The organism is Comamonas odontotermitis (genome assembly GCF_014207855.1).
In the GTDB taxonomy this organism is placed as follows: Bacteria; Pseudomonadota; Gammaproteobacteria; order Burkholderiales; family Burkholderiaceae_C; genus Comamonas; species Comamonas odontotermitis_A.
This window is the reverse complement of record NZ_JACHKZ010000014.1, coordinates 1-56,140: the sequence shown is the minus strand read 5'-3', so window position 1 is coordinate 56,140 and position 56,140 is coordinate 1. Positions and strand designations below refer to the sequence as shown.

Sequence of the window (56,140 nt, the reverse complement as noted above, 5' to 3'; positions counted from 1 at the left end):
CGTCCATGCTGGCGAGCGATAGCGCCAGCCCTTCGGCGTCGCCCCGGCCCGTGCGGCCGATGCGGTGGATATGCACTTCGGGGTCTGGCGTGGTGTCAACGTTGATCACCGCTTCAAGGTTGGCGATGTCGAGGCCGCGCGCGGCCACATCGGTGGCCACCAGCACGCTGCAGCTGCGGTTGGCAAACTGCACCAGCACTTCGTCGCGTTCGCGCTGCTCCAGCTCGCCAAACAGGGCCAGCGCGCTCACGCCCTGGGCCTGCAGCACGTCCACGAGGTCGCGGCACTGCTGCTTGGTGTTGCAGAAGGCGATGGACGATTCGGGCCGAAAATGCGCCAGCAGCTGCGATACCGCGTGCAGGCGCTCGCCTTCGCTTACCTCGTACCAGCGCTGCGCGATCTTGTGCGCACTGTGCTGCGATGCGACCTTGACTGTCTGCGGGTCGCGCATGAAGCGCTGAGCCAGCTGGGCGATGCCTTCGGGGTAGGTGGCAGAGAACAGCAAGGTCTGACGCTCTGCCGGGCATTGGCTGGCTACGGTCACGATGTCGGCATAAAAGCCCATGTCCAGCATGCGGTCGGCTTCGTCCAGCACCAGGGTGTTCAGCCCGGCGAGGTCGATCACGCCGCGCTCCAGCAGGTCCATCACCCGGCCGGGCGTGCCGACGATGATGTGGGCGCCGTTTTCCAGGCTGGCAATCTGGTTGCGGGAAGGCACACCGCCATAGACGGTGACGACCTTGATGTTTTCTTCAGCCCGCGCCAGGCGCCGGATTTCGGTGGCCACCTGGTCGGCCAGCTCGCGCGTGGGGCACAGCACCAGGGTCTGCACGGCAAACCAGCGCGGGTTCAGGCGCGCTAGCAGCGCCAGACCAAAGGCGGCCGTCTTGCCGCTGCCAGTGCTGGCCTGGGCGATCACATCCTTGCCCTGCAGCGCCAGCGGCACGCTGGCGGCCTGGATGGCAGTCATCTGCGTGTAGCCCAGCTGCTGCAGGTTGGCCTGCATGGTGGCGCCCAGCGGTAATTGGCTGAAGGAGGTGGCGTCCGCTGCATGGGCGGGCGTGTTGGATGGTGCGTTCATGCCGCAATTATCCCGTGTGGGCGGTTTTCGGGCCTGCCCGCTGGCGCTTATCCCTGCATCTGTCAGCAAGCACCCCTGGCCCCATGCCACCGTTTTGTCATGCGGGGCACCCCCGGCCGTTGCACAATGGTGCATGACCCATACCAAACCTGCTTTTATCGCACCGACCAGCCACCGCACGGCGGAAGCCGCGCTGGCGCAGGTGCAGGCGATTTACGCCGAACAGATCAATTTCCTGCGCGCGGCCATGCAGCGCTTTGTGGCAGGCGAGACGCCCGCCGCACCCTACCGCGCCTGCTACCCCTTTGTGCGCCTGCACACACGCACGGTGGCACGCGCCGACAGCAAGCTCGCCTATGGCTTTGTCGAAGGCCCGGGCCACTACGAGACCACGCTGACGCGGCCCGACCTGTTTGACAACTACTACGCCGAGCAGTTTCGCCTGCTGATCGCCAACCATGGCGTGGAGCTGGAAGTGGGCACCAGCAACCAGCCCATTCCCATTCACTTTTCCTTTGCCGACAATGACCATATCGAAGGCCAGCTGAGCGCCGAGCGGCGGCTGCTGATGCGCGACGTGTTCGACCTGCCCGACCTGCACGCCATGGACGACGGCATTGCCAATGGCACCTGGGAGCCGCTGGCGGGTGATCCGCAGCCGCTGTCGCTCTTTACCGCGCCGCGGGTGGATTACTCGCTGCAGCGCCTGCGCCACTACACCGGCACCTTGCCCGAGTGGTTCCAGAACTTCGTGTTGTTCACCAACTACCAGTTCTACATTGACGAGTTCATCCGCCTGGGCCGCGCCGAGATGGAGAACCCGGACAGCGAGTTCATTGCCTTCATCGAACCAGGCAACGTGGTGACGCGCCGTGTGGGCTTGCCCGCCCAAAGTGCAGATGCGCTGGGCACCCCACCGCCGCGCCTGCCGCAGATGCCGGCCTATCACCTGGTGCGCGCCGACCAATCGGGCACCACCATGGTCAATATCGGCGTAGGCCCGGCCAATGCCAAAACGATTACCGACCATATCGCCGTGCTGCGCCCGCACGCCTGGATGATGCTGGGCCACTGCGCGGGCCTGCGCAACAGCCAGCAGCTGGGCGACTATGTGCTGGCCCACGCCTATGTGCGCGAAGACCATGTGCTCGATGAGGAGCTGCCGCTGTGGGTGCCGATTCCTGCGTTGGCCGAAATTCAGCAGGCGCTGCAGCAGGCCGTGGCCGATGTGACGCAGGTGCCCGAGGCCGACCTCAAGCGCTTCATGCGCACCGGCACCGTGGCCAGCACCGACAACCGCAACTGGGAGCTGCTGCCCAACAATACGCCGCAGCGCCGCTTCAGCCAGAGCCGTGCCGTTGCACTCGACATGGAAAGCGCCACCATCGCGGCCAACGGCTTTCGCTTTCGCGTGCCTTACGGCACCTTGCTGTGCGTGAGCGACAAGCCCTTGCATGGCGAGATCAAGCTGCCCGGCATGGCCAACCACTTCTACCGCGAGCGGGTGGACCAGCACCTGCGCATCGGCCTGCGCGCAGTGGGCATCCTGCGCGCTGGCGGGGTGGACCGCCTTCACAGCCGCAAGCTGCGCAGCTTTGCAGAAGTGGCTTTCCAGTAACACTGCCTGCACCGCAAAATCACTCACAAAAAATGAGCTGCTCGCGCTGATGGATAAAGCGCCAGCAGCTTTTTGTTAATCATTTTTACGCCCCCCGTGTGGGTGGCACATGCGTTGGCTGCAAACGACTGGGCGGCAAACCCTGTGGAATTCTGCCCCCCGCCGCTCCACAATGGCGCGTGGGCAACCCTGCCCAATATCTAGGGAACCTGGGGCTCCTCTGCAAATTTCTCTGCCGTGGTCTGGCCGCGGTTTCTGCAGAGGTTCCCTGGACAAACACAACAATTCAGGAATCGCCTGTGTCCAACCATCCATCCCCCGCTTTTCGCCTGCTGGCCGTTGCCAGCGCCGCGCTTGCGCTGACTGCCTGCAGCACCGCCCGTTTTGATGCCAGCGCCCTGTCGGGCCAGCAGGTTGCGGCCGACAAGATCGGCCTGCCCACCAGCGGCGCCACGGTCACCAAGGTCGAAGCCGTTACGGCCGCCGATCCGGCCAAAGGCCCGCAGCCGCCCGCAGCCTTGCGGGCCGATGTGAGCATTGCACCCGTTGACCCGGCAGCGCCTGCCATCAAGATGGCGCTCATCTTGCCGCAGGAGTGGAATGGCAAGGTCGTGATGCTGGGCGGCGGCGGCTACAACGGCACGCTGCCCAATCTCTTCAGCTACCCGGCAGCCCCCGCCAGCCAGGGGCCGTATCCGCTGCTCTCGCAGGGCTACGCAGTGTTTGCCAGTGATTCGGGCCACCAGGCGGGCCCCGCTGGCAGCCGCGATGGCAGCTTTGGCATGAATGACGAGGCAATCGCCAATTTCTCGGGAGCCGCGCTCAAGAAGGTGAGCGACGTGGGTGATGCGCTCGTCACCCGCTTCTATGGCAAAAAGCCCAGCAAGCGGTATTTCATTGGCGGCTCCACCGGCGGGCGCGAAGCACTGGCCGTGGCCCAGAAGTGGCCCAGGGACTGGGATGGCATCGTCGCCTGGTACCCGGCCTGGAATGCTGCCAGCCTGGATCTGCAGTTTGGCCGCATCAGCCGCGCCTTTGCCCAGCCCGGCGCCTACCCCAGCCTGGCCCAGCGCAAGCTGCTGCGCCAGGCTGCCATTGCACAGTGCGACGGACTCGACGGCGTGACCGACGGTCTGATCAGTAACGTGCCTGCCTGCAATGCGCAGTTCGACCCGGCCAAGGTCCAGTTCGAGGGCAAGCCGCTGCGTTGCGCCAGCGGCGGCAACGAAGGCGACCAGTGCCTGAGCGACGCCATGATTGCCGCATTGAAGGTCTACGACAGCGAAATCCGCTTTGGTGCCAAGTTGGGCAGCGGAGAGACGCAGTACCCCGGCTTCAATATCTGGGGAACGGAGCTGGGCGAGGAAGGCACAAGCCCGCTGCAACCCACGGTGAACATGCTGGCCATGAACACTACGGCCCCCGCAAGCCCCGCGCCGCTCACCGCGCCGTACTGGGCCGTGTTCTGGGACCAGTGGGTGCGCTACTTCGTCACGCGCGACGAGCGCTTCAACAGCCTCACCCTCGACCCGCAGAACCCCGGCCCCTGGGCTGAGCGCATCAACCAGCTGACCCAACTGCAGGACATCAACAACACCGACCTGACGGCCTTCAACAAGCATGGCGGCAAGGTGCTGATGGCGCATGGCGCGGCGGATGCCCTGGTCAGCACCCGCGCAACCGAGCAGTATTTCGACCGGGTCATCAACAAGATGGGCCGCCAGGTGGTGCGCCAGTTTGTGCGTTACTACGAGGTGCCGGGCTATGGCCACGCTGTCAGCACCACCTTCAACGCCAACTGGGATTCGCTGGCCGCGCTGGACCAGTGGAGCACCACGAGCAAGCCACCGGAAAACCCCGTGGTGACCGATGCAAGCGGCGTGCCTGGCCGCACCCGTCCATTGTGCGAATACCCGTTCTGGCCGCGCTACAAGGGCACGGGTGATGTGAACAAGGCCGAGAGCTTTATGTGCTGGATGGATTAATTCAGCTTCAATCCTTGTTGATCCGAAAGCTGCATGGCGCCCTATTCCCCCTATGGCTAAGGGTAAGGGGGCAAGGGCCATGCAGCTTTTTTGCAGCGCTGCGGGAAGAAACGCATTACCAAATTTGTGACAATATGATGCAATTGATGCAGTACCTATCTGCATTGATAGTTCATGACAATTGGTTATTAAATTTCAATTAAATAATAGACCGCATCAGCAATTGATTTGCAGCAATCCTGGCGGCTTGCTTGCATGCCATTGCATCTTTGCTCATTTTTGTTATTGATCAGGTAAGTTATGACCCATCCTTTCTTCCTGCGTGATGGCATGCGCCCAGCGCTGCCAGCCGCAGCGCTGCTTGCGCTGTGCTTGGCCAGTGGCGGCGTCCATGCCCAAACCATCACCTATACCCCTGCGGCCCCGCAAGCAGCACCTGATGTGGTGCCCGCTGGCGTTGGCGCCATCAAGGTCATCGTCAGGGGTGGCGCGGGCGGCGCGGGCGCCTATGACGGGGTTGTGGGCGGCAAGGGCGCTGCGGGCTCCCAGGTGGACGCCATCATCCGTGTGCAGCCAGGCCAAACCATTACGGCAGGAGCCGGTAGTGGCGGGCAAGGCGGAGCCACCTATGCGCGCAGCTCCAGCCTCAGTGGCGGTGCGGGTGGCAACGGTGCGGGAAGCGGCGGCAACGGCGCTGCCATGGGCCCCAGTTTTGTCAGCGGCGGCGGCGCGGGCGGTGGTGGCGCATCGTTTCTGAACGTAGGTGGCGCCTGGGTGCGTGCTGGCGGCGGCGGCGGTGGTGGTGGCGATTCCTTCCAGGCCGCCCCTGTGGCTGATGCATCGGCAGTCGCGCTGTTCACGCCCGAAGTAGCTGCATGCGCAACGCCCGCTCCAGGCAGCGCGGGCCTGCAAGGCCCGGGTGATGGCGGCGGCGGCGGTGGCGGTGGCGGCGGCTACCAGGGCGCCGCAGGTACCGGCGGCAACTATGGCGTCGACACGGCGCAAAGCGCTGGCTCTGGCGGCATGGGCGGCTCCTGCACCTACAGCACTGCCCCCAATACCATCAGCAGCCCGGTGGCAACGGTTCCAGGCTCGCCCACAGCACCGATTCCCAATACCGACCCATCTCCCAACGGCGTCGATGGCCTGGTATCGTTTGAATACATCTACCAGCCTACCGTCACCATCGCGTGCGATAAATCAGCACTGACGGACAGCGCCAACCAGCAATCGGTCTGCACGGTCACGGCCAGCACCCCCGCCCCGACCGGTGGTCTGTCCGTTCCGTTCACCATTTCTGCTGCAGATCCGCAGTACACCACTCAAAGCTGCAGCAGCCCGGTCGTGATCCCCGAGGGCCAGACCCAGGCGCCCGCATGCACCATCATTGCGAACGACAACCAGGTGGCGGGCGAAACGCCAGTGACGGTCACCCTGCAAATCACCGGCAGCAACGACTTTCTCACCGGCACCCCTGCGCAGGCCAGCGTTGTCATCACCAATGACGACAATGGCACGGTCACTCCACCTGTGGCAACGCCGCAGCCCGTTCCGTCGCTCGGGGGCTGGGCCACGTTGCTGCTGACTGGCGTGTTGGGTGCGCTCGTATGGATGCGCCGCAAGGCATTCATGAACCTCTGACCGAGGACGCTGCCAAGCAGATAGCTGCCTGTGCCCCATCAATGGGCGCCAGGCAGCTATTTTTATATGCACCAACCCGTTCCTGAGAGACCGCGCTTCTTGCGTTTTCTGGTCGTGCTGGCTGCAGATGTCTCCGCTCCCGCTTACGCCGCCACGCGGGGGCGAACCAGCGCAGCCGCCTTCTTGGCGTTGTCACGCGCGGCATCCGTGTCGGCGGCGCGCGCCAGCGCCACACCCATGCGGCGGCGCTCAAAGCTCTCGGGTTTGCCAAACAGGCGCACTTCGGTGCCCGGGATCTGCAGCGCAGCGTCCACGCCATCGAACACAATGCCCTGCGCCTCGACGCCGCCATAGATCACAGCGCTGGCACCGGCCGTTTTCAGGCTGGTGTCCACCGGCAGGCCCAGGATGGCGCGGGCATGCAGCTCGAACTCGTTCTGCCACTGGGTGATCATGGTCACCATGCCGGTATCGTGCGGGCGGGGGCTGACTTCGCTGAACCAGACCTGATCGCCCTTGACGAACAGTTCCACGCCAAACAGACCCAGGCCAGCAGGCTCGCCATTCAAACCACGGCCCAGATCGGTGGTGATCTCGCGGGCAATATCCTGTGCCAGTGTGAGCGCAGCAGGCGCCATGCGGGCGGGCTGCCAGCTCTCCACATAATCGCCCTTGACCTGCACGTGGCCGATGGGTTCGCAGAAATGGGTTTCGATCTGACCGGCGGCATTTTTTGCGCGCACGGTCAGCAGGGTGATCTCGTAGTCAAAGTCGATGAAGCCTTCCACGATGATGCGGCCACCCTGCACGCGGCCGCCTTCCATGGCGTAGTTCCAGGCTTTTTCCACATCGGCGTGGCCGTCGATCTTGCTCTGGCCCTTGCCCGAGCTGCTCATCACCGGCTTGACGACGCAGGGATAACCGATACCGTTGTCGATGGCGGCCTGCAGCTCGGCCAGCGAATCGCAGAACTGGTAGGGGCTGGTGGGCAGGCCCAGGGTTTCGGCGGCCAGGCGGCGGATACCTTCGCGGTCCATCGTCAGGCGCGTGGCGCGGGCGGTGGGCACCACGCGCACGGAGCCAGCAGCCTCCAGCGTCTGCAGCGCAGGGGTTGCAATGGCCTCGATCTCAGGCACCACCATATCCGGCTTCTCGGCCTCGATCAGCGCCGTCAGCTGGGCCGCATCGCTCATGGCGATGGTGCGCGCATGGTGGGCCACCTGCTGGCCGGGGGCGTTGTCGTAGCGGTCCACGGCGATGGTCTCCACACCCAGGCGCTGCAGCGCAATCAGCACTTCCTTGCCCAGCTCGCCGCTGCCCAGCAGCATGACTTTGGTTGCGTTTTTGGAAAGCGGGGTGCCGAAGGTGGTCATATCTAGCCTTGTCGATGAAGGGCTGCAGTGCAGCGATGCGGGCGATTTTAGGGCCTGCACTTACCCCCGCAGCCCTGTCACCCAGTTTATGCGGCAGTGCAGCAGGGGCCGCTATGATGCTGGCGATGGCGGCGCAGCCGCTTTGGCCCAACAGCAAATCCAAAGGAAGACAGATGACGATCCAGACCGTAGGCGTGATTGGTGCAGGCACCATGGGCAATGGCATTGCGCAGACCTGCGCGGTGGCGGGCCTGCAGGTGGTGATGGTGGACATCTCCGATGCCGCCGTGCAAAAGGGTCTGGCCACGGTGGGCTCCAGCCTGGACCGCCTGATCAAGAAGGAAAAGATCACCGAAGCCGACAAGGCCGCTGCACTCGCCCGCATCAAGGGCTCGACCCGCTACGACGACCTGAAGGCCGCGCAGCTGGTGATCGAGGCCGCAACCGAGAACTACGAGCTCAAGCTCAAGATTCTCAAGCAGGTCGACGACCTGCTGGCCCCCGATGTGCTGCTGGCATCGAACACCTCGTCCATCTCCATCACCCAGCTGGGCGCAGCCACCAAGCGTGCGGACAAGTTCATTGGCATGCACTTCTTCAACCCCGTGCCGATGATGGCGCTGGTGGAAGTGATCCGCGGCCTGCAGACCAGCGACGCCACGCATGACGCCGTCAAGGCCATGGCCGTGCAGCTGGGCAAGTCGCCCATCACCGTGAAGAACTCTCCGGGCTTTGTCGTCAACCGCATTCTGGTGCCGATGATCAACGAAGCCTTCTACGTGCTGGCCGAAGGCATTGCCTCGGCGCAAGACATCGACGACGGCATGAAGCTCGGCTGCAGCCACCCCATCGGCCCGCTGGCGCTGGCCGACATGATTGGCCTCGATGTGTGCCTGGCCGTGATGGAGGTGTACCTCAAGGATTTTGGCGACAGCAAATACCGCCCCTGCCCGCTGCTCAAGGAAATGGTGGCCGCCGGCCACCTGGGCCGCAAGACCGGCAAGGGCGTGTACCAATACTGACCAGGGCCTGCCTTGGCGCATGCGCCGGGCACCATCGTTAAGCAATGACCGCAAACGGCAAGCCATCCACTCTGCGCAAAGGAGTTCGGCTTGCCGTTGTGCTATTGGTGCTGGCGGGGCTGCTCGCAGGCTTTCGCGTCTGGAAAACCTCGCTGGAAAATGCCCCGGTGGATGCCAGCTACCGCGATTTTCTGGAGTTTGTCACCGCGCAATCGCCTGCGGCTCGGCTCTACCTGGGCCGCTATTACCAGCGGTATGCGCGGGATACCGTCGCTGCGCGCCACTTCTACCAGGTGTGCAGCAGCGTCACCCACCTGGCAGACCGCGACGGCGTGGATCTGCGAGGCAGCGCCTGGCACACCATGACCGATGCCTGCCGCAGGCCGATGACGGACGATGACATCCACATCCTGCCCTGACACCAACAGACAACGAAACCAGGCGGTGAAACCAGACAGTGAAGACGACCGGAGACAAGCCATGCCCAACAAGAACCTCTTCAAGCACGCACTGGCCGCAGGCCAGACCCAGATCGGCCTGTGGTCGGCTTTCCCATCGCCTTACGTCACCGAGCTGCTCGGCGGCAGCGGCTATGACTGGGTCATGCTCGACACCGAGCACGCGCCCAACGATGTGCCGCAGGTGATGGCGCAGCTGCAGGCGCTGGGCGCCGCGCGCCAGCCGCGCCCCACCAGCGCCGTGGTGCGCCCAGCGTGGAACGATCCGGTGCTCATCAAACGCTACCTCGACATTGGCGCGCAGACCTTGCTGCTGCCCTTTGTGCAGAACGCCCAGGAGGCGCAAGCCGCCGTGGACGCCATGCGCTACGGCCCCGTGGGCATACGCGGCATGGGCGGATCGACCCGCGCCAGCAACTTTGGCCGCGATGGCGCCTATATCGCCGACGCGCACCGCGAGCTGTGCCTGCTGGTGCAGGTGGAGACCCAGCAAGCGCTCAGCCAGATCGAAGCCATTGCCGCCGTTGATGGTGTGGACGGCATCTTCATCGGCCCCGCCGATCTCTCGGCCAGCATGGGCTACCCGGGGCAGATGCGCCACCCCGAGGTGGACGCCGCCATCAACCAGGCCATTGGCCGCATCCGCGCGGCGGGTAAGGCGCCCGGCATTCTGATGGTGGACGAGGCCCGCGCCCGCGAATGCATGGCGCTGGGCGCCCAGTTTGTAGCCGTCGGCATGGACCTGATCCTGCTGCGCACCGCAGCCGACGCCGTGGCCGCCAGGTTCCAAGACAGCAGCGGCCTGGTGGTGCAGACCGCATACTGACACCCGCACCGGCGCCAGTCACCCCACCGCTCAGTCGCAAAGTCGCAAAGAGCGGAATAGGTTGCTGGCTGGGGGTACCGGGCAGGCCGGGCCGCCTGTCCGCAAACATGCCACAACGTGCTTCTAACAACCGAAAGGAACGCTGCCTGCGAGCGCCGCATCGCCCCTTTTCACCCCATGGTTTTTCCTAATTAAATTTCACACAATTTAATTGCCAGCAATAATAGATCCCATGTCCAATGCCACACCCTCTACATCCAACGCGCTGCTGCTTGACCACCAGCTGTGCTTTGCGCTGTATTCCAGCTCGCTGGCAATGACCAAGCTCTACAAGCCCTTGCTGGAACCGTTGGGTTTGACCTACCCGCAGTACCTCGCCCTGCTGGTACTGTGGGAGCACGATGGCTGCATGGTTTCGCAGTTGGGCGAGCGTTTGTTTCTCGACTCGGGCACCCTCACCCCGCTACTCAAGCGCATGGAGGCTGCCGGTTGGCTGCAGCGCCAGCGCGATGCGCAGGATGAGCGGCGCGTGCGCGTCACCCTCACGGATGCGGGCCGCGCCCTCAAAACCCAGGCTGCCAGCGTACCCGCCTGCGTGCTGGCGCGCAGCCAGTGCACCGTGCAGGAGCTGCAGGCCCTGACCCAACAGATCCAACAGCTGCGCGATCGTCTGACCGCACAGCCGTCCACCGCTTCGTTGTGAAGCACTTCTCGCCCATCCTCAACCAGGAGTTCACCATGGCCAATCTCGACAAAGTTCTGTACACCGCACGCGCCCACAGCACCGGCGGACGCGAAGGCGTCTCGCGCAGCGACGACGGCAAGCTCGACATCACCCTGACCGCCCCTGGCGGCAAGGGCGTCAACCCCGAGCAGCTGTTTGCCAGCGGCTACTCGGCCTGCTTTCTGGGCGCGATGAAGGCAGTCGCTGGTCGCCAGAAGATCACCCTGCCGGCCGACACCTCGATTGACGCCGAAGTCGATCTGGGCCCCGTGGGCGATGTGTTCGGCATTGCCGTGCGCATGACCATCCACCTGCCCGGCATGGACAAGGCCGCTGCCGAAAAACTGGTGCACGATGCCGACTTGGTCTGCCCCTACTCCAACGCCACACGCGGCAACATCAACAAGACCTTGACCGTGGGCTGATAGCCAGCCAGCGCTAAGAACGTGTTTACGATCTCCTCGCGCCGCGACAGTGGCGTTGCGGGGCGCCCCTAGCCGGGCGCCCCCAAACCCACTGTCCCTCCGGGTTGGAGTGAAATCGGGCGATTTCTGCGCGCTCGCCCTTGCTTGCACCCCGGTGCAAGCTGCGGCCCATCGCTTCGAACGCATCCCGATTGCACTCCAACGCAGCTGCGTAGAAATCGTAAACACGTTCTAAACTCTCAAATCAATAGCAGTCTGCGATTGCCTTTTGGGCGGTGCAGGCCTTTTTTGTTCAAATTTTTTGCCCTGCACGCCCATGTCCCTCTTCACTCCTGCGCACGGCGCAAGCGCCCCATGAGCTGGGTGTATCTGCTCACCGCCATCGTGGCAGAAGTCATTGCCACATCGGCCCTCAAGGCAAGCGATGGTTTCAGCCGGCTGTGGCCTTCGGTCATCACCGTGGCGGGCTACATGGTCGCGTTCTACTGCCTGTCGCTCACCCTGCGCACCATTCCGGTGGGCATTGCCTACGCCATCTGGTCGGGCCTGGGCGTGGTGCTCATCACCATTGCAGCCTGGGTGCTATTCGGCCAGAAGCTGGATCTGCCTGCGCTCATCGGCATGGGGTTGATCGTGGCGGGCGTGGTGGTGATGAATGTCTTCTCCAAGGCTGTGGGGCATTGATCGCCCCGATTCCCTTCAAGCGTTTCTCGACAGTTGGCCTGCCATGCCGCGGCAAGATGGCGGCATGAATGACATCAGTTTTGACGATTTTCTGAAAGTGGAGCTGCGCGTGGGCCGTGTGCTCGCCGCCGAGGTGTTTGCCGAGGCACGCAAGCCCGCCTACAAGCTGCAGGTCGATTTCGGCCCCGAGATCGGCATCCGCAAATCCAGCGCGCAGATCACCCAGCTCTACCAGCCGCACGATCTGGTGGGCAGGCTGGTGGTGGGCGTGGTCAACTTTCCCAAAAAGCAGATCGGGCCGCTCATGAGCGAATGCCTCATCACCGGCTTTCACAACGCCGACGGCCATGTTGCGCTGTGCGTGCCCGATGGCGATGTGCCCCTGGGCACGCGCCTCCTGTAGCGCTGTTGTCCTTGCACGACAGCCGGGTGGCAGCTGAGAGCGCCCTTCTACAATACAGCCACACTATCCACAACAAGGATTGCATATGCCGTATCTGGGCGCGGGCGCACACATCATCATTGCCATTTTCTTTGCCATTCATGCCGTGCGCACCGGGCAAAACAACTACTGGCTGTTCATCCTGCTGGCGTTTCCGTTTCTGGGCAGCGTGGTGTATTTCTTCGCCATCTTCCTGCCCAGCTCGCGCCTGCAGCGCCATGCCCGCCAGCTGGCCAGCAGCGCTGTCAAGGCGCTGGATCCGACGCGCGAAGTGCGCGAAGCCCAGGCCGCCTACGACTACAGCCCCACGGCGCAGCATGAAATACGCCTGGCCCAGGCACAGCTGGCTGTTGGCAATGCGCAGCAATCGCTGCGCCACTTTGAAGCGGCGATGAAAGGCCCGTTCGCGGCCGACCAGGACATCCGCTGGGGCGCGGCGCAAGCCGCCTACCATGCGGGGGAGCCCCGCACGGCGCTGCAATACCTCAAGACCATTGCGCAGACCGATGTGCACTACCGCGCAGAGCCCGTGGGCCTGCTGATTGCCAAGTCCTACGCGATGCTGGGCGACCAGGAGATGGCGCGCAAGAGCTTCGATTTCGTGCGCGAGCAATCGGGCGGCTTCGATGTGATCGCCGAATACGCGATCTGGGCCGCAGAGCAGGGCGACTGGGCCACGGCCAACCGCCTCAAGGCCGACGCCGACAAGGCCATGACGCACTGGAGCGGCCAGCAGCGCCTGCTGAACAAGGAAATGCTGCATCGCCTCAAAGCGGCGGTTGCCAAGCAGGGCAAGTAAAGTCCACCAGCCACTCTGGCCTGTCTTTTACCCTGCCTTTTGGGTTGGTAGTGCTTATCCACAAAGCGGTACCAGCTATGGTTTTTGATATTACGAAACGCCCGTGCTTTGCGCTTGCGCAGCACAGGCCGCAATGCCCTCGGTAAAATCGGCGGCTATGGCAAAAATCATTGTTCTGGCCCTGGTGCTGCTCTTCTTTGGCTGCGGCCTGTACATGCACCTGCGCGGCAAGGTGCGGCACAAGGTGCTGCGCCAGCTGTTTGACCACTCCACTTTTACGGCGCCATTCAACGTCTTCATGTTGATGTTTAGCAAGGTGCCACGCACGCCCTACCTGCCCACCAGCACCTTCCCCGAGCTGGCGCCGCTGCAGGCCAACTGGCGCGAAATCCGCGAAGAAGCCGTTAACCTGCAGAAAAACATGCAGATCAAGGCAGCGGCCAACAACGACGACGCGGGCTTCAACTCCTTCTTCAAGACCGGCTGGAAGCGCTTCTACCTCAAGTGGTATGGCGACGCCCACCCCTCGGCCATGGAGCTGTGCCCCAAGACCACGGCGCTGGTCAAGGCCATTCCCAATGTGAAGGCCGCCATGTTTGCCGAGCTGCCGCCCGGCGCCAAGCTCAACCTGCACCGCGATCCGTATGCGGGCTCGCTGCGCTACCACCTGGCCGTGCTGGCCCCCAACGACGACCGCTGCATGATCGAAGTCGATGGCCAGCCCTACAGCTGGCGCGAAGGCGAAGGCGTGATCTTTGACGAAACCTATATGCACTGGGCCGAAAACCGCAGCGAAGGCAACCGCATCGTGCTCTTCTGCGATGTGGAGCGCCCCATGACCAACGGCTTTGCCCAGTGGCTGAACCACTGGCTGGGCAAGAATGTGGTCGCTGCCGCGAGCTCGCCCAACAATGAGGGCGATCCACGCGGTTTCATCAGCCGCATCTTCAAAATCTCGTTCTACATGGGCCAGTGGCGCCGCCGCTACAAGGCCTGGAACAAGACCGCCTACAAGCTCACCAAGTTCGGCCTGATGCTGGCCGTGGCAGCGCTGTTTGTATGGTGGCTGTGGCCCGCCTGATTGGCCCAATCTTGATCACTGCAAAAAGCCACTGATGCGGAAACGCCCAGCGGCTTTTTCTTTTATATGATTGGCTTGGCCCCCAGTGCCTCCCTGGAGACTCCATGCGTTCCTTTTGTCTTACGTTGTTGTTGATTGCAATCTACCCGTTCGCAGGTGCGCAGACACTGTACAAATCAGTGGGAGCCGACGGCAAGGTCGTCTACAGCGACCGGCCACCTGCCGAAGGCAACGCCCAGGCCCTGCAGCAGGAGCAGTTGCCGATCAGCATCGTGCCGGGCATGCCACCAGAGCCCGCAGGCAAAGCGGCCCCGAAAAAGGTGGCGGTGCAGCATGGCCAGGCCGTGCTGTACATGGCGCAATGGTGCGGCTACTGCAGGCTCGCACGCGCCTATCTGGCCAAGAACCAGATCGCTTACCGCGAAATCGATATCGACACGCCCGACGGCAAGGCCGCTTTTGCGGAGATTGGTGGCAGGGGCGTTCCGGTGCTGCTGGCAGACGGCCAGCGGCTGGCGGGGTTCCGCGAATCCAGCTACGACGCGCTGTTTGCCAAGCGCAGGGCAGCATCTGGTAAAAAATAAGACAGACTGGCCAGTAGCGGCCATCCATCAAACGCAATTCGCTATATAAACAATAGCAATTTATAAGGTCTTGCGCAGGCTGGCCGCCGGAATGCGCAAGGCCTCGCGGTATTTGGCGACAGTGCGGCGCGCGCACTCGATGCCCTGCTCCTGCAGCAGATCGGCAATCTTGGCATCGGACAGCGGCTTTTTCGGGTTTTCATCGTCCAGCAACTGCTTGATCAGCGCCTTCACCGCCGTGCTGGAGGCGCTGCCCCCGGTTTCGGTGCCCAGGCCCGAGCCAAAAAAGTACTTGAGCTCAACCGTACCCTGTGGCGTGGCCATGTACTTGGCCGTGGTCACCCGGCTGATGGTGGATTCGTGCAGGCCCAGCTCGTCGGCAATCTCGCGCAGCACCATGGGGCGCATGGCCAGCTCGCCATGCACGAAGAAGTTGCGCTGGCGCTCCACAATCGCCTGCGACACCCGCAGGATGGTGTCGAAACGCTGCTGGATGTTCTTGATGAACCAGCGGGCCTCCTGCAGGCGTTGCTGCAGCGCCCCATGGCCTTCGCTGCCCTTGTGGCTGCGCAGGGCGTTGGCATACACCTCCTGCACACGCAGGCGCGGCATCACCTCGGCATTGAGCTGCACGCTGAAGCCCGGCACGGGCAGGCCGCGCTCGTTGCTGGGGCGCACGATGATGTCGGGAATGATGGCGTTGCGGTCAACGTCCGCATAGGGGCGGCCCGGCCGTGGCTCCAGCTTTGCAATCACCGCCAGCGCGCTGCGCACGGCGGCCTCGCTGCAGCCCGTCAGCTGCGTGAGCTTGCGCACATCGCGGCGCGCCAGCAGGTCGAGCGATTCCTGGCACACGAGCAGCGCAGTCTCCAGGGCCAGCGCATCGGCCTCGGGGTCGGCGGAGCCTTCGTCGTCCAGCAGACGCTGGCGGGCCTTGATCTGCAGGGCCAGGCATTCTGCCAGTGTGCGGGCGCCCACGCCCACCGGCTCCAGGCTTTGCAGCAGGCGCAGCGCCACGGTCAGGTGGTGCAGCAGCGCGTCATAAGCGTCTGGATCACTGGCGTCCCCAAAGCTCTGGGCCAGCTCGGCCAGGGTCTCTTCGAGGTAGCCGTCGTCGTTCAGCGATTCGATCAGGAAGTACAGCGCAGCGCGGTCTTCCGGGCACAGCCGCAGCGACAGCGCCTGGCGGTGCAGCACATCCTGCAGGCTGATGTGGACCGAGCTGCGGTCCGATGCGGGAGTTTCTTCTTCGTCATCTGCCGCGCTGGCACGGGCTGGCACATCGCCGCCCCATTCTTCCCAGTCGGATGCAGAGTCGCCCGCAGCCGCTTCGGCGTCGGCACCGGTTTCCTTGCCTGCGGCAAAGTCCAGGGTTTCGCCGCCAGCGTAATCTGGTTCAAAATCAGATTCAGTGCTTGCTGAATCTGCAGAAGAAGCTACTTTTTCAGGAGCATTTTCTGCGCGATCATCGCCTGCGTCCGCGCTGGCGCCCGGCACATCGGCAGGTGCCGCTGCAGCGTCCGGCTCCGCAGCAGCCTCGTCCGCATCCCGCTCCAGGAACGGGTTTTCGTCGAGCATCTGCTCCACTTCCTGCGACAGCTCCTGGGTGGACAGTTGCAGCAGTCGGATGGACTGCTGTAGCTGCGGCGTGAGCGTGAGGTTCTGCGAGACGCGCAGTGACAGCGAGGGCATCATAGCCAGCCCCTTGGCACGGCAATGTATGCGCTTGCTACGAAATGGTTGCGTGGCCAGCCAACCGCCGCGCCAACAACGCGCAGCCTGCTGGCTCTCCGTGCATCACATGCGGAAATGCTCACCCAGGTACACCCTCCTCACATCGGCGTTTTCCACAATCTCTTGCGGCGTCCCTGCTGCCAGCACCTTGCCATCACTGATGATGCAGGCGTGGTCGCAAATGCCCAGGGTTTCGCGCACGTTGTGGTCGGTAATCAGCACGCCAATGCCACGGTCTCTCAAAAACGCAACGATACGCTGGATCTCGATCACTGCAATCGGGTCAATGCCCGCAAACGGCTCGTCCAGCAGAATGAAACGGGGCTGCGTGGCAAGCGCCCGTGCAATTTCGACACGGCGGCGCTCGCCGCCGGACAGCGCAATGGCGGGCGATTCGCGCAGGTGCTCCACGCGCAGCTCCTGCAAAAGCGCGGTCAGCTGGCGCTCCACCTCGTCGCGCGGCAAGGGCTTGCCATTGGGGCCCTTTTGCAGCTCCAACACGGCGCGCACGTTGTCCTGCACGCTCAGCTTGCGGAAGATCGACGCTTCCTGCGGCAGATACGACAGGCCCAGCTGCGAGCGCTGGTGGATCGGCATGTTGGCCACCGAGTGACCGTCAATGCGGATATCGCCGCCATCGCTGCGCACCAGACCGACGATCATGTAGAAAGAGGTTGTTTTGCCCGCGCCATTGGGGCCGAGCAGACCGACGACCTCGCCCTTGCGCACCGACAGCGACACATCCTTGACGACCTTGCGGCTGCCGTAGGATTTTTCGAGGTGCAGCACTTCGAGCTGGCTGCGATGGTCGCTGGCCGCCGCCTTGGCGTTGACCGAGATTCCCGACGAAGTTTCAGTCACGATCACTTGGCTCCGTCATTGAGTTGGGTGCTCGGGCGCAGCTTTTCCTTGTCGTCGGGAGCAGGCTTGGGCTTGCTCGCTTCGGTCTTCGCATCAGCCTTTTCATCGGCCTTGGGCGTCAGGATCACGCGCACGCGGCCATTCTTGGGAGCGCCGGGCTTGGTTTCTGCCGTCTGCTCGCCCTTCTGGCCATTCACGGTAAAGGTGTCGGTCAGGTTGTTGTAGACGATGACCGAGCCGCTGACCTGGTCGGTCAAAGTGGTTTCACGGTAGCGGCGAAGCTCGCCCCGGCGCTCAAAGTGCACGGTATCGTCGCGGCCGTTGTAGGTGATGACTTCGCCTTCGCCTTCAACAAACTCGGAAGGCGCGCCGGGCGCGGTGTCGCGCTTCTGGCGGAAGAACGCCAGCTTGCCGGGCGCCGCCGTCACCACACCATGCTGGTAACCATCGCGGTCCTGACTGACGGTCAGCTGGGCGCCACGGATGATGATGGTGCCCTTGGTCACCACCACATTTCCGGTGAAGACGCTGGTCTGCTTGAGCTCATCGTGCGTACCATTGTCCGCCTCGATGTTCATGGGCTTGGTGCGGTCGGCGCGCTCGGCGTGCGACAGCAATGGCAGCGCCAGAACAGCCGCCATCAACAGGGTGGAAAAAATACTAGGTCTCATAAGGCATGAATCTTGCTCTTCCCCATTGTAGCCATGCTGGCGGCCCAACCGCCAGCACCATGGAAATGGCCTGCCCACATTCCTCGGCTGACGGAGCACCGCCCCCGCTCCGCGGTGCCGGCAACCGTCGAAATTTCATCAAAAAAGTGCCTGGCAAGCCATGATTTTCCGCCGCAGCTGGGGCCAGCCTTCGTGCTTGTGGGCGGTAGCGCAAGTCTTGCAGGCCTGGCCTGATGTGGCCAAGAAAAAGCCCGCATGCAGCGCAGCGGGCCTGAGAGTCAGAGCAGCAGGGACGGGGTATCGGATCAGCCCTGGGCTGCCAGGAACTCCACTACCTGCAGCACATTGGTCATCGAGCCTGCGCGCGTTCCGTCGGTGTAGTACTTGCCGGCCACGCCCATGGCTGGCACGCCTTCCACGCCGTAGGATTCCTGCAACTGCGTTGCCTTGCGCACCTGGTTGGTGACCGAGAACGAGTTGTAGATGTCCTTGAACTTCTTGATGTCGACGCCGTTCTTCTCCATCCAGGCGAAGATTTCGTCGTCCTTGTTCAGGCGCTGGCGCTCCACGTGGATGGCGCGGAAAACCTTGACATGCACGTCAGGGATCAGGCCCATGGTTTCCAGCGTGTAATAAATTTTTTGCTGAGGAATGAAGGTGTTGTTGAATGCCACGGGCACGCGACGCACCTGCAGGTTCTTGGGCGCCGTCTTGGCCCAGGCTTCGAACTGGGGCTCAAATGCGTTGCAATGCGGGCAGCTGTACCAGAAGAACTCGATCACATCGACCTTGCCGGCTGGCGCATCGGGGTTCACAGGCTTGGCCAGCTTGAGGTAGTCCTTGCCTTCCTTGAACTTGGCCTGGGCTTGTGCGCCGGTGGCAAAAGGCAGGCTGATGGCAGAGGCGGCCACTGCCGAAGCAGCGGTAGCGGAAAACGCACGACGTTTCATGTTTTGTTATCTCCAGTAGCAGGTTGCGAGGTAGGAGTCACTGTGGTTTGAAAAAGTTCAACGCTGCACGCGCACAATTTGTGCGTCGACACCCGCGCCATCCAGTTTACCTTTGAGGCCATCCGCATCGTCGCGCTTGTTGAAGGGGCCCACGCGCACACGGTAGACCGTGCGACCGTTGACTTCGCGCTCGGTCACGCGGGCTTCCCAGCCCATCATGGCCAGCTTGGCGCGCTGGGCGTCGCCATCGGACTGGGTGCGGAAAGCCCCTGCCTGCACAAAGTACTGGAAGCCATCCGAGCCATCCGCCCCGCGCGACTTGGCCAGATCACCCAGCGGATCGACGGTCTGTCCGGCCTTGGGATCGAGCTTGGCCACCTGGGTCTTGTCTGCGGGCTTGTCCACAGGCTTGTCGGCAGGTTTGCCATCGGCAGTGGTCGTCTTGCTGTCGGGCAGCACCACTTCGGGCTTGGGCGGCTTGGTGTCGGCAGGCGGCTTGGTGTTTTCCGTCACCGTCTTGGGAGGCTCCGGCACAACCACGCCCTGCGCGGCAGGGGCTGTGGGCGCTGGGTTTCTGGCCGGGTTCTTGCCATACAGCGGCGAGTTGGGGTCCCAGTTCTGGTTGCGCTCGGCTTCGGCCTTGTCCTTGGCTTCGCCACGCACATTGCCTTTGTTGACAAACGGCACCGGTACGTTGGTCACATAGACGGCCACGGCCAGGGCCGCGCCTACGCCAATCAGCAGCCCCAGAATCAGGCCCAGAATCGTTCCACCACGTTGATGTCGTCGCATTGCAGTTTTTACCTTTGTTCGCAAAATCACATGCGTTCTGGCGCACCCACGCCCAGCACTGCGAGGCCATTGCGCAACACCTGCGCCGTGGCAGCCACCAGCGCCAGGCGGGCCAGCTTCACGGGCTCGTCGTCCACCAGAATGCGTTCAGCATCATAGTAGCTGTGGTAGCTGGCAGCCAGATCACGCAGGTAGAACGTAACATCGTGTGGCGCATTACCGTCAGCGGCGGCAATCAGCATCTCCGGGTACTTGGCGAGCAGCTGCATCAGCGCCTGTGCCTGCGGGCCCTGCAGGGCCGACAGATCCACATCCTTCAATGCCGCAACCACCGCACCAGATTCCTGCCAGGCGCGCAGCACCGAGCAGATGCGCGCATGGGCGTACTGCACGTAGTACACGGGGTTGTCGTTGTTCTGGGCCACAGCCAGGTCGACATCGAAGGTGTATTCGGTATCGGGCTTGCGCGAGAGCAGGAAGAATCGCACGGCGTCCTTGCTGGTCCACTCGATCAGGTCGCGCAGGGTGACGTAGCTGCCTGCGCGCTTGCTGATCTTGACTTCTTCACCATTGCGCACCACGCGCACCATGGTATGCAGCACGTAATCGGGATAGCCCTGCGGAATGCCGACGTTGGCAGCCTGAAGGCCAGCGCGCACGCGGGCGATGGTGCCATGGTGGTCGGTGCCCTGGATGTTCACCACCTTGCCGTAGCCACGCTTGAACTTCTGGATGTGGTAGGCCACATCGGGCAGAAAATAGGTGTAGTGGCCGTCGGACTTGCGCATGACGCGGTCCTTGTCGTCACCGAACTCGGTGGACTTGAGCCACAGCGCCCCGTCCTGCTCATAGGTGTAACCACTGTCGATCAGGCGTTTGACGGTGTCTTCCACATAGCCATTGGTGTACAGGCTCGACTCCAGGTAGTACTCGTCGAACTTGAGGTTGAAGGCCTGCAGGTCCTTGTCCTGCTCGTTGCGCAGATAGGCCACGGCGAAGTTGCGGATGTTGTCGTAATCCTCAACATCGCCATTCGCGGTGAATTCACGGTCGTCGGCCTTGACGGTTTCCTTGTTCAGGAAAGCCTGGGCGATGTCGGCAATGTAGTCACCGTTGTAGAAATTCTTGGCCAGTGGGTTCTCGGCATCGGTCGGCCAGCACTCGTCGCCGGGCTTGAAGCCCTTGGCGCGCAGCTGTGTGCTCTTGGTGAGCGTGTCGATCTGCACACCAGCGTCGTTGTAATAGAACTCGCGGTGCACCTTCCAGCCCTGGGTGGAATACAGGTTGCTGATGGCATCACCAATGGCGGCCTGGCGGCCATGGCCTACGTGCAGCGGCCCGGTGGGGTTGGCCGAGACGAACTCGACGAGTACGTTCTGGCCACGGTCTGCCTGGTAGCCGAAGCGGTCGCCCTGCGCGAGCACTTCGCGCACGATCTGCTGCTTGGCAGCGGGCTTGAGGCGCAGGTTCAAGAAGCCGGGGCCAGCGATTTCCACCGCGTCCACCCATTGCTGGAAGGGCGCCGTAGCCTCCAGCGCTGCCTTCAATTGCTCGCCCAGCGCGCGCGGGTTGGCCTTGAGCGGCTTGGCCAGCTGCATGGCAGCGGTCACGGCATAGTCGCCATGAGCGGCCACCTTGGGCGTCTCGAACGCGGCGCGCTCACCCGCGCCGGGCGACAATTTATCCAGCTCGCCAGCCAGGGCTGCGAGCAAATCCTTTTTGACTTGCAACATATTTAGATATTCTTGGGAAGCTGGCAGCCAGCTGGGCTACCAACCCCGGGCATAAAACACGGCCACTGCGGCGATCACGGCAATCAGGTGGGCCTGCCACATGATCCACTTGCGGGTGGACTGCACCTCGGCTGCCGCAGGCAAGCTGCCATTGTCGCGCAATTGGCGTAACCAGCGCCGAAACACGACTGTCGGCTTGAAGGAGAGCAGAGCCCCGGTGATGAACAAGGCCATCTTCAAATGGAACAGCGGCTGCGATACATACCAGCTCGCGCCCTTGGCGCCGAGAAACACGCGCATCAGGCCGGTGGCCAGCACGGCAACAGCGGCAATGCCAAAGATCATGTCCAGCCGCGCCAGGCGTTGCACGACGGCTGCGTTCATCCACTCGGTACGGCACAGCGCCGCCTCGCTGGAGAGAAAAACCACCATCGTGAGCAAGGCCAGCAGGTGAATACAGGCCAGAAAAGCTTCCAAAGTCATCGTGATACTCCGTTTTTCCAGAAATCGGCTTGCTCGTAGTGGTGCTTGACGAAATCGATCCACAGGCGCACGCGCAGTGCCAGGTGCTTGCGCTGCTGAAACACCACGTAGATACCGTTGGGCGGCGCGGCAAACTCCTCCAGCACCGGCACCAGGCGGCCTGCGGCAATTTCGGCCTCCACCTCCCAGGTGCTGCGCCATGCAATGCCCCAGCCCTGCAGGCACCAGTCGTGCAGCACCTGGCCGTCGGAGCAATCCAGCGGCCCGCCCGGCTTGAAATGCACCACTTCGCCCGTTCCGCCATCGGCTGGCATGCGAAATGCCCAGCCCCGGGTCTGCGAGGCCTCACTCGACAGCGTGAGACAGTCGTGCTGGGCCAGATCGCTCGGGTGGCGGGGCGTGCCACGGCGGCGCAGGTACTCGGGCGTGGCCACGCATAGGCGCCGGTTGTCGGCCACGCGCACGCTCACAAGCGATGAATCGGGCAGGTCGCCGACGCGGATCGCGCAGTCATAGCCCTCGCCAGCCAGATCCACCAGGCGGTCGCTCAGGTTGAGCGAGGCGGTGACCTCCGGATGACGGGCATGGTAGAGCGGCAAGAGCGGCGCCACATGGCGACGGCCAAAACCCGCCGGGGCAGTGACGCGCAAATGCCCGGTGGCCTTGACGCCGCCGGCGCTCACGCTGGCCTCGACATTGGCCAGATCGGTAAGCAGGCGCTGGCAGTCTTCGAGAAAGGCGATGCCTTCATGCGTGAGAGTGAGCTTGCGCGTGGTGCGCACCAGCAGCTTGACGCCCAGGCGCTCCTCCAGCGCATCGAGACGACGGCCCATGATGGCGGGTGCCACGCCCTCGGCCTTGGCGGCAGCCGTGAGGCTGCCACGCGTAGCAATGGCGACAAATGATTCGAGCTGCTTGAGACGATCCATAGCAAGATTGGCCCGGGCCGTGCCAACCATGGCAACGCGCCCCCGGTCTGCCTATTATCATCGGGGCTCCAAACCGCACCAGCCTGCGCGGCGAACTTTGTACGCCCTATCAGCCGCGCTGTTGCGCCCTCGCTTTCAATCACCATGTCCGCCAGCTCCAGCACCCCACTGAACACCAACGCCGATGCCCTGTGGTTTGCCCCCGCGCAACTGCTGCGCCTGTTTGGCAGCAGCCCGGTTGCCATGGCCTACTGGGGGCACGACCAGCGCCTGCGGCTGGCTACGCCTCAGTGGTGTGAGTGGTTCGGCATTCCCAGCACCGGCGTGGCAGGCCAGCTATTGACCGAAGCCTTGCCCGCCGCCTTTCTGGAGACCCACCGCGACACGCTGCAGGCCGCAGCCCTCGGCCAGCGCCAGCAGTTTGACGCCAGCAAGACCGATGCCCACGGCGTCACCGCCTGGCGCCGCATCAGCCTGTCGCCATATATCTGGCAGGGCAAGGCCAGCCGCAAGACTGCCGATGGCGTGCTGATGCTCATGCAGGACTGCACTGCCGAGTACCACGCCCGCGCAGAGGCCACCGTGCTGCATGCGCAACTGGCCGCGCTGTCATCCACCGAGCAGGAGCGCACCGAAGAAAAAGGCGAGCTGCTCAAGCTGCGCACCCTGCTGGACTGGCGCACCGCCATGCTGGCCGAGCACAGCGATATGCTCCAGCTTCTCTCGCATGAGATCCGCCAGCCGCTCAACAATGCCTCGGCGGCCATGCAGGCCACGATGAAGGCGATTGCCGATCTGCATCTGGAACAGGCCACCCCCGCCAGCAAAGCCTTGCTGCGGGCCGAGCATGTGCTCCAGCAGGTGATCGGCACCCTGGACAACACGCTGGCAGCCGGCACCATTTTGGCCGTGGGCGGCAAGGCCGGCGCCTCTACCGACACCGACCTGCCCACCCTCATCAACCTGGTGCTGCACGATATTGCAGCGGACAACCGCCCGCGCATCCAGGTGGTGTGGGACGCCGATGTGCGCACGGTGCAGCTGCACCCGGCACTCATGCGGCTGACCATCCGCAACCTCTTGAACAATGCGCTCAACTACGCGCCCGCCGATACGCCCGTGCTGCTGCGCATTGCCGAATCGGACGATCCGCTGGCACTGATCATCGAGGTGATCGACCAGGGGCCAGGGATTTCCGAAGAGCTGCGGCCGCGCCTGTTCGAGAAAGGCTCGCGCGGCGCAGAGCACCGCCACCGCGCAGGTGCCGGGCTGGGTTTGTTCATCGTGCGCTCTGTGGTGCAATTGCACCAGGGCATGGTGCAAGCCTTGCCGCGCGAACCGCATGGCACCATCATGCGGCTGGAATTGCCCCAAGGTCTGGACGACTGATCTCCCACTACTAAAGACACCATGCTCCCTGCCACGCTCGCCCTGGTCGACGACGACACTGAATACTGCGAATTCCTCGCCCAGCACCTGCGCAACCAGGGCGTGAAGGTACAGGCTTATGGCGACAGCAGCGACCTGCTGGCCGACATCGAGCCCTATCGCTTCGATTTCTATGTGCTGGACTTGATGCTGCCCGGTGTGGATGGCGCAGAGCTCATCCGCATTCTGCGCAAGCGCACGCAGGCCGGAGTGCTGATTGTCTCGGGGCGCCTGGGGCCGGAGGTGTTTGCCGAAGTCATCAACGCAGGCGCCGACATGTACCTGACCAAGCCAGTCACCTTCGAGCAGGTGGAACTGGCCATCCGCGCTGTGCATCGTCGCATCATGACCACGGCCAAGACCGCTACCGCCTGGAAGCTCGACAGCCGCCGCAGCGTGCTCACCGCACCTGACGGCCAGATCGTGGAACTGAGCCCGACGGACCTGCTGCTGATGGAATGCTTTCTGCGCGCCCAGGGCGAAGTGGTCAGCCGCGATCAGATCCGCGACCTGCTGGGCCACAACAACGCCGCTGATTCGGACAACAGCCTGCATGCCACCATCTACCGCCTGCGCCGCCGCATCGAAAAGGTCACCCCGCTGGCCGTGCCGCTGCAATCACAGCAAAAAGTCGGCTACCAGTTTCGCGCGCCACTCGTGGCGGCATGACAGCTGGCGTGATTGTGTCAATTTTTTAGAAAATAGCAGCTAGTGCCCATCCATACTGCACTGCTCGCTATCAAAATAGATGCCGCGCAATGCAAAAAAGCGAGCCAAAGGCTCGCTTTTTTTGACCCGGCACAACCCGGGCTATCGACCCATTACATGGTCATCTTGCTTTCCACATCTGCCACCTTGCGGCGAGCCAGGGCCAGGTTGGCACGGGCGTTGTCCAGCACGTAATACACGAAGATGCCCGACAGGCGCTGCGATGGGCGGATCAAGTGGTATTGCTTGCCCAGGGTGATCAGAATGTCTTCAATACTGTCGTTCAGACCCAAGGCCTTCATCGTCTTCATCTTGGCGCGCACCACTTCGGTGTTGCCGGCGGCTGCCAGCTCCAGATCCACACCGGTACCGATGCTGCCCAGCATCATGCCGCTGTTGTAATCCACCACGGCGGCACACATGGCGCCGTCCATCGTCATCAGATCATTCAAGCTGTCGTTCAGATTTGCCATGGTTTCCCCACTTTGTTTGATGTAGATCAGTTACGTCACCTTGTTCAGGTGATAGTGATTTTATTAAGTCACTTCTGACCAGATCAATCATTGAAGATGTTTTGCATTCGGCAATCCGGCGCCTTGGGGCTATGGATTGCTGAATTTGATAGCAGCTTGGCAAACCCAGACATGCTTGCGGATCGGATTGTCACACTGCAACATAGCGTATCGCAATCGTAACAAAGCGTGTGTTATTTACGACGATGTGCGCAAGAGCCTATGACCCTACATGCAGCGCGGTGCGAGGAATGCCCGCACCGCACCACGTGAATGCCAACGCCAGGCGCAGAGCGCTATGTTTTTGAAAGCAATAAAACAAATAAAAACGGGCCCTAGGGCCCGCTTGAAGAATGACAGGGCAATGCCCAAGCCATTACATGGTCATTGCACCTTCCACATCGGAGACCTTGCGGCGAGCAAGTGCCAGGTTGGCACGCTTGTTGTCCAGCACGTAGTACACGAAGATGCCGGCCAGCTTGGCCGCTGGACGAATGATGTGGTATTGCTTGCCCAGGGTGATCAGAATGTCGTCAATGTTCTCGTTCAGGCCCAGAGCCTTCATGGTCTTCATCTTGGCGCGCACCACTTCAGTATTACCTGCGGCGGCCAGTTCCATGTCGACGCCAGAGCCAGCGCTCGCCAGCATCATGCCGCTGTTGTAATCCACCACGGCTGCACACAAGGCGCCGTCGAGGGACATCAGATCGTTCAAGCTATCGTTCAGATTTGCCATGATTTTTTTCTCCTGTGGGATGAGCGAACTCTGCGAAAAATTACTTTGACTCAATGAAAGTGATCATATCTGATCATTTCTGATCTGTATCAATAAATACATTGTTTTGCGGTTCATTCTTTGCTTGCAATGCATTAAAGATTCAATTTTTATAGCAATAAATCTAATAAATAAGCCAATTTTTCCAGTATTTTCTGACCTCTCTGGCTCTGTCTGATTCACGACACAGGCCGCCGCAAGGCACAAAAATGAGCTTTTTATCCGTCGTCATGATCAGAACTGATCACCGACATGGATCGGGCTATGACAACGAAGATGCAATTACGTACTTAAAAGTCATGTATCTACGTTTTTTTTGTAGATTGATCACTACGCAGGTATGCAATACAGTGGTCTGACAGGGTGCCGACAGGTACCGTTTGCTTAAGAGACATTGACCGAGGTAGAGACATGACCGATCGCACCACCATCCACGGCCTGCAAGTGGCCACCGAGCTGTACAACTTCATCAACCAGGATGTGTTGCCTGGCACCGGCGTGGACCAGGCCGCTTTCTGGCAAGGCTTCGACGCCATCGTGGCCGATCTGGCACCCAAGAATGCTGCGCTGCTGGCTGAACGCGACCGCCTGCAATCCGAATTGGACACCTGGCACAAGGCCAATCCCGGCCCAATCAAAGACATGCAGGGCTACCGCAAGTTTCTGGAAACCATTGGCTACCTGGTGCCGCAACCCCAAGGTGCAAAAGCCACGACCGAGAACGTGGACGCCGAGCTGGCTATCCAGGCCGGCCCGCAGCTCGTGGTGCCGATCCTCAACGCCCGCTACGCCCTCAACGCCGCCAATGCACGCTGGGGCTCGCTGTACGACGCGCTGTACGGCACCGACGTAATCAGCGAAGAAGGCGGCGCCGAAAAGGGCAAGGGCTACAACCCGGTTCGCGGCGCCAAGGTGATCGCGTTTGCACGCGATTTCCTCGACCAGGCCGCGCCGCTGGCATCGGGCTCGCACAAGGATTCAACCGCTTACGCCGTTGAAAGCGGCAAACTGGCGATCACGCTCAAGGACGGCAGCAAGACGGGCCTGAAGGACGCAGCCAAGTTCGTGGGCTTCCAGGGCGACGCCGCAGCTCCCAAGTCTGTACTGCTAAAGAACAACGGCATCCACATCGACATCGTCATCAACAAATCCACCCCCATCGGCCAGACCGATGCGGCCGGTGTTTCCGACGTGGTGGTGGAAGCCGCCCTGTCCACCATTCTGGACCTGGAAGACTCCGTGGCCGCCGTCGATGCCGAAGACAAGATCAACGGCTACGCCAACTGGCTGGGCATCCTCAAGGGCACGCTGACCGAAACCTTCGACAAAGGCGGCAAGCAGATGACCCGAGGCCTCAACGCCGACCGCGAGTACACCGGTGCCGACGGCAAGCCCGTCAAGCTCCATGGCCGCTCGCTGATGTTCGTGCGCAATGTGGGCCATCTGATGACCAACCCCGCCATCCTGTGGGGCACAGACAAGAAGGAAATCCCCGAAGGCATCATGGACGCCGTGGTGACCACCGCCATCGCCATTCATGACCTCAAGGGCAATGGCGCCAATGGCATCAAGAACAGCCGCACCGGCTCTGTCTACATCGTCAAGCCCAAGATGCATGGCCCTGCCGAAGCCGGCTTTGCCAACGAACTGTTCGGCCGCGTTGAAAAACTGCTCGGCCTGCCCGAGAACACCGTCAAGCTCGGCATCATGGACGAAGAGCGCCGCACCACGGTGAACCTGAAGGCCGCCATTGCCGCAGCTCCTGCGCGCGTCGCCTTCATCAACACTGGCTTCCTGGACCGCACTGGCGACGAAATGCACACCGCCATGTACGCAGGCCCCATGGTGCGCAAGGCCGACATGAAGGCCAGCGCCTGGCTGCCTGCGTATGAAAAGAACAACGTGCTGGTGGGCCTGGGCCTGGGCCTGCGTGGCCGCGCCCAGATCGGCAAGGGCATGTGGGCCATGCCCGATCTGATGAAGGCCATGCTGGAGCAGAAGATCGCCCAGCCCAAGGCCGGCGCCAACACCGCCTGGGTGCCCTCACCCACCGGTGCCACGCTGCACGCGCTGCACTACCACCAGGTCAATGTGGCCGACGTGCAGAAAGAGCTGGAAAAGACCAACGCCGACGGCGAGCGCGACAACCTGCTGGGCGCCATCCTGCAGGTGCCTGTCTCCAGCAACCCCAGCTGGAGCGATGCCGAGAAGCAGCAGGAAGTGGACAACAACGTGCAGGGCATCCTGGGCTATGTGGTGCGATGGGTAGACCAGGGCGTGGGCTGCTCCAAGGTGCCCGACATCCACAACGTGGGCCTGATGGAAGACCGCGCCACGCTGCGCATCTCCAGCCAGCACATCGCCAACTGGCTGCAGCACGGCGTGGTGACCGAGGCCATGGTACGTGACAGCTTTGCCCGCATGGCCAAGGTGGTGGACGAGCAGAACGCAGGCGACGCCGCCTACAAGAGCCTCGCCGCCAACCCACAGGGCGCAGCCTTCCAGGCCGCGCTGGATCTGGTGTTCAAGGGCAAGGAACAGCCCTCAGGCTACACCGAGCCGCTGCTGCATGCATGGCGCCTGAAGGTGAAGGCTGGTCTTCATTGATCAAGCCACTCACAGGAAAACAGATCACCACCTCAGAAACGGCGCCTTGGGCGCCGTTTTTTTATGCGTTAAGTCAATAAAAAATAACTCACCAGATGGGTACCCATGAGCGTAAGCCAGCAGTAAGGTTTGTTATTGATACTTAATCGGTTTTCGCATTTACATATCTAAAAACTATATGAAAGCTCATTTCTACTCGGCCATGCTTGCGCTGGTCGGCGGCACATTGCTTCTGGCTGGCTGTGCCACTGAATCAAACCAGCCTATTGCAGTTGCAAAAACACAAGCTGCAGTACGTACCTATCAGGGGCCCCGCAGTCCCATTGCAGTGGGTCAATTCAATAATCGTTCCAGCTACCTGCGTGGAGCTTTTTCCGATAGTGTTGACCGTCTTGGAGGACAGGCCAAGACAGTGTTAATTAGCCACTTGCAACAAAGCAATCGCTTTAATGTGCTCGATCGCGACAACATGGCTGAAATCAAACAGGAAGCCAGTCTTCAGGGAGCTGCGCAGCAGCTCAAGGGGGCAGATTATGTGATCACCGGCGATGTGACAGAGTTTGGCCGCAAGGAAGTGGGTGATAAACAGCTCTTCGGCGTTCTGGGACGGGGCAAGACACAGGAGGCCTACGCCAAAGTCACGCTGAACGTAGTCAGTATTCGTACGTCTGAAGTCGTGCACTCAGTGCAGGGCGCCGGAGAGTACCAACTATCCAACCGCGAAATCATTGGCTTCGGCGGTACCGCGAGCTATGACTCAACCTTGAACGGAAAGGTGCTCGACCTTGCCATTCGGGAAGCCGTGGATCGCCTGGGCGAAGCCATTGACGCCGGCCTGCTCAAGCCTGCTGCAATTACACCATCGAGGTAAGCCACATGCAATCGATGGCTTCCTTCACCCGCACCACCCGGCTGGCCCTGCTTTTGGCCATTTTTGCCCTGACCGGATGCGCAACACAAAAATCGCTGTATGCCTGGAACGACTATTCGCCTCAGGTATACCAATATCTCAAAGAAGGCGGCGGATCCGCTGATGGACAAGTCCTCGCCTTGGAAAAAGGCATTGAACAGGCATCAGCGCAAAACGCAAAGTTGCCCCCTGGCTATTACGCACACCTGGGTCTGCTGTATCTCAACACAGGGCACAGCGATAAAGCCATTGCCGCTTGGAATAGAGAAAAGGATCTTTTTCCAGAATCCACCCAATACATCGACTATCTCATGAATAACATGAAGAAAAACGGAAGCTGACATCGTGTTGAGACATATCGCCCGAATCGCAGCATGGACTGCAACATTTGCTTTGTTTGCGCAACTGGCTGCCTGTACCACGGCACCCAAAATTGACCGGACGGCATTTCAGGCCGCAAAGCCGACATCGATCCTCGTGCTACCGCCACTTAACGATGCGCCGGACGTCAATGCGACACCCAGTGTGCTATCGCATGCCACCTACCCGCTGGCTGAAGCTGGCTACTATGTAATGCCGGTCACTCTGGTGGCTGAAACATTTCGTCAGAACGGGATGAGTGTACCCAGCGACATCCATGAGGTGCCATATACCAAGCTGCGGGAAATATTTGGCGCAGATGCCGCGCTGTATATCAAAGTTAATCGTTATGGCACCAGCTATATGATCATTAGCAGTGCAGCAGTGGTGCAAGTGCAGGCACAGTTGATCGATCTCAAAAATGGCCAGGAACTCTGGAAGGGTCAAGCCAGCGCCTCCAGCGAGGAAGGCGGAAACAGTGGCGGAGGCCTGGCTGGGATGTTGATCACCGCGCTTCTCAAGCAGGTGATCAATAGTACGACCGATGCATCCCACGGCGTAGCCGGGATCGCGACTTCCAGATTGCTGGCAGCAGGACACCCCAACGGAGTGCTTTACGGCCCGCGTTCGCCGTTATATGGCAAGGATTGACATCGATTGTCTCGCACACTGGCGCAACATGCGTCATGCATCCATTGAAAAGCACCGTTAAGGTGCTTTTCTTTTTACAACTGACTGCTCAAATCATTGGAACTGATTCAACTGCGCCGCAGCCAGCCAAACCAGATACATGCAGCCGCCGGAATGCCCAGCGTCAGCCAAGCCAGCATGTCGCCAAGGCCACCGTCGCTGAACAGTGCCGACACGAGGCCAGCGCAGGTGAGCAGGCCCATGGCGAGGGGCCAGCCCCACAGCGCCCAAAAGGGGTGGCGCGGCTTCATGGTGCGGTCTCCAGCGGCTTTTTCAGCGTTGCCAGGGCAGGCGGTGCTTCATCCGCCCCGGTGGCGGCCTCTGGCTTGCGCTCGGGGGCGGTGTTGCCCTTTCTGAGCCACAGGTACAGACCGCTGCCCAGCACGATGATGGTGGCGATGTCGAGCAGCGCCCAGAGGATCTGCATGGGCATGCCGCCATAGTCGCCAAAATGCAGCGGCTGAGACACCAGCAGCGCTGTCAGGTACCAGGGCAGTTTGGGCGCTGCCGTCACTTCAGCCGTCTTGGCATCCACCAGCACCGGCTGCAGCAGCTTGGATGTGAACGGTTCATTGCCTTTAAAGAAGAAGGTGGTGTGGTGCGGGCTGGAGAAGGTCGTGCCGGGGAAGGCGACAAAGGAGAGCTTGGTCTGCGGTGCCTGGGCCTGCGCCACTTCCATCGAGCGCTGCACAGAGCCGCGCTCGGCCACCGGCACGGTGGGCTGGCCCTGGTAGGGCACCATGAGTGCGCTGAGCTGGTCGTACTGCCAGTATTTAATGACCAGATCCGCCCAGGTGTTGATCATGCCCGTGGCCCCCACCACAAAGAGCCACACCAGCGTGACGATGCCCAGCAGGTTGTGCAGATCGAGCCACTTGAGGCGTGTGCGCCTGTCGCGCCGCACGGTGCCGAAATCCAGCTTGCGCATGAAGGGCGCATACAGCACTAAGCCGCTGACAATGGCCACCAGGAGCAGCAGCCCCATGAAACCCAGAAACAGCTTGCCCGGCAGGCCTGCAAACAGGTCGACATGCAGCTTGAACATCACGTACATGAAGCCTTCGTCAAAGCGTGGCTGCGCCAGCACCTGGGCCGTTCGCGCGTCGATGGCCACGGAGCGGAAATCGTCCGTAGGCTCCGGCGTGGGCGTCAGGGTGACGAACCAGAGATTGTCGTCGTCCGCATCCTTGGAGGCGAACTGCACCACGCGGTCCGGGTGCTGGGCGCGCGCCACTTCCAGCACCTTGTCCAGACTGGCATGCGGTGTGCCGGGCGCCATCTTGGGCGTCTCCACCTCGGTGCCCAGCAGGTGGCCGATCTCGTGGTGGAAGATCAGCGGCAGGCCCGTCAGGCACAGCAGCAGCATGAAGGCGGTGCAGACAATACTGCTCCACTTGTGCAGCCAGACCCAGATCTTGATCGTTCGGCTCTGCATGGATCAGAACCTGTAGGTGGCGCTGGCCACCACGCTGCGCCGCGCACCCCACCAGCAGTCACCACGGGCAAGGCAGGTGCTGAAATACGCTTTGTCCGTTGCATTGTTGATGTTGAGCGCATAGCGCCAGTGCTCCGAATCGTAGGCCACCATCAGATCAAGGAGCGCCACCGAAGGCATGCGGGGGCCCCGGTCTGCGCCTTCGATGTCCTGAAAGCCGCTCAGATAACGCACGCCCGCGCCTGCCGAGAAGCCCGTCACCCCGGCTATGGCAAAGCGGTACTTGCCCCACACCGAAGCCTGGTTGCGCGGCATGTCGGTGAGCTTGCGATCCACATTGGTGTAGTTGTAGTTGGCGATCAGGTCAACGGACTTGGCCAGCGTGGTCTTGAGCTCCAGCTCCAGCCCCTTGTTCCTGGTCGCGTCCACCTGGCGGCCGTAGTTGGGGTTGGTCGCGTCGGAGACGATGCGGTTCTTTTCCTTGAGCGAGTAGACCGATGCGGTGAAGCTGGTGGCCGAGCCCTCGGGCTGGTACTTGACACCAGCCTCCACCTGCTCGCCGCGCAGGGGTTTGAACAGGCTACCTGCCGCATTGGTACCCGCCTGCGGCGTGAACGATTCGGTATAGCTCAGGTACGGTGACCAGCCCGAGGGCAGCGCGTACATCACGCCCAGGCGGCGGCTGTTGGCATTGGTGGTCTCTGATGCACGGCCTTCCGCGCCGCTGGTACTGCGGTCATGGCGCAGCCCGGCTACGAAAATCCACTGGTTCCACTTCATCTGGTCCTGCACGTAGATGCCCGCATTGCGTTGCGTGGTGCGGGGCAAATCCTTCAGCTCGGTCACCGGCACGTAGCCAACGCCGTAGACCGGGTTGTAGGCATCGATAGTGCTGTAGGTGGAGCCTTCGCGCTTGTCCTGGCGCTGGCGCGAGTATTCGGCTCCCACCAGCAGGGTGTGCTGCACTGCACCTGTCCCAAAATGGCCCTCGACATGGTTGTCGATGGCGTTCATACGAGTCCAGGCCAGGGATTTGTCGTTGTAGCGGCCCAGCAAGCGCTGTCCCGCCGGGTCCAGGCTCCAGCCGCCGGGCAGCGCGAAAGAGTCGGCATAGTGGTAGTGCGAATCGTTGAAGGTGCGCGCCGTGCGCGCATTCTGGCGATAGCTCCACTGGTCGTTGAAGCGGTGCTCAAACTGCCAGCCAAAGGTCTTGCGCGTAGTGTCGTAACCATCTCCGGGCTCGCCGATAAAGCGGCTGCTGGGCAACTGGCCATTAACGTTGGGCAGGAAGGTGCCCTGCCAGGGCAGGAACTGCGAGGTACTGCCGGTCTTGTCCTTCTGCCACAGGCCCTGCAACGTGAGCGACGTGGCAGCGCTTGGCCGCCAAGTGAGCGAAGGCGCCAGCAGCGAGCGGTCGTCGGGTACATAGTCCACCTGCGTATCGGCCTTGCGCTGCAGTGCAACCAGGCGGTACGACCAGGCGCCATCAGCGCTGAGCGGGCCGGTCAGATCCGCCTGAATCTGCTTGCGGCCGAATGAGCCAAATTGCACGCCCACCTCGCGCGCAGCCTCTGCCTGCGGGCGCTTGCTCACCATGTTGACCACGCCCGCCGCCGTGCCTGCACCAAACAGCATGCCCGCCGGCCCGCGCAACACCTCCACCCGCTCCAGCGTATATGGATCAGGTCGCGCGGTGGCCGTGTACCAGCCGGATGAATACATCTGCAGGCCATCCAGGTACAGCGACGGCTCGCTGCCCCGAATCAGAAAGCTGTCGGCGCGCGAGTCGATGCCATAGGCGTCGGAGCGCACGCCCGCTGCGTAGGTCAGCGCATCCTGCAGGTTGGTGGCGCCCTGGTCGAGCATCTGGTCGCGCGTCACCACCGTCACGGACTGCGGAGTCTCGGCCAGTGGCGTGTCGGTCTTGGTGGCGGTGGCAGCATTTCGCGCCCGGTAGCCGATCACGGACGACGTCGCCGTCTCGGCTTCTGTGGAGGCATTGACCCGCACCGTTGGCAACGTGGCCTCGGCAGGTGTTGCAGCGGGCGGCTCCTGCGCTATCGCAGCCGAACCCGAGGACAGCGCAACCAGCGTGGCCGCAGAATGCACTGCCAGCCGCTTGCGGCTGGCAATCGAAAATGTAGAAGCCATTGATTTTATAAATATTAATGAGAATAATTCGCATTCTAAATAAATTATTGAATCCACGTACCTCTCGCGGACATGGTTTGCCAGCACAGCCATGGATTTTCTTGCGCTGAAACACCCGCCCAATAGGCCGATGCATTGAAAGTGCATGCCCGCGCCGCTAGCATGCGCACCATGTGGAAAACCAAGACACTCCCGTCCGGCCTCCTGGCCGCCAGCTCGCTCGTTTTCGTTTTCATGCTGGCCGGCTGCGCCAGCAGCGCGTCGCCTCCCGCCACTCCGCTGGGGGACTGGAAGCGCCAATTGCTGCTGCAACACCCGCCAGATGTGCTGTTGCTTGGCGAACAGCACGATGCCCCGGAACACCAGCAATGGCAGCGCGATACCGTGGCGCAATGGGCTGCGCAAGGCCGTCTGGCCGCATTGGTGCTGGAGATGGCCGATGCAGGCAACAGCACGCAGGGCCTGCCCGCATCGGCGAGCGACGCAGAAGTGCAGAGCGCCCTGGCCTGGAACGATGCAGGCTGGCCATGGAAGAGCTATGGCCCCGCGGTGATGACCGCTGTGCAGGCCGGTGTGCCGGTGTTGGGCGGCAATCTGCCGCGCGCGAAGATGCGCGAAGTGATGCGACAGCCGCAATGGGACACCCATTTGCCCCAGCCTGGCTGGCAGCGCCAGCTGGACGCCATCCGCGACGGCCACTGCGGCCTGCTGCCCGATGCGCAACTGGCGCCAATGGCACGCATACAGCTCGCCAAGGATGCGAGCATGGCCAGCACGGCGCAGCAACAGGTGCGGGCAGGCAAGACGGTGATCCTGATTGCCGGGCGCGGCCATGTGCTGCGCAGTATTGGCGTGCCGAGCTGGTTGCCGCCGGGATTGCGCTCAGTGGTGGCCATCGGGCAGGCAGGCGATACAGAGCAAGCCCCGCAAGCCGACCGGGACTCGGTGCACTACACGCCAGCGCTTACTGCCAAAGACCATTGCGCGGAACTGCGCGCAAAGTGGAAAAAATAGAGACACCGGCAGCGCCCGCACCAGATCGGGCGGCGCGAAAGCCGCGCCAAGCGGGCGAATGCATGGACAAGTGGATCAGCCGTCCACTTTCACATTCGCCTCCTTGATCACTGCTGCCCACTTGGCAACTTCCGCCTTCTGAAAATCTGCCACCTGCGTGGTACTCATCGTCGAGGCATCCATGCCCATGGATTTGAGCCGTGCCTGCATGTCGGGCGTGGCGATGATCCTGGCAATCTCCTGATGCAGCCGCTGCACGATGGCATCTGGTGTGCCGGTCGGCGCAAAAATCGCCTGCCACGAAGTCACCTCGAAATCACCCAGACCGTTGATGCCCGACTCCGCCACCGTGGGCACGTCCTTGAGCGCATCGAGCCGCTGCCTGGAGGTGACTGCCAGCGCACGCAGCTTCCCGCTTTGGATATGCGGCGCGGCTACCACCGTGGTGTCGAACATCATGTCCACCTGCCCGCCCATCACATCCTGAATGGCCGGGCCGCTGCCTTTGTATGGCACATGGGTGAACTTGACGCCCGATTTCCAGCCCAGCATCTCCAGCGCCAGATGCTGCGAAGTGCCGGTACCTGCCGATGCGGAAGACAGGCCACCCTGCCTTTTCTTCGATGCCTCCAGCACATCCTTCAGGTTTTTGTAGGGACTGTTGGCAGCCACCACCAGCACCAGCGGATTGGTGCCGATCAAGGTGACGGGAGTGAATGATTTGACCGGGTCATACCCCAGCTTGGGGTAAAGGCTGATGTTGATGGCGTGCGAGCTGATGGTGCCGCCCAAAATAGTGAACCCATCGGGCTGGGCGCGCGCTGCGAGCTCCGAGCCCACGCTGCCGCCCGCACCGCCCTTGTTCTCGATCACCACCGTGGTGCCCAGCGCCGGGCCCAGTTGCTGCGCAATCAGGCGGCCCAGCGTATCGGTGGTGCCGCCGGTGGCAAACGGCACCATGTAGGTAATAGGCTTGCCCTTGGGCCAGTTGCCCTGCGCGCGCACAGCAGCGGGCAGGCAGGCCAGCGCCAGGGGTACGGCAGCGGCTTTCAACAGTTGACGGCGTTGCATGTCTGTCTCCAATCGGGTGGTTCAAAAGGGGGGATGCACCCGTCTTGCTGCGGGTTGGAATGGCTCTTCAAAATGTGCGCTCAGGTCACCGGCGCCGGGTTGAACAGCACCAGCGCGTTGTGCAGCTTCCAGTGCTCAGCCCAGGTTTTTTTCCTGCCGCTGGCCACATCCAGCATCAGGTGAAACAGTTCCCAGCCCAGGTCTTCAATGCTAGCCTCGCCATCGGCGATGCGGCCCGCATTCACATCCATCAGGTCGTGCCAGCGGCGCGCCAGATCGCTGCGCGTGGCCACCTTGATGACCGGGCACTCCGCCAGGCCGTATGGCGTGCCACGACCCGTGGTGAAGATGTGCAGGTTCATGCCTGCTGCCAGTTGCAGGGTGCCGCAGATGAAGTCGGACGCGGGCGTGGCCGCATAGATCAGGCCCTTTTGCTGCAGTTTCTCACCGGGCGCCAGCACACCGTCGATGGGTGCCGAACCTGATTTGATGATGGAGCCCATGGCCTTTTCCACGATGTTGGACAGGCCACCCTTCTTGTTGCCGGGCGTGGTATTGGCGCTGCGGTCGGCACTGCCACGCGCCAGGTAGGCGTCGTACCAGGCCATCTGCTCCACCATCGCCTGTGCCACCTCTGGCGTGCGGGCGCGCGAAGTCAGCTGGTCAATGCCGTCGCGCACCTCGGTCACTTCCGAAAACATCACGCTCGCGCCAGCACGCACCAGCAGATCGGTGGCAAAGCCCACCGCCGGATTGGCCGTGACGCCGCTGAACGCATCACTGCCGCCACACTGCACGCCCACCACCAGCGCGCTCGCGGGCACGGTCTGGCGGCGGCGCTGGTTCAGCTTTCGCAGATGCACATCCGCCTGGCGCACGATGGAGTCAATCATGCTCATGAAGCCCACGTGCTCTTCGGCCTGCAGGCACACCACATCCAGGTTGGCGGCGGGCGCTGGTGGTGCAGCAGCATCGCGCTTCAAAGGCAACAGCGGCGCTTCGAGCGGCAGCAGGCGCTCGGGCTGCAGCTTTTCGCAACCCAGGCTCACCACCATCACCTCGCCACCAAAATTGGGGTTGTGGCTGATGTTGCGCAGGGTACGGATCGGGATCACGGCATCGGGCGCATCAATCGCCACGCCGCAGCCGTAGGTGTGCTCCAGGCCCACCACATCATCGACGTGCGGATAGAGGGGCAGCAGCTCCTTTCGGATGCGCGCCACCGCCACATCCACCACGCCCGACACGCATTGCACCGTGGTGGTGATCGCCAGAATATTGCGCGTCCCCACTGAGCCGTCGGCATTCACATAGCCTTCAAAGGTATGGCCTTCAAGGGGCGGCTGCGCAGGCGGTTTCACCGTGGCCATGGGCAGACCATGCAGCTTGGGCGCGGTGGGCATGCGCAGGGTCTGCTCGTTAACCCAGCTGCCGCGCGGCAAGGCGCGGCTGGCGTAGCCGATGACCACGTTGTAGCGGCGTACGGCATCGCCTTCTGCCAGATCGGCCAGCGCCACCTTGTGGCCTTGCGGTACCTTGTCCACGAGCGTCAGCCCATCGGCAAAAACGGTGCCCGCGGGCAAACCGCCATCGTTGGCGACAATGGCCACGTTGTCTGACGGGTGCATGCGGATGTAGAGCGGTTGGGTCGTCATCGCAGCGCCCTCACTTCACGGTCATGAACAGGCCGGGCAGCCAGGTGGTGAATGCAGGCACGAAGGTGACCAGCGCCAGCGCAAAGATCAGCGCGCCATAGAAAGGCCAGATGGTGCGCATCACCGTGCCGACCGAGACCCCGCCAATGGCGCAGCCAACGAACTGCGTGGTGCCCACGGGTGGCGTGTTCAGGCCCAGCGCACAGTTGATGAGCAGCACGATGCCGAACTGCACCGAACTCATGCCGTAGTGCTGCGCAATCGGCAGGAAGATCGGCGTGCACAGCAAGATGGTGGCCGCCATGTCCAAAAAGGTGCCCAGCACGAACAGGATGACGTTGATCAGCAGAAAGATCATCCACGGCGTGGTAGTGACTTCGGAGAGCAACTGGCCCGTCAGCTCGGCCACGCCATACAGGCTGATCAGGTAGCCGAAGGTGCTGGAGATGCCGATCAGCAGCAGAATGATGCCGGTGTTGCGCACCGCCTTGGAGGCCGCCTTGACAAAATGTTCCCACTTGATGGAGCGGTACACCAGCACCGTCAGCGCCAGCGCATACAGCACCGCCACCACGGCCGATTCCGTGGCGGTAAACACACCGGACAGAATGCCGCCCAGGATCAGCACCACCACCAAGAGACCCGGCAGCGCCGCCGCAAAGCTGCGCGCCACGATGTGCCAGCCAGGAAAGGTTCCCGCAGGGTAACCGCGCTTGCGCGCCACCCAGTAGGCCGCGGCCAGATTGGACAGCGTCAGAATCACGGCAGGCAGGATGGCCGCCAGGATCAGTGCCGCAATCGACACCTTGCCGCTCGCAGCCAGCGCATAGATGATGATGTTGTGGCTGGTGGGCATGAGTGCGCCCACCAGAGCGGCGTGCGTGGTCACGTTCACCGCGTAGTCGGCGTGGTAGCCCTCCTTCTTCATCATCGGAATCATCACCGCACCCATGGCCGAGACATCGGCCACCGGCGAGCCGGAGACGCCGCCAAACAAGGTGCAGGCCACCACGTTCGACATGCCCAGGCCTCCGCGCACATGGCCGATCAGCGCCCGGGCAAAGTTGACGATCCGGTCTGCAATGCCACCGTACAGCATCAGCTCACCGGCAAAAATGAAGAAGGGAATGGCGAGGAAGGAAAAAACGCTCATGCCCGCCGTCATCTGCTGAAAGCCGACTTCCAGCGGCAGGCCTTCATAGGCCAGCGTGGCCAGCGCCGACAGGCCAATCGAGAACGCCACGGGCACGCCCAGCAGCAGCAAGAGTGCAAACGAGATGCACAGAATCAACAAGGGGGTTGTCATCACGAGACCTCGGCTGCTCAGTTGGCTTCCACTTCGCGGCCCTGCGCGAGTGCAATGATGTGTTCAATGGAAAACAGCACGATCAGGCTGCCTGCGATCACGGCTGGGATGTACTTCCAGCCCTCGGAGATGCCCAGGGTGGGCAGGCGGTATTCCCACACCGATTCGGCCAGCGACGCGCAGCTGTAGGCCATGCAGGCGCCAAACAGCAGCACCAGTGCGTGGATCAGGTATTCCATCTTGGTGCGCAACCAGTCCGGCGCCAGCACCAGAAACGATTCCAGCCCGATATGGCCGGAGTTGCGCACACCCACGGCCACACCGAACATGGTGACGTACAGCACCAGCAGCAGCGACAGGCTCTCGGCCCAGGTCGGCGTGTTGTTGAGCACATAACGGCCAAACACCTGCCAGCTCACCGCAGCAATCAGGAGCACCAGCCCCATCACTCCCAGCCACATGCATGAGCGGGACAATGCGCTGCAAATTTTGGTATACATAGTTTTGAGGCCCAATCAAACCCCAGCGCTTGTACAGAAAGCGCCAGCAGCTATTGTTTTTGATATTCCCAATCGCCTGACACGGCTCTCGCCAGCCAAGCAATCGTGGCTGTGGTGGTTATTGGGTTTCCTGCGTGCGCTTGACCAGATCCTTGAGCTTGGCATCGGTGATGAACTTGTCGTACACCGGCTTCATCGCGGCCTGGAAAGGCGCCTTGTCGATCTCGATGATTTCGGCGCCGCCAGCCTTCACGATGGCCAGTGATTTGGCTTCGCGCTCGGCCCACTGCTTGCGCATATAGGGCACCGACTCCTTGGCCGCCTGGCGGATCCAGCCTTGCTCCTCGGGTGAGAGTCTGTCGAAGGTGCGCTTGGAGAACAGCAGAATCTCGGGCGCCATCGAATGCTCGGTCTTGGTGAAGTACTTGGCCACCTCGAACGAGCGCGAGCTTTCATAGGTCGGGTAGTTGTTTTCGGCGGCATCGATCAGGCCGGTCTTCAGGCCCGTGTAGACCTCGCCCATCGGCATGGGGGTGGCATTGGCGCCCATCGCTTCGAGCATGCTCACCCACAGATCGGACTGCTGCACGCGCACCTTCATGCCCTTCATGTCGGCAAAGGATTTGACCGGCTTCTTGGCGGTGAACATCGAGCGCGCCCCACTGTCGTAAAAGCCCAGGCCGACAAAGCCCTGCTTTTCGCAGGCCTTCAGAATCTCCTCGCCCACCGGGCCGTCAAGCACCTTGTGCATGTGCTCTACCGAGCGAAAGAGAAACGGCATGGTGGGCACGATGGTTTCGCCGCAGACATTGTTCATCGCGCCGACGTTCACGCGCACCATGGCGAGCGCGCCGATCTTGGCCTGTTCGATGGTTTCCTTCTCACCTCCCAGCGCCCCATTGGGGTACACGCGGATGGTGTGCTTGCCGCCAGACAGCGCCTTCAGGCGCTCCCCCATGAATTTGACCGCCTGCACGGTCGGGTAGTCGTCCGGGTGGATATCTGACGAGCGGAATTCCGTTGCGCTGGCAGCCAGCGACAGCACACTTGCGGCCAAGGCCACCCACAGTTTGTTGGCTTTCATTTGTCTTCCTCTTTCTCAACAGTTTTCTTTGTCAAACAGCGCCCGCGCTCAGGCGCAGGCCATACCTTAAAAAAACCTAGCCTCCGGCAAACGCAGGCTCGGGCAAGCCCTGCACGCCCGGCTGCAGCGCAAAAACCCCTCCAGCAAGCGGCTGCTCGGCCAGATCCACGCCGTCGGGCCGGATCGATGTGACGTACAGCACATCCAGATTTGCGCCGCCAAACGCACACATCGCTGGTTTCCTGACGGGAACGGCAAGCGACCGGTCCAGCCTGCCGCCCGGAGTGAAGCGATGCACCAACCCCGCGTCATTGCCGCAGATCCAGTAGCAGCCGTCGGCGTCCACCGCAGCCCCATCGGGCCTGCCGGGCAAGGGCTTCATGTCCACAAACACCCGGCGATTGCGCGGCGTGCCCGTGGCCATGTCGTAGTCGAAGGCCCAGATCGTCTGCACGCTGGGGTGTGAATCGGACAGGTACATGGTTTGGCCGTCAGGGCTGAACGCCAGGCCATTGGGCGTGATCAGCGGCCCCAGCTGTAAATCAGTGGCAGCGCCTGCGGCCAGCTCGCCCGCCCCCAGCCGGTACACCTTGCCCACGGCCTGCGCAGCGGCCATGTCCATGAACATGGTGCCCGCAACAAAGCGGCCCTGGCGGTCGCAGCGGCCATCGTTGAAACGCATGCCGGGCAAGGCGTGCTGCACGGCAGCGAGTGGGCGCACCTGCGCGGCCTCCGCGCCCTCTTCTGCGGTCACCTCGTAGATGCCGTCTTCCAGCCCCGCCACCCAGCGCCGGCCATCGCCATTCCAGGCCGCCATGCAGGCCAGCATCTGCGGCAGTTGCCACTGCGTATGCTGCACCTTGCCTGCCAGCCAGCGGTGGAGAACGCCACGCGGAATATCAGCCCAGTACAGCGCCTGCTCGCAGGCCCGCCACACCGGGCTCTCGCCGGTGGCGTTGCGTGCATCCAGAACGAGTTCGGCACTCATGCTGGCTGGCCTTCACTGTCGCCAAAAGGGCCTTGCGCCGTAAAAGCACCGCCCTGGTAGACCGCCACCGGGTCGTTGGCAGCGGGGGCTGGCTGCGCCTCCACCTTGGCGCGCCAGGGCTCGGAGCTGTCCTTGGGCGCAAAGCCCAGGTGGGCGGCGGCATGGTTGTCCCACCAGGCATCGCGGTTGTTGGATGCGCCGTACACCACCGTGTGACCGACGTTCGGGGTGAACAGGGCTTTCTCGATCAGTTGCACCAGGTCGTCGTAGCTGAGCCAGGTGCTCATCATGCGGCGGTCCTTGGGCTCTGGAAAGGATGAGCCGATGCGCATGCTGACGGTTTCGATGCCATAGCGGTCAAAATAGAAGCTCGCCATGTCCTCACCAAAGGATTTGGACAGGCCGTAATACCCGTCGGGGCGGCGGCGCACGTTGGCGTCGAGTTTGTCGCTCTGCTTGTAAAAGCCGATCACGTGGTTGGAGCTGGCAAACACCACACGCCGCACGCCGTGGCGCCGCGCAGCCTCATACAGGTTGAAGATGCCTTTGATATTGGCTTCCAGCACCTCTTCAAAAGAGCGCTCCACCGAAACGCCGCCCATGTGCACAATGGCATCGCACCCGGCCACCAGCGCGTCAACCGCCTGCTTGTCTGCCAGATCGCAAAACACCACTTCCTCGCTCGTATCACGAGCGGGCGCCATGCCTGCCACGTCCGACAGGCGCAGCACCTCGGCATAGGGGCGCAAGCGTTCGCGCAGCACTCTGCCCAGACCGCCGGCAGCGCCGGTCAACAACAAACGATGCACTCTCAAAGGCTGGCTCATAAATGTTCAATATCCGGGGTTAGTGATATGTTGTCATACAACATGTTGCGATTATCATCAGAGCCATGAGCAAGCCGACTTCGGAATTACCCCAATCTCCTGCAATTTTTTCCAGCCCGGATGCTGGCGCCCTGCGCAACAAGGCCAACCGGGGCAGCCGCAACCTGGCCAACCTGCTGTCCGAAGAGTTTGAAACCAAGATCCGGCAGGGCCTGCTGGGTGAAGGCGACAAGCTGCCCACCGAGTCGGAACTGGTGCGCAGCTACGATGTCAGCCGCACCGTCGTGCGCGAAGCGCTGTCCAAGCTGCAGGCGTCGGGCCTGGTGGAGACGCGGCACGGCATTGGCACCTTTGTGTTGCCTGCGCGCCAAAGCCCGGGCCTGGTGCTGAGCGCCAGCGAGTTGAGCGAGTCGGTTGACGTGCTCGCCGTGCTGGAATTGCGCATCAGCCTGGAGACCGAGGCTGCGGGCCTTGCCGCCCAGCGCCGCCAGCCTCAGCACCTGCACGCCATGCTGCAGGCGTTGCAAGCCTTCGAGATCAACTTTGCCGCCGGGGCAGAGACCGTCAGCCACGACCTCGCATTCCACCTGAGCATTGCCCAGGCAACGGGCAACCGTTACTTCCAGGATATCTTGCAGCACTTTGGTAGCATGCTGATTCCGCGCACCCGCATTGCGTCCATCGACAAGCCCGCACGCGATCCGGACTATCTGCGCCGCGTCAATCGTGAGCATGAAGAGATTTATGCCGCCATCGAACGGCAGGACGCCGATTCGGCCCGTGCCGCCATGCGCATCCACCTGACCAATTCACGCGAACGCCTGCGTCTGGCTCAGCGCCAAAGCGCAGGCGCCACCTCCCAGGACGCCTGATCCAAGAACGTGTTTACCACCTCCTCGCGCCGCGACAGTGGCTTTGCGGGCTGGAGTGAGATCGTGAACACGCTCTAAGCAGCAAACCCTTCGGATCGGGCAACCAAGGGCTCCGGGCGCGCATACAAACCCGCCCAGAGCCGATAGCGCCTTTCTGCAGCGCCTTCCTCCCGGTCTTTCATCCGCTGATTCGAGCGATCTAGGTGTTAACCTGCAGATGCGGTGCCTTTACATTCTGATTTTAAGTTGTATGATGACTTACAACAACTCAGGAGACAGCCCCCATGATCACCCGCGCCCGGTTTCTCTACACCGCGCTGGCACTTGCAGCCAGCGCCGCACTCAGCCCTGCCCAGGCTGCCGATGCCTGGCCGAGCAAGCCGATCCGGCTGGTTGTGCCGTATCCACCAGGGGGCAGCTCCGACATCATTGCCCGCTCGATCGGCCAGCTGATTTCGCAAGAGCTCAAGCAACCGGTCGTCATCGACAACAAGCCCGGAGCCAATGGCAACCTGGGCGCCGAACTGGTGGCCCGGGCCCAGCCCGATGGCTACACCTGGCTGCTGTGCGATCTGGGGGCGCTGGCGATCTCGCCCTCGATCTACACCAAGCTGGCTTTTGACCCCAGCAAGGACTTGCGCGGCGCCGCCATGCTGGCCTATTCGCCGCACATGCTGGTCGTGCACCCTTCGGTACCCGCAAATAACCTGCAGGAGCTGGTGGCACTGTCAAAAAAACAGGACTTGAACTTTGCCGTGACAGCCACCGGCAGCGCCCCGCACCTGGCCGGGGTGGAGCTCGCTCGCATCACCGGCGCCAAGTGGGTGTATGTGCCCTACAAGGGCGGCGTGCAATCGGTGCAGGACACCGTCGCTGGCCAGACCCAGGTGCTGATGAACGGCATGCTGGCGACCTACCCGCAGGTGCAGAGCGGCAAGCTCAAGCTGCTGGGCATCTCCAAGGAAAGCCGCATGCCGCTGATCGCCGATGTGCCCACGCTGGCCGAACAAGGCGCCAAAGGCTTTGCCTCCGGCACATGGCAAGGCGTGGTGCTGCCCGCCAAGACGCCCGATGCAGTGATCCAGCGCGTCAACCAGGCGTTGCTGGCAGCCATTCGCACGCCCGATGTGCGCGCCCGCCTCACCGGCCAGGGCGCTGAGGTGGTCACGATGACACCGGCCCAAACCGACCAGTTTTTCAACGCCGAACGCCAGCGCTGGCGCACGGTTGTTCAATCCGCCAACCTGCAGCTGGACTGATCACCACTGCGGTTGCTCCCTCTCATTCGTTCTTGAAAGATTATTTATGACCACCATGAGCCCCCAAGATGTGAAGCACGTGATGAGCTCCGGCCTGCTGTCCTTCCCCGTGACTGATTTTGATGCGCAAGGCAACTTCAACGCCAAAGGCTATGCATCGCGCCTGGAGTGGCTTGCGCCTTACGGCGCAAGCGCACTGTTCGCCGCAGGCGGCACGGGTGAATTCTTCTCGCTCACGGCAGACGAATACCCAGAGATCATCAGGACCGCCGTCGATACCTGCAAGGGCAAGGTGCCCATCATTGCAGGCGCCGGCGGCCCTACGCGCTTTGCCATCCAGTGCGCGCAGGCCGCAGAGGCTGCTGGCGCCCATGGCATTCTGCTGATGCCGCATTACATGACCGAAGCCAGCCAGGAAGGGCTCGCCGCACACGTGGAAGCGGTCTGCAAGAGTGTCAAATTCGGCGTCATCATCTACAACCGGGGCGTGAGCAAATTCAAGCCCGAAACCGTGGCACGCCTGTGCGAGCGCAACCCCAACCTGGTAGGTTTCAAGGATGGCGTGGGCGACATCGAAGCCATGTCGGCCATGTACCTGACGATGGGCGACCGCCTGGCCTACCTGGGCGGCCTGCCGACTGCCGAGGTATACGCGGCGGCATACAAGGCGCTGGGCACGCCCGTGTACTCGTCTGCGGTGTTCAACTTCATCCCCAAGACCGCAATGCGCTTTTATGAAGCCGTGCGCACCGACGACCATGCCACCCAGCACCAGCTGCTCAAGGACTTCTTCATGCCTTACCTGAAGATCCGCAACCGCAGCGCGGGCTACGCCGTCTCCATCATCAAAGCTGGCGCCAAGCTGGTGGGCCACGATGCGGGCCCGGTACGCGCGCCGCTGGCCGATTTGAAGCCGGAAGAAGTCGACATGCTCGCTGCCTTGATCAAAAAGGTCGAAGGCTGACCCTCCCACCACCGCCTGCCCGCAGCCGCGCCATGCGCGCGCGAAGGCGGGCACATCCCTCATCACCATGACTGAAGCTACCCGCCCCCGTGTCCTGCAAATGGGCAAGATGCCCTTGCCCGCGCTGGATGCCGATCTGGCACGCGAGTTCGACATCACCATTCTCGGCGAACAGCCGGATCCGGCGCAGTTTCTGGCACTGCATGGCGCGCAGTTCGAGTACTTCGTCACCTCTGCCGGCATGGGTGCACCCGCCCAGGTGATTGAGGCCCTGCCCCACCTGCGCTGCATCAGCAGCTTTGGGGTGGGCTTTGATTCGCTGGATCAGGCCTCCATCCTTGCGCGTGGCGCCCGCGTGGGCTACACGCCAGGCGTGCTGGACGATTGCGTGGCCGACATGGCCTTTGCCCTGCTGCTGGACACTGCACGCCACTTGTCTGCCGCCGACCGCTTTGTACGCGCAGGCTTGTGGCCGCAGCAGCGCTTTGGCGTCTACACCAGGGCATCGGGCAAGCGCCTGGGCATTCTGGGCATGGGACGCATCGGCTTGCAGGTGGCGCGGCGCGCCAGCGGCTTTGACATGGAAGTGGCCTACCACAACCGTCGCCCGCTAGCAGACTCTGCACACCGGTACATGGCCTCTGTGCAAGAGCTGGCCGCGTGGTGTGATTTCCTCGTCATCACGGCGGCGGGCGGCAGCGCAACGCAGCACCTCGTCGACGCCAGGGTACTGCAGGCCCTGGGGCCGCAAGGCTTTCTCATCAACGTGGCGCGCGGCAGCGTGGTGGACGAGGCCGCGCTGCTGCAGGCCTTGCAAAACGGTACCATCGCCGGGGCAGGCCTTGATGTATTTGAAGATGAGCCTCACCCACTGCCCGGCCTTTTGCAGCAGGACAATGTGGTGCTGGCCCCGCATATCGCCAGCGGCACGCAGGAGACACGGCGCGCCATGGCAGATCTGGTGCTCGCCAACCTGCGCAGCTTTATCGCCCAGGGCAGCCTGGTACAGGAAGTTCCCTGGTCGCAAGCCGCTGCTGCGGCACGTACCGAATGACAGAACCGCAGAGAGACACGTCCATGGCTCCAACGCCCACCATCACCGAGATCGAAGTCATTCCCGTAGCAGGCCGCGATGGCATGCTGATGAACCTGAGCGGCGCGCACGCGCCCTTCTTCACCCGCAACGTGATGCTGGTGCATGACAGCAGCGGCCACACCGGTGTGGGCGAGGTGCCGGGCGGCGAAGGCATACGCCAGGCGCTCGAAGACAGCAAGGCCGCGCTGCTGGGCCAGTCCATTGGCCAGCACCTGCAATTGCTGCAGAAGGTGCAGCTGCTATTGGCAGGCCGCGACAGTGGCGGCCGCGGACTGCAGACATTTGACCTGCGCATTGCCATCCATGCCGTCACGGCGGTCGAATCTGCCTTGCTCGACCTGCTGGGCCAGCACCTCGGTGTGCCGGTGGCGGCCTTGCTGGGCGAAGGCCAGCAGCGCACACGCGTCGAAATGCTGGGCTATCTGTTCTTCGTTGGCCCGTTCCAACAAACCGACTTGCCCTACATCCAGCCAGGCAATGACCGCACGGGCAGCGACGCCTGGAGCCAGGTGCGCCACCAGGCGGCCATGACGCCCGAGGCTATCGTGCGCCAGGCAGAGGCCGCGCACGCGCGCTATGGGTTCAACGATTTCAAGCTCAAAGGCGGTGTGCTGGCAGGCGAGGAAGAGGTACAGGCAGTGACCGCGCTGGCGCAGCGCTTTCCACAAGCGCGTGTCACGCTCGATCCCAATGGGGGCTGGCTTCTGAAGGACGCCATCCGGCTGATGCGCGACATGCACGGTGTACTGGCCTACGCAGAAGACCCCTGCGGGGCGGAAGGCGGCTTTTCGGGCCGCGAGGTGATGGCCGAATTTCGCCGCGCCACCGGCCTGCCGACGGCCACCAACATGGTGGCGACCGACTGGCGCCAGATGGTGCATGCGCTGTCGCTGCAGTCGGTCGACATCCCGCTGGCCGACCCGCACTTCTGGACCATGGCGGGCTCCGTGCGCGTGGGCCAGACCTGCCGCGACTGGGGCCTCACATGGGGCTCGCACTCCAACAACCATTTCGACATTTCGCTGGCCATGTTCACCCACGTAGCCGCAGCCGTTCCCGGCAAGGTCACCGCCATCGATACGCACTGGATCTGGCAGGACGGCCAGTTCCTCACGACCAACCCGTTCCAGATCAAGGATGGCTTCGTCGATGTGCCCCAAACCCCGGGGCTGGGCGTCACCGTAGACCGCGCAGCACTGCAGCGCGCCAATGCCTTGTACCTGGAGCATGGCCTGGGAGCGCGCAACGACGCCATGGCCATGCAGTACCTGATTCCCGGCTGGCAGTTCGACCCCAAGCGCCCGTGCATGGTGCGTTGATTACTACCTATTTCATAGCAATCTGCGCCAACGGACCGGGCGCCAGATGCCTTTTTATCCCAATGCCACTATGACCATCTACAACAACCTCATCAACGGCGCCTGGACTGCGGGCCACGCCACCACACCCAACACCAACCCCAGCGATCAGGCTGATGTGATTGGCGAATATGCACAAGGCGACGCAGCCGATGTGAATGCGGCGGTGGCTGCGGCGCAGGCGGCTTTTCCCGCCTGGAGCACTTCTGGCATCCAGGCGCGCCACGATGCGCTCGACAAGATCGGCAACGAGATTCTCGCCCGCAAGGACGAGCTGGGCGACCTGCTCGCGCGCGAGGAAGGCAAGACTCGCCCCGAAGCCATTGGCGAGGTAGCGCGGGCGGGCCAGATCTTCAAGTTCTTTGCGGGCGAATGCCTGCGCCTGGCCGGTGAGAGCATTCCATCGGTGCGCCCCGGCATTGGCGTGGAAATCACGCGCGAGCCCATCGGCGTGGTGGGCCTGATCACGCCGTGGAATTTTCCCATCGCCATTCCGGCATGGAAGATTGCCCCGGCGCTGGCCTTTGGCAACTGCGTGGTCCTCAAGCCTGCGGACCTGGTGCCGGGCAGCGCCTGGGCCCTGGCCGACATCATCCACCGCAGCGGTATTCCAGCAGGTGTGTTCAACCTCGTCATGGGCCGGGGCCGCGTGATCGGCGAAGCCCTGGTGCAGCACCCCGATATAGCAGCCATCAGCTTTACCGGATCGGTAGGCGTGGGCCGCGGCATTGCCGAGGCCTGTGTGAAGAGCGGCAAGAAAGTACAGCTGGAGATGGGCGGCAAGAACCCTCAGGTGGTGCTGGACGATGCCGATCTGGCCCAGGCCGTGGAGCTGTCGGCGCAAAGCTGCTTCTACTCGACCGGCCAGCGTTGCACGGCATCGAGCCGCCTGATCGTGACCGAGAAAATCTACCCGGCCTTCATTGAGGCCTTGCAGGCCCGCATGGCCAAACTCAAGGTGGGCGATGCACGTGCAGCGGGCACCGACATCGGCCCCGTGGTCAGCCAGGCACAGCTGGAGCAGGACCTGAGCTACGTGGAAATCGCCAAGGCAGAAGGCGCCGTGCTGGCCGCCGGTGGCGAGCGCATTGGCTGCCACACGGGCAGCGGCAAGCAGGGCTTCTTCCTGCAACCCGCCTTGTTGGTGGACAGCACGCCTGCCATGCGCATCAACCGCGAAGAGGTGTTTGGCCCGGTGGCCAGCGTGATCCGCGTGCGCGACTATGACGAGGCGCTGGCCGTGGCCAACGACACGCCGTTCGGCCTGTCGGCAGGCATTGCCACCACGAGCCTGAAATACGCCACGCACTTCAAGCGCCATGCGCAGGCTGGCATGGTGATGGTGAATTTGCCCACGGCGGGCGTGGATTACCACGTGCCCTTTGGCGGCCGCAAGGGCTCAAGCTACGGCCCGCGTGAGCAAGGCCGCTATGCGCAGGAGTTCTACACCACCGTCAAAACGGCATACACCCTGGCATGAGCACGGCAAGTACCGGCCACGCACCGGCGCCTGTGACATCGACATGGCGCAGCCCTGCCGTGGTGGCTGGCGTGGCACTGCTGTGCTGCCTGCTATGGGGCAGTTCGTACCCGGCCATCAAGGGCGGTTATGCGCTGTTCTCCATCGCGCAGTCCGATCTGCCCGGCAAGCTGCTGTTTGCAGGCTGGCGTTTTGTGATGGCAGGCGGCTTTGTGCTGCTGGTAGCAGCTGCCATGGGCAAACCTGCGCTGCAGACGCTTCGCGCGCATCCGCGCCAACTGCTGGTGCTGGGCGCTACGCAGACCAGCCTGCAATATGTGTTCTTCTACCTGGGCCTGGCCTACACCACGGGCGTCAAAGGCGCCATCATGAACGCCACGGCCACCTTTTTCAGCGTGCTGATCGCGCATTGGTTCTACGCTAACGACCGGCTCACGCCTGCCAAGGCTCTGGGCTGCGTGATCGGCTTTGCTGGCGTGCTCACGGTAACGCTGGGCGGCAGCGGCGAGCTGGGTGGGGCTTTCAGCTGGCTGGGCGAAGGCTCGGTGGTGCTGGCGGCGCTGATCCTGGCGGCATCCAGCATCTACGGCAAGCAACTGTCGCAAACCGTGGATGCCATGGCCATGACCGGCTGGCAACTGGGACTGGGCGGCGCGCTGCTGGTGCTGATAGGCTGGGGCAGCGGCGGCCAGATGGGCCTGCCTTCCTGGCAGGCGCTGGCGCTTCTGGTGTATCTGGCCCTGCTGTCCTCGGCCGCCTTCACCTTGTGGAGCTTGCTGCTCAAGCACAACCGGGTCAGCCAGGTGACGATCTACAACTTCACCGTGCCGGTATTTGGCTCCGTGCTCTCAGCCCTGTTTCTGAGGGAAACGCTCTGGGCCTGGCACTACATGCTGGCTCTCGCCATGGTGTGTCTGGGTATCTGGCTGGTAACGCGAGAGGTAAGGGAAACACGCAAACCGGGAAGCGCATAAAGCGGGCCAGAAATAGCGCGCACACTCGGGTACTGCAGCTGGCGGAAAATAGCGGGCATGAAACTACTGCCCGACCTGTCCCTGCCGGTAAGCGCCGACATCAACGACCCCAAGCCGCTCATCCTCTACCACGGGCGCAGCTGCCCTGATGGCTATGGCGCCGCGCTGGCGGCCTGGCTGTTTTTTGGCGACAAGGCAGAGTTCCGCGGCCTGGACCATGGCGAAATCCAGACAGTGGACGACCTGGGCGACCTGAATGGCCGCACCATCTACATCCTCGATTTCGCCTTTGGCCCCGAGCTGCTGGCCGCCATTGAAGCCAAGGCCCACAAGCTGGTGCTGCTGGACCACCACAAGAGCGCCGCAGAAAAGCTGACCGGCTACCGCTGCACCTGCGGCGTGGTGCACTTTGACATGAACAAGTCCGGGGCACGCCTCGCCTGGGAGTTTTTCCACCCGACCAAAGCGATTCCCGCGCTCATCCTGCACATCGAAGACCGCGATATCTGGCGCTGGCAGTATCCCGAGAGCGGCGCTTTCCTGGCGGCGCTTGACATGGAGCCGCGCACATTTGAGCGCTGGTCCGAGATTGCCGCCTTCACGCCTGAGCAGTTGGCAGCCTTCATGGCACGTGGTGGCGCCATGGACGAAAAGTACCTCAAGCTGTGCAGCGATATTGCCGAGGGCGCGCAGCCTGTTGTCTTCAACGGTATTGCAGGCCTGATGGTGAACGCCCCCGGCATGTTCCACAGCCAGGTGGGCGATATTCTGGCAAAAAAGAGCGGCAGCTTTGCGCTGATGTGGAGCGCCAACGAAAAAGGCGTGAAATGCGGTCTGCGTTCACGCTCCGATTTCAACTGCATTCCACTCGCAGAAAGCATGGGCGGTGGCGGACATGCACAGGCCTGCGGTTTTCGCATGGGCGCAGACCGCCTGCCGGAGTTGCTGGCTGGCAGCCTCACCGCGCGGCCCGAGGATGCCCTGCCAGCCCCCCGCCCCGCACCTGCACCTACAACCGCAGCATGAGCAATACCCATCCCCGGGCCCAGCAGTGTCCTCTATGCGGACAGCACAACCAGTGCGCTGTCGCCCAGGGTTTGCCAGCAGAGCAATGCTGGTGCATGGCCGCGCAGATCAGCCCCGAGGCGCTGCAGCGCATTCCTGCGGCTGAACGCGGCCAGCGTTGCATTTGCCCCGCCTGCGGGCAGGCTGGCGATGGCCAGGGCACAGCAGGCGCTGGTGCTCAAACGCCAAAGTTGCGATAATTATTGGCACCCAGCGCAGACCGGTCAAGCGCATAAAGCTATTAAATTCATAGTACATCGCGCACAAGCGCGATCCAGGTTTGCGCCGTCGCACGCCATCCATCATGCATATCAGCAACCACAACGCCCAAGATCTGCGCGCCCTGTACGGCGAGCGCTTTCGCTGGTATCTGCTCTTTACCGTGATGATCGGTACGATGGCCTCGATCATCTCGTCGACCATCTTCAACGTGGCCATTCCGGCCATGAGCCACCACTTCCAGCTGGGCCAGTCGCGCGCGCAGTGGGTGACATCATCGTTCATGGTGGCCACCACGGTGGCAATGCTGACCACCCCTTGGCTGCTCTCGCGCTATGGCTACCGCAACACCTATCTGGGCGCGGTCGTCCTGCTGATGCTTGGCGGCATCGGGGGCGGCTTCAGCACCGATTACAACCTGGTGCTGGTCGCGCGCGTGGTCGAGGGCCTCGCCGCTGGCGTGATTCAGCCCATTCCAGCCATCATCATCCTGCACGCCTTTGCGCCCAATGAGCAAGGCCGCGCCAATGGCCTGTTCGGCATGGGCATTGTGCTGGCGCCCGCCATCGGCCCGAGCGTAGGAGGCCTGCTGGTGGATTGGATGGGTTGGCGCTCAGTGTTCTTCATGGTGGTGCCACTGTGTCTGGCATCGATCTGGCTGGGCCTGCGGTATGTGCCCGTCAACGCACCAGGTGGCGCCTCGGCCGACCGCAAGGGCAAGAGCCTCGACTGGATTGGCCTGGGCATTGCCACGGTGGGCACCATCTGCCTGCTCAACGGCCTCGTCGCACTGCATGGCACCAGCTGGCAGGAAAGCGCTGTGCTGCTCGCCATTGCCCTGGCTTGTTTTCCTGGCTTTGTGGCGTGGGAAAAGCGCATGCTGGCCCGTGGCGACAAACCGCTGATGGATCTGCGCTTGTTTGCCTGCAAACCCTTTGCCGCCGGCTGTATCGTCGCCTTCATCTACGGCACCGCGCTCTTTGGATCCACCTATCTGCTGCCCGTGTTCATGCAACTGGGGCTTTCTTACTCGGCATCGGTGGTGGGAACCACCATGCTGCCCGCAGGCCTGGTGTTGGGCGGCGTGATCGCTCTGGCGGGCCGCATGGCCGACCGCACGCCCGCCCATTGGCTGGTGATAGGCGGGCTGGCACTGCTGGCACTGTCATTTGTACTGACGGGCGTGCTGCAACCCGGCTCATCGCTGTGGCTGCTGGTGGGCTACACCGTGCTGGGCCGCATTGGCCTGGGCTTCATCCTGCCCTCGCTCACCCTTGGCAGCATGCGCCCGTTGGACAAAAGCCTCATCTCACAGGGCTCCAGCACCTTCAGCTTTCTGCGCATGCTGGGTGGCGCAGCCGGCGTCAGCCTGTGTGGCATCTTTCTGGAGTGGCGCGTGGGTTACTACGCTGCGCAATCCGCTGCGGTGGAAATTGCCATGGCGGAGCGCGTGTCCGCTTTCCGCGATACCTTTGCCTTGCTGGCTGTTGTGTGCGTGCTCGCTGGCATCGCCGCGCTCCAGCTGCGCGCGCGGCCAACGCCTGCGGCGCGCTGATGGCGGCTGAGGATGGTCTACACTAGGGAACCTCTGCAAAACCCTCGCCAGATGGGATGGACGCGGATCGCCCGAGGCCACGTTCAGACCACGGCAGGGAGTTTTGCAGAGGTTCCCTAGGTCTTCAGTGCGTTTTGAGAGTGTTCTGCCATGTGCCAATTGCTGGGGATGAACTGCAACACCCCCACCGATATCAACTTCAGCTTTACCGGCTTTTCGCAGCGCGCCGGCAATACCGACCACCACAGTGACGGCTGGGGCATTGCCTTCTTCGAAGAAGGCGGCCTGCGCCACCTGGTGGATCACCATCCGGCCGCGGACTCGCCCATGGCGGAGCTGATCCGCCGCTACCCCATCAAAAGCCGCAATGTCATTGCGCACATCCGCAAGGCCACGCAGGGCCGGGTGCTGCTTCAGAACTGCCACCCCTTTGTACGCGAGCTATGGGGCAAGAACTGGGTGTTTGCCCACAATGGCGACCTCAAGGACTTCCGTCCGCGTCTGCACGCCCACTTCCGCCCTGTTGGCGATACCGACAGCGAACACGTGTTCTGCTGGATCATGCAGGAGCTGTGGAAATCCCACGCAGGCACCCCCAGCATTGCAGAGCTGACCCATACCTTGCGCGACCTGGCGGCCCGCATTGCACCGCATGGTACCTTCAATTTTCTGCTCTGCAATGGCGACGCGCTCTGGGCCCATGCCACCACGTTCCTGTGTTACACAGAACGTGCGCACCCCTTCTCGCATGCGCACCTGAGCGACGAAGACCTCAGTCTGGATTTTTCTACCTGCACCACACCGCAGGACCGGGTCGCCGTCGTCGTCACAACCCCCCTCACCACCAATGAAGAATGGACACACTTTCAACCTGGCGAACTGATGGTGTTTGACCAGGGACGGCGGCTCTTGCTGTAAATGCTCTGCGCAGAAAAAACGGCTCCTTCCGGGAGCCGTTGCCATCTGCCAAACACAGGCCTCAGGCCTGCCGCAGACGATCCGCGCGCATGCAAGCCGCAGCAGTAAAAAGCACATCGGTGGACGAATTCAGCGCGGTCTCGGCAGAATCCTGCACGGCACCGATAAGCATCCCCACCATCACGACCTGCATCACCACATCGTTGCTGATGCCAAACAGGCTGCATGCCAGTGGAATCAGCAGCAACGAGCCCCCGGCAACACCCGATGCGCCGCATGCACACAAGGCCGACACAACACAAAGCAATATCGCAGTCGGCACCGCCACCTGAATACCCATCGTGTGGGCCGCAGCCAGCGACAACACACTGATCGTAATGGCCGCCCCCGCCATATTGATCGTGGCGCCCAACGGAATCGCAATGGAATACGTATCCCGATCCAGGCCCAGCTTTTCGGCCAAGGCCAAATTGACCGGAATGTTTGCCGCTGAGCTGCGCGTGAAAAAGGCCGTGACCGCACTCTCGCGCAAGCAAGTCAAAACCAGAGGATAGGGATTGGCACGAATGACCGCCCCCACAATCAAGGGGTTGACCACAAGAGCAACAAAAAGCATTGCACCAACCAGCACGAAGAGCACGCGCACATAACCCAACAGGGCATCGGCCCCGGCCTCTGCAAAGGTAGATGCAACCAATCCCAAAATACCCAGAGGGGCTAGGCGAATCACCCACTGAATCACCTGCGTGATTGCCCCTGCGGCATCCTGGATCAGCTGCCTGGAACTCTCCGCCGCATGGCGAAATGCAAAGCCCAAGGCAATCGCCCAGGCCAGCACCCCAATATAGTTACCCGCCATCAACGCATGCACCGGGTTGTCCACCACCTGCATCAGCAGATCCAGCATCACTTGCGAAACATCTTTGGGCGCCTGGCTCACATCGGCAATGCCTTCCAAATGCAACGTGGTAGGAAAAAGCATGCTGGCCGCAACACCCACAAGCGCCGCAGCGAAAGTCCCCACAAGATAGAGCGCCAGCACGGGGCGCATATGCGTCGCGGCACCCTTGCGCTGGCCGCATATCGCAGCCATAACCAAAATGAGTACAAGAATCGGTGCCACTGCCTTGAGCGCCGAAACAAACAATTTGCCCAGAATGGACAGATAGCCCGCACTCTCTGGCATCAGGTACCCAATAGCCACACCCAACACCATCGCACACATGACTTGTGCCACCAGGCTGGTTCGCAGTACCAAACGCATCAACGAAGAAAACATAATCAGTCAAAAATCTGCAAGCACGGCCCGGCAAACAATACATTCGCCACACAATTTCGGGCGAGCAAAAGCAAAACCCCCGCAGTCGAAGACTGAGGGGGTTTGGGAATAAAAGCCTGACGATGACCTACTTTCACACGGGAATCCGCACTATCATCGGCGCGAAGTCGTTTCACTGTCCTGT

General features: G+C 62.3%; 55 protein-coding genes (1 of these 55 cut by a window edge). 31 read left to right on the top strand and 24 right to left on the bottom strand.

Annotated features, from left to right (window positions below; all coding sequences use genetic code 11):
* Positions 1-1,081 carry the 5' portion of an ATP-dependent RNA helicase DbpA gene (gene dbpA, locus HNP33_RS12240; RefSeq protein ID WP_184708812.1) on the bottom strand. Its footprint begins 332 nt before the window's first position, so the window shows 1,081 of its 1,413 coding nt (coding positions 1-1,081); it begins with the start codon at positions 1,079-1,081; its stop codon lies off the left edge, out of view.
* Between the two features lie 133 nt (positions 1,082-1,214).
* Here dbpA and HNP33_RS12235 point away from each other — a divergent pair, with 133 nt between their 5' ends.
* The 3 genes from HNP33_RS12235 (at position 1,215) to HNP33_RS12225 (ending at position 6,325) form a co-directional block, all read left to right on the top strand.
* A complete protein-coding gene (locus HNP33_RS12235) occupies positions 1,215-2,699 on the top strand; it encodes an AMP nucleosidase (protein ID WP_184708811.1) in 1,485 nt (494 codons plus the stop codon).
* A 299-nt stretch (positions 2,700-2,998) separates the two neighbouring features.
* Entirely contained in the window at positions 2,999-4,684 is a 1,686-nt protein-coding gene (locus HNP33_RS12230) for a tannase/feruloyl esterase family alpha/beta hydrolase (protein ID WP_184708809.1), read from the top strand.
* Positions 4,685-4,984: 300 nt separating this feature from the next.
* Entirely contained in the window at positions 4,985-6,325 is a 1,341-nt protein-coding gene (locus tag HNP33_RS12225) for a hypothetical protein (protein ID WP_184708807.1), read from the top strand.
* Between the two features lie 143 nt (positions 6,326-6,468).
* Here the strand turns inward: HNP33_RS12225 and purT are convergent, their stop codons facing one another.
* Positions 6,469-7,698, bottom strand: coding sequence for a formate-dependent phosphoribosylglycinamide formyltransferase (gene purT, locus HNP33_RS12220; protein WP_184708805.1), 1,230 nt, complete (start codon positions 7,696-7,698; stop codon positions 6,469-6,471).
* Positions 7,699-7,823: 125 nt separating this feature from the next.
* On the opposite strand from purT, the gene HNP33_RS12215 reads away from it, so the two are divergent.
* The 10 genes from HNP33_RS12215 to HNP33_RS12170 all read left to right on the top strand — a co-directional run bounded on the left by HNP33_RS12215 (position 7,824) and on the right by HNP33_RS12170 (position 14,743).
* Positions 7,824-8,720, top strand: coding sequence for a 3-hydroxybutyryl-CoA dehydrogenase (locus HNP33_RS12215; protein WP_184708894.1), 897 nt, complete (start codon positions 7,824-7,826; stop codon positions 8,718-8,720).
* 44 nt (positions 8,721-8,764) lie between these two features.
* Entirely contained in the window at positions 8,765-9,139 is a 375-nt protein-coding gene (locus HNP33_RS12210; RefSeq protein ID WP_184708803.1) for a hypothetical protein, read from the top strand.
* A 61-nt stretch (positions 9,140-9,200) separates the two neighbouring features.
* Positions 9,201-10,004, top strand: a complete 804-nt coding sequence (locus HNP33_RS12205; protein ID WP_184708801.1) for an HpcH/HpaI aldolase family protein — start codon at positions 9,201-9,203, stop codon at positions 10,002-10,004.
* 232 nt (positions 10,005-10,236) lie between these two features.
* Positions 10,237-10,707 (top strand): MarR family winged helix-turn-helix transcriptional regulator, encoded by a 471-nt coding sequence (locus HNP33_RS12200; protein ID WP_184708799.1) that lies wholly within the window; start codon positions 10,237-10,239, stop codon positions 10,705-10,707.
* Positions 10,708-10,742: 35 nt separating this feature from the next.
* Entirely contained in the window at positions 10,743-11,153 is a 411-nt protein-coding gene (locus HNP33_RS12195) for an organic hydroperoxide resistance protein (protein WP_184708797.1), read from the top strand.
* A gap of 354 nt (positions 11,154-11,507) precedes the next feature.
* A complete protein-coding gene (locus HNP33_RS12190) occupies positions 11,508-11,837 on the top strand; it encodes a DMT family transporter (RefSeq protein WP_184708795.1) in 330 nt (109 codons plus the stop codon).
* Positions 11,838-11,901: 64 nt separating this feature from the next.
* Positions 11,902-12,240 carry a tRNA-binding protein gene (locus HNP33_RS12185; protein ID WP_184708793.1) on the top strand — a complete coding sequence of 113 codons (339 nt, stop codon included), beginning with the start codon at positions 11,902-11,904 and terminating at the stop codon, positions 12,238-12,240.
* Between the two features lie 85 nt (positions 12,241-12,325).
* Positions 12,326-13,078: a hypothetical protein gene (locus HNP33_RS12180; protein WP_184708791.1), complete on the top strand. Its 753-nt coding sequence runs from the start codon at positions 12,326-12,328 to the stop codon at positions 13,076-13,078.
* 157 nt (positions 13,079-13,235) lie between these two features.
* The gene (locus HNP33_RS12175) at positions 13,236-14,159 is read left to right on the top strand and encodes an aspartyl/asparaginyl beta-hydroxylase domain-containing protein (RefSeq protein WP_184708789.1); all 924 of its coding nucleotides are present in this window, start codon (positions 13,236-13,238) and stop codon (positions 14,157-14,159) included.
* A 104-nt stretch (positions 14,160-14,263) separates the two neighbouring features.
* The gene (locus tag HNP33_RS12170; protein WP_184708787.1) at positions 14,264-14,743 is read left to right on the top strand and encodes a glutaredoxin family protein; all 480 of its coding nucleotides are present in this window, start codon (positions 14,264-14,266) and stop codon (positions 14,741-14,743) included.
* A gap of 60 nt (positions 14,744-14,803) precedes the next feature.
* Here the strand turns inward: HNP33_RS12170 and rpoN are convergent, their stop codons facing one another.
* The 8 genes from rpoN to HNP33_RS12130 form a co-directional block, all read right to left on the bottom strand.
* A complete protein-coding gene (gene rpoN / locus HNP33_RS12165; protein ID WP_184708785.1) occupies positions 14,804-16,438 on the bottom strand; it encodes an RNA polymerase factor sigma-54 in 1,635 nt (544 codons plus the stop codon).
* A gap of 102 nt (positions 16,439-16,540) precedes the next feature.
* Positions 16,541-17,317: an LPS export ABC transporter ATP-binding protein gene (lptB, locus tag HNP33_RS12160; RefSeq protein ID WP_418903843.1), complete on the bottom strand. Its 777-nt coding sequence runs from the start codon at positions 17,315-17,317 to the stop codon at positions 16,541-16,543.
* Between the two features lie 23 nt (positions 17,318-17,340).
* Positions 17,341-18,009, bottom strand: a complete 669-nt coding sequence (gene lptA, locus HNP33_RS12155) for a lipopolysaccharide transport periplasmic protein LptA (RefSeq protein WP_184708781.1) — start codon at positions 18,007-18,009, stop codon at positions 17,341-17,343.
* Positions 18,010-18,314: 305 nt separating this feature from the next.
* Positions 18,315-18,959: a thiol:disulfide interchange protein DsbA/DsbL gene (locus tag HNP33_RS12150; RefSeq protein ID WP_184708779.1), complete on the bottom strand. Its 645-nt coding sequence runs from the start codon at positions 18,957-18,959 to the stop codon at positions 18,315-18,317.
* 57 nt (positions 18,960-19,016) lie between these two features.
* Positions 19,017-19,751: an SPOR domain-containing protein gene (locus tag HNP33_RS12145; RefSeq protein ID WP_184708776.1), complete on the bottom strand. Its 735-nt coding sequence runs from the start codon at positions 19,749-19,751 to the stop codon at positions 19,017-19,019.
* Positions 19,752-19,777: 26 nt separating this feature from the next.
* Positions 19,778-21,484: an arginine--tRNA ligase gene (gene argS / locus HNP33_RS12140; protein ID WP_184708774.1), complete on the bottom strand. Its 1,707-nt coding sequence runs from the start codon at positions 21,482-21,484 to the stop codon at positions 19,778-19,780.
* 36 nt (positions 21,485-21,520) lie between these two features.
* Complete coding sequence (locus HNP33_RS12135) at positions 21,521-21,967, bottom strand: DUF2214 family protein (RefSeq protein WP_184708772.1); 447 nt, start codon at positions 21,965-21,967, stop codon at positions 21,521-21,523.
* Positions 21,964-22,896 (bottom strand): LysR family transcriptional regulator, encoded by a 933-nt coding sequence (locus tag HNP33_RS12130; RefSeq protein WP_184708770.1) that lies wholly within the window; start codon positions 22,894-22,896, stop codon positions 21,964-21,966. Before HNP33_RS12130 ends, HNP33_RS12135 begins: the two co-directional genes overlap by 4 nt.
* A 144-nt stretch (positions 22,897-23,040) precedes the next feature.
* Here HNP33_RS12130 and HNP33_RS12125 point away from each other — a divergent pair, with 144 nt between their 5' ends.
* Both HNP33_RS12125 and HNP33_RS12120 read left to right on the top strand, forming a co-directional pair.
* Complete coding sequence (locus tag HNP33_RS12125) at positions 23,041-24,285, top strand: PAS domain-containing sensor histidine kinase (RefSeq protein ID WP_184708768.1); 1,245 nt, start codon at positions 23,041-23,043, stop codon at positions 24,283-24,285.
* 21 nt (positions 24,286-24,306) lie between these two features.
* Positions 24,307-24,993, top strand: coding sequence for a response regulator transcription factor (locus tag HNP33_RS12120; protein ID WP_184708766.1), 687 nt, complete (start codon positions 24,307-24,309; stop codon positions 24,991-24,993).
* Between the two features lie 152 nt (positions 24,994-25,145).
* On the opposite strand, the gene HNP33_RS12115 is transcribed toward HNP33_RS12120, so the two are convergent.
* Positions 25,146-25,505, bottom strand: a complete 360-nt coding sequence (locus tag HNP33_RS12115) for a hypothetical protein (protein WP_184708764.1) — start codon at positions 25,503-25,505, stop codon at positions 25,146-25,148.
* A 415-nt stretch (positions 25,506-25,920) separates the two neighbouring features.
* On the bottom strand, positions 25,921-26,280 hold the full coding sequence (locus HNP33_RS12110; RefSeq protein ID WP_184708762.1) for a hypothetical protein: 360 nt from the start codon (positions 26,278-26,280) through the stop codon (positions 25,921-25,923).
* A 450-nt stretch (positions 26,281-26,730) separates the two neighbouring features.
* Between HNP33_RS12110 and HNP33_RS12105 the strand changes: the two genes are divergently transcribed.
* The 4 genes from HNP33_RS12105 to HNP33_RS12090 all read left to right on the top strand — a co-directional run bounded on the left by HNP33_RS12105 (position 26,731) and on the right by HNP33_RS12090 (position 30,847).
* Positions 26,731-28,926 carry a malate synthase G gene (locus HNP33_RS12105; protein ID WP_184708760.1) on the top strand — a complete coding sequence of 732 codons (2,196 nt, stop codon included), beginning with the start codon at positions 26,731-26,733 and terminating at the stop codon, positions 28,924-28,926.
* A gap of 178 nt (positions 28,927-29,104) precedes the next feature.
* On the top strand, positions 29,105-29,797 hold the full coding sequence (locus HNP33_RS12100; RefSeq protein WP_184708758.1) for a CsgG/HfaB family protein: 693 nt from the start codon (positions 29,105-29,107) through the stop codon (positions 29,795-29,797).
* 14 nt (positions 29,798-29,811) lie between these two features.
* Positions 29,812-30,177, top strand: coding sequence for a DUF4810 domain-containing protein (locus HNP33_RS12095; RefSeq protein WP_233464505.1), 366 nt, complete (start codon positions 29,812-29,814; stop codon positions 30,175-30,177).
* Between the two features lie 4 nt (positions 30,178-30,181).
* Positions 30,182-30,847, top strand: coding sequence for a DUF799 domain-containing protein (locus HNP33_RS12090; RefSeq protein ID WP_418903842.1), 666 nt, complete (start codon positions 30,182-30,184; stop codon positions 30,845-30,847).
* A 107-nt stretch (positions 30,848-30,954) separates the two neighbouring features.
* Here the strand turns inward: HNP33_RS12090 and HNP33_RS12085 are convergent, their stop codons facing one another.
* Genes HNP33_RS12085 through HNP33_RS12075 form a run of 3 tightly spaced genes read right to left on the bottom strand, consistent with a single transcriptional unit; the run spans position 30,955 to position 34,472 of the window.
* Positions 30,955-31,137, bottom strand: coding sequence for a hypothetical protein (locus HNP33_RS12085; RefSeq protein WP_184708754.1), 183 nt, complete (start codon positions 31,135-31,137; stop codon positions 30,955-30,957).
* Positions 31,134-32,321, bottom strand: a complete 1,188-nt coding sequence (locus HNP33_RS12080; RefSeq protein ID WP_184708752.1) for a PepSY-associated TM helix domain-containing protein — start codon at positions 32,319-32,321, stop codon at positions 31,134-31,136. Before HNP33_RS12080 ends, HNP33_RS12085 begins: the two co-directional genes overlap by 4 nt.
* Positions 32,322-32,324: 3 nt before the next feature.
* On the bottom strand, positions 32,325-34,472 hold the full coding sequence (locus HNP33_RS12075; RefSeq protein ID WP_184708750.1) for a TonB-dependent siderophore receptor: 2,148 nt from the start codon (positions 34,470-34,472) through the stop codon (positions 32,325-32,327).
* Positions 34,473-34,643: 171 nt separating this feature from the next.
* Between HNP33_RS12075 and HNP33_RS12070 the strand changes: the two genes are divergently transcribed.
* On the top strand, positions 34,644-35,486 hold the full coding sequence (locus tag HNP33_RS12070; RefSeq protein WP_233464504.1) for a ChaN family lipoprotein: 843 nt from the start codon (positions 34,644-34,646) through the stop codon (positions 35,484-35,486).
* A 75-nt stretch (positions 35,487-35,561) separates the two neighbouring features.
* On the opposite strand, the gene HNP33_RS12065 is transcribed toward HNP33_RS12070, so the two are convergent.
* The 7 genes from HNP33_RS12065 to HNP33_RS12035 all read right to left on the bottom strand — a co-directional run bounded on the left by HNP33_RS12065 (position 35,562) and on the right by HNP33_RS12035 (position 42,917).
* Positions 35,562-36,557, bottom strand: a complete 996-nt coding sequence (locus tag HNP33_RS12065) for a Bug family tripartite tricarboxylate transporter substrate binding protein (RefSeq protein ID WP_184708746.1) — start codon at positions 36,555-36,557, stop codon at positions 35,562-35,564.
* 80 nt (positions 36,558-36,637) lie between these two features.
* On the bottom strand, positions 36,638-38,212 hold the full coding sequence (gene garD / locus HNP33_RS12060) for a galactarate dehydratase (RefSeq protein ID WP_184708744.1): 1,575 nt from the start codon (positions 38,210-38,212) through the stop codon (positions 36,638-36,640).
* A gap of 10 nt (positions 38,213-38,222) precedes the next feature.
* A complete protein-coding gene (locus tag HNP33_RS12055) occupies positions 38,223-39,518 on the bottom strand; it encodes a TRAP transporter large permease (RefSeq protein WP_184708742.1) in 1,296 nt (431 codons plus the stop codon).
* Positions 39,519-39,535: 17 nt separating this feature from the next.
* Positions 39,536-40,018: a TRAP transporter small permease gene (locus tag HNP33_RS12050; RefSeq protein WP_184708740.1), complete on the bottom strand. Its 483-nt coding sequence runs from the start codon at positions 40,016-40,018 to the stop codon at positions 39,536-39,538.
* A 118-nt stretch (positions 40,019-40,136) separates the two neighbouring features.
* Complete coding sequence (locus HNP33_RS12045; protein WP_184708738.1) at positions 40,137-41,102, bottom strand: TRAP transporter substrate-binding protein; 966 nt, start codon at positions 41,100-41,102, stop codon at positions 40,137-40,139.
* A gap of 76 nt (positions 41,103-41,178) precedes the next feature.
* Positions 41,179-42,090 (bottom strand): SMP-30/gluconolactonase/LRE family protein, encoded by a 912-nt coding sequence (locus HNP33_RS12040; RefSeq protein WP_184708736.1) that lies wholly within the window; start codon positions 42,088-42,090, stop codon positions 41,179-41,181.
* On the bottom strand, positions 42,087-42,917 hold the full coding sequence (locus HNP33_RS12035) for an NAD-dependent epimerase/dehydratase family protein (protein WP_184708734.1): 831 nt from the start codon (positions 42,915-42,917) through the stop codon (positions 42,087-42,089). Before HNP33_RS12035 ends, HNP33_RS12040 begins: the two co-directional genes overlap by 4 nt.
* A gap of 65 nt (positions 42,918-42,982) precedes the next feature.
* Between HNP33_RS12035 and HNP33_RS12030 the strand changes: the two genes are divergently transcribed.
* The 11 genes from HNP33_RS12030 (at position 42,983) to HNP33_RS11980 (ending at position 54,677) form a co-directional block, all read left to right on the top strand.
* On the top strand, positions 42,983-43,789 hold the full coding sequence (locus HNP33_RS12030; protein WP_184708732.1) for a FadR/GntR family transcriptional regulator: 807 nt from the start codon (positions 42,983-42,985) through the stop codon (positions 43,787-43,789).
* Positions 43,790-44,073: 284 nt separating this feature from the next.
* A complete protein-coding gene (locus HNP33_RS12025) occupies positions 44,074-45,048 on the top strand; it encodes a Bug family tripartite tricarboxylate transporter substrate binding protein (RefSeq protein ID WP_184708730.1) in 975 nt (324 codons plus the stop codon).
* Positions 45,049-45,103: 55 nt separating this feature from the next.
* Entirely contained in the window at positions 45,104-46,012 is a 909-nt protein-coding gene (gene kdgD, locus HNP33_RS12020; RefSeq protein WP_184708728.1) for a 5-dehydro-4-deoxyglucarate dehydratase, read from the top strand.
* A 67-nt stretch (positions 46,013-46,079) separates the two neighbouring features.
* The gene (locus HNP33_RS12015; protein WP_184708726.1) at positions 46,080-47,066 is read left to right on the top strand and encodes a 2-hydroxyacid dehydrogenase; all 987 of its coding nucleotides are present in this window, start codon (positions 46,080-46,082) and stop codon (positions 47,064-47,066) included.
* A 23-nt stretch (positions 47,067-47,089) separates the two neighbouring features.
* Positions 47,090-48,427, top strand: coding sequence for an enolase C-terminal domain-like protein (locus HNP33_RS12010; protein WP_184708724.1), 1,338 nt, complete (start codon positions 47,090-47,092; stop codon positions 48,425-48,427).
* A 70-nt stretch (positions 48,428-48,497) separates the two neighbouring features.
* Positions 48,498-49,946, top strand: coding sequence for an aldehyde dehydrogenase family protein (locus HNP33_RS12005; protein ID WP_184708722.1), 1,449 nt, complete (start codon positions 48,498-48,500; stop codon positions 49,944-49,946).
* On the top strand, positions 49,943-50,920 hold the full coding sequence (locus HNP33_RS12000; RefSeq protein WP_184708720.1) for a DMT family transporter: 978 nt from the start codon (positions 49,943-49,945) through the stop codon (positions 50,918-50,920). Before HNP33_RS12005 ends, HNP33_RS12000 begins: the two co-directional genes overlap by 4 nt.
* Before the next feature lie 57 nt (positions 50,921-50,977).
* Positions 50,978-51,946, top strand: coding sequence for a DHH family phosphoesterase (locus tag HNP33_RS11995; protein WP_184708718.1), 969 nt, complete (start codon positions 50,978-50,980; stop codon positions 51,944-51,946).
* Positions 51,943-52,185 (top strand): cysteine-rich CWC family protein, encoded by a 243-nt coding sequence (locus tag HNP33_RS11990; RefSeq protein ID WP_184708716.1) that lies wholly within the window; start codon positions 51,943-51,945, stop codon positions 52,183-52,185. The genes HNP33_RS11995 and HNP33_RS11990 overlap by 4 nt, the downstream gene beginning before the upstream one ends.
* 104 nt (positions 52,186-52,289) lie before the next feature.
* Positions 52,290-53,759, top strand: a complete 1,470-nt coding sequence (locus tag HNP33_RS11985) for an MFS transporter (protein WP_184708714.1) — start codon at positions 52,290-52,292, stop codon at positions 53,757-53,759.
* Between the two features lie 150 nt (positions 53,760-53,909).
* Positions 53,910-54,677, top strand: coding sequence for a class II glutamine amidotransferase (locus HNP33_RS11980; protein ID WP_184708711.1), 768 nt, complete (start codon positions 53,910-53,912; stop codon positions 54,675-54,677).
* A 61-nt stretch (positions 54,678-54,738) separates the two neighbouring features.
* Here the strand turns inward: HNP33_RS11980 and sstT are convergent, their stop codons facing one another.
* Both sstT and HNP33_RS20870 read right to left on the bottom strand, forming a co-directional pair.
* Positions 54,739-55,956, bottom strand: coding sequence for a serine/threonine transporter SstT (sstT, locus tag HNP33_RS11975; protein ID WP_184708709.1), 1,218 nt, complete (start codon positions 55,954-55,956; stop codon positions 54,739-54,741).
* 2 nt (positions 55,957-55,958) lie between these two features.
* Positions 55,959-56,140: hypothetical protein (locus HNP33_RS20870; protein ID WP_221452061.1), on the bottom strand; the 182-nt coding region annotated here is incomplete at its 5' end.

Excerpts from the sequence above, each read along its gene's own strand:
- HNP33_RS12055 (WP_184708742.1), bottom strand. The coding sequence starts at position 39,518 with ATGACAACCCCCTTGTTGATTCTGTGCATCTCGTTTGCACTCTTGCTG.
- HNP33_RS12085 (WP_184708754.1), bottom strand. The coding sequence starts at position 31,137 with ATGAAGCCGCGCCACCCCTTTTGGGCGCTGTGGGGCTGGCCCCTCGCC.
- HNP33_RS12080 (WP_184708752.1), bottom strand. The coding sequence starts at position 32,321 with ATGCAGAGCCGAACGATCAAGATCTGGGTCTGGCTGCACAAGTGGAGC.
- HNP33_RS12125 (WP_184708768.1), top strand. The coding sequence starts at position 23,041 with ATGTCCGCCAGCTCCAGCACCCCACTGAACACCAACGCCGATGCCCTG.
- HNP33_RS12045 (WP_184708738.1), bottom strand. The coding sequence starts at position 41,102 with ATGAAAGCCAACAAACTGTGGGTGGCCTTGGCCGCAAGTGTGCTGTCG.
- HNP33_RS12115 (WP_184708764.1), bottom strand. The coding sequence starts at position 25,505 with ATGGCAAATCTGAACGACAGCTTGAATGATCTGATGACGATGGACGGC.
- HNP33_RS12205 (WP_184708801.1), top strand. The coding sequence starts at position 9,201 with ATGCCCAACAAGAACCTCTTCAAGCACGCACTGGCCGCAGGCCAGACC.
- HNP33_RS12075 (WP_184708750.1), bottom strand. The coding sequence starts at position 34,472 with ATGGCTTCTACATTTTCGATTGCCAGCCGCAAGCGGCTGGCAGTGCAT.
- HNP33_RS12175 (WP_184708789.1), top strand. The coding sequence starts at position 13,236 with ATGGCAAAAATCATTGTTCTGGCCCTGGTGCTGCTCTTCTTTGGCTGC.
- HNP33_RS12040 (WP_184708736.1), bottom strand. The coding sequence starts at position 42,090 with ATGAGTGCCGAACTCGTTCTGGATGCACGCAACGCCACCGGCGAGAGC.
- HNP33_RS12015 (WP_184708726.1), top strand. The coding sequence starts at position 46,080 with ATGACTGAAGCTACCCGCCCCCGTGTCCTGCAAATGGGCAAGATGCCC.
- HNP33_RS12170 (WP_184708787.1), top strand. The coding sequence starts at position 14,264 with ATGCGTTCCTTTTGTCTTACGTTGTTGTTGATTGCAATCTACCCGTTC.
- garD (WP_184708744.1), bottom strand. The coding sequence starts at position 38,212 with ATGACGACCCAACCGCTCTACATCCGCATGCACCCGTCAGACAACGTG.
- HNP33_RS12065 (WP_184708746.1), bottom strand. The coding sequence starts at position 36,557 with ATGCAACGCCGTCAACTGTTGAAAGCCGCTGCCGTACCCCTGGCGCTG.
- HNP33_RS12180 (WP_184708791.1), top strand. The coding sequence starts at position 12,326 with ATGCCGTATCTGGGCGCGGGCGCACACATCATCATTGCCATTTTCTTT.
- HNP33_RS11980 (WP_184708711.1), top strand. The coding sequence starts at position 53,910 with ATGTGCCAATTGCTGGGGATGAACTGCAACACCCCCACCGATATCAAC.
- HNP33_RS11990 (WP_184708716.1), top strand. The coding sequence starts at position 51,943 with ATGAGCAATACCCATCCCCGGGCCCAGCAGTGTCCTCTATGCGGACAG.
- HNP33_RS12050 (WP_184708740.1), bottom strand. The coding sequence starts at position 40,018 with ATGTATACCAAAATTTGCAGCGCATTGTCCCGCTCATGCATGTGGCTG.
- HNP33_RS12195 (WP_184708797.1), top strand. The coding sequence starts at position 10,743 with ATGGCCAATCTCGACAAAGTTCTGTACACCGCACGCGCCCACAGCACC.
- kdgD (WP_184708728.1), top strand. The coding sequence starts at position 45,104 with ATGAGCCCCCAAGATGTGAAGCACGTGATGAGCTCCGGCCTGCTGTCC.
- HNP33_RS12110 (WP_184708762.1), bottom strand. The coding sequence starts at position 26,280 with ATGGCAAATCTGAACGATAGCTTGAACGATCTGATGTCCCTCGACGGC.
- HNP33_RS12120 (WP_184708766.1), top strand. The coding sequence starts at position 24,307 with ATGCTCCCTGCCACGCTCGCCCTGGTCGACGACGACACTGAATACTGC.
- HNP33_RS12225 (WP_184708807.1), top strand. The coding sequence starts at position 4,985 with ATGACCCATCCTTTCTTCCTGCGTGATGGCATGCGCCCAGCGCTGCCA.
- HNP33_RS12030 (WP_184708732.1), top strand. The coding sequence starts at position 42,983 with ATGAGCAAGCCGACTTCGGAATTACCCCAATCTCCTGCAATTTTTTCC.
- HNP33_RS12100 (WP_184708758.1), top strand. The coding sequence starts at position 29,105 with ATGAAAGCTCATTTCTACTCGGCCATGCTTGCGCTGGTCGGCGGCACA.
- HNP33_RS12215 (WP_184708894.1), top strand. The coding sequence starts at position 7,824 with ATGGCGGCGCAGCCGCTTTGGCCCAACAGCAAATCCAAAGGAAGACAG.
- HNP33_RS12000 (WP_184708720.1), top strand. The coding sequence starts at position 49,943 with ATGAGCACGGCAAGTACCGGCCACGCACCGGCGCCTGTGACATCGACA.
- HNP33_RS12185 (WP_184708793.1), top strand. The coding sequence starts at position 11,902 with ATGAATGACATCAGTTTTGACGATTTTCTGAAAGTGGAGCTGCGCGTG.
- HNP33_RS12095 (WP_233464505.1), top strand. The coding sequence starts at position 29,812 with ATGGCTTCCTTCACCCGCACCACCCGGCTGGCCCTGCTTTTGGCCATT.
- HNP33_RS12035 (WP_184708734.1), bottom strand. The coding sequence starts at position 42,917 with ATGAGCCAGCCTTTGAGAGTGCATCGTTTGTTGTTGACCGGCGCTGCC.
- rpoN (WP_184708785.1), bottom strand. The coding sequence starts at position 16,438 with ATGATGCCCTCGCTGTCACTGCGCGTCTCGCAGAACCTCACGCTCACG.
- HNP33_RS12145 (WP_184708776.1), bottom strand. The coding sequence starts at position 19,751 with ATGCGACGACATCAACGTGGTGGAACGATTCTGGGCCTGATTCTGGGG.
- HNP33_RS11985 (WP_184708714.1), top strand. The coding sequence starts at position 52,290 with ATGCATATCAGCAACCACAACGCCCAAGATCTGCGCGCCCTGTACGGC.
- HNP33_RS12235 (WP_184708811.1), top strand. The coding sequence starts at position 1,215 with ATGACCCATACCAAACCTGCTTTTATCGCACCGACCAGCCACCGCACG.
- HNP33_RS11995 (WP_184708718.1), top strand. The coding sequence starts at position 50,978 with ATGAAACTACTGCCCGACCTGTCCCTGCCGGTAAGCGCCGACATCAAC.
- argS (WP_184708774.1), bottom strand. The coding sequence starts at position 21,484 with ATGTTGCAAGTCAAAAAGGATTTGCTCGCAGCCCTGGCTGGCGAGCTG.
- sstT (WP_184708709.1), bottom strand. The coding sequence starts at position 55,956 with ATGTTTTCTTCGTTGATGCGTTTGGTACTGCGAACCAGCCTGGTGGCA.
- HNP33_RS12200 (WP_184708799.1), top strand. The coding sequence starts at position 10,237 with ATGTCCAATGCCACACCCTCTACATCCAACGCGCTGCTGCTTGACCAC.
- purT (WP_184708805.1), bottom strand. The coding sequence starts at position 7,698 with ATGACCACCTTCGGCACCCCGCTTTCCAAAAACGCAACCAAAGTCATG.
- HNP33_RS12025 (WP_184708730.1), top strand. The coding sequence starts at position 44,074 with ATGATCACCCGCGCCCGGTTTCTCTACACCGCGCTGGCACTTGCAGCC.
- lptA (WP_184708781.1), bottom strand. The coding sequence starts at position 18,009 with ATGAGACCTAGTATTTTTTCCACCCTGTTGATGGCGGCTGTTCTGGCG.
- HNP33_RS12005 (WP_184708722.1), top strand. The coding sequence starts at position 48,498 with ATGACCATCTACAACAACCTCATCAACGGCGCCTGGACTGCGGGCCAC.
- HNP33_RS12105 (WP_184708760.1), top strand. The coding sequence starts at position 26,731 with ATGACCGATCGCACCACCATCCACGGCCTGCAAGTGGCCACCGAGCTG.
- HNP33_RS12070 (WP_233464504.1), top strand. The coding sequence starts at position 34,644 with ATGTGGAAAACCAAGACACTCCCGTCCGGCCTCCTGGCCGCCAGCTCG.
- HNP33_RS12135 (WP_184708772.1), bottom strand. The coding sequence starts at position 21,967 with ATGACTTTGGAAGCTTTTCTGGCCTGTATTCACCTGCTGGCCTTGCTC.
- HNP33_RS12150 (WP_184708779.1), bottom strand. The coding sequence starts at position 18,959 with ATGAAACGTCGTGCGTTTTCCGCTACCGCTGCTTCGGCAGTGGCCGCC.
- HNP33_RS12010 (WP_184708724.1), top strand. The coding sequence starts at position 47,090 with ATGGCTCCAACGCCCACCATCACCGAGATCGAAGTCATTCCCGTAGCA.
- HNP33_RS12190 (WP_184708795.1), top strand. The coding sequence starts at position 11,508 with ATGAGCTGGGTGTATCTGCTCACCGCCATCGTGGCAGAAGTCATTGCC.
- HNP33_RS12210 (WP_184708803.1), top strand. The coding sequence starts at position 8,765 with ATGACCGCAAACGGCAAGCCATCCACTCTGCGCAAAGGAGTTCGGCTT.
- HNP33_RS12130 (WP_184708770.1), bottom strand. The coding sequence starts at position 22,896 with ATGGATCGTCTCAAGCAGCTCGAATCATTTGTCGCCATTGCTACGCGT.